We start from the raw sequence: 55,810 nt of genomic DNA on the forward strand, positions 1-55,810 counted from the left end.
CCGGTCCTGGGCCCGTTCGCGGATGGAGCAGGTGTTGAGCAGGATGACGTCCGCGTCTTCGGCGCGCGCCGTGACTTCCAGGGCCTGGTTTTCACCCAGCAGATCCACCATGCGCGAGCTGTCGTACTCGTTCATCTGGCAACCGTGGGTTTCGATGTAAAGCTTTTTGGCCATGGACCTAGGTCTCAGGTGATTCAAAGAACCGCGCATTATAGGGTCCATGCCCCCAGGTTCCTAGCATTGCGCGTCGGGTAGCTATGCTATAGTTCGCGCCCCATTTTTCTCCCCCGACCTGTTGTCCGTCCGCCATGACCAAACGTGAAGCTCCAATCTACAAGGTGATTTTCCTCAACCAGGGCCAGGTGTTCGAGATGTACGCCAAGCAGATCTATCAGAGCGATCTGTGGGGATTCCTGGAAGTCGAGGAATTCGTCTTTGGCGAGCGCACGCAAGTGGTGGTCGATCCTAGCGAAGAGAAGCTCAAGGCCCAGTTCGAAGGCGTGGTACGCAGCTTTGTGCCCATGCATTCGATCGTGCGCATCGACGAGGTGGAGCGCCTGGGAACGCCGAAGATCAGCGAAGCCCGTGGCGTGGGCAATGTCATGCCGTTCCCGATGCCGATGCCCGAGAAGTAACGTCGTTCGATGATTGCTGGCCGTTCCCGGTGAGCGGCGGCCGTCTTGCTGGCCAATGGCTGGCCGAGGCGGTCAAGGCAGGGGCGAGAAGGGCGAGCGGCCGTCGGCGCTCTGCAGTTCCAGCAGGTATTTACGGAAGATCTGTCCCAGCACCTGGGTGGCGACTTCCAGCTCGTCGCGCTGCATGTGCTCGGCGACTTCATCGGCGGTATCCAGGGCGTCTTCGGCGCCATTGACCGCAGCCATCTTCAGCACGATATAGGCCTGGACGTTGTTGGCCGGTACGCCTTCGCCGTGGAAGAACATGGTGCCGAGCTTGAACTGCGCCTGGGCGTGGCCTTGCAGGGAGGCTTTCTCGAAGTAGCTCAGGGCCAGGTTGAGGTCGCGTGGTACGCCCTTGCCCTCGTAGTAGAACTCGCCCAACTCGTATTGCGCCTGGGCATCCCCTTCGTCGGCGGCCTTCTGGCACGCGGTAAGAGCCTCGGCCTGTTCCTGTGCCTGGGGATCGAGGGTGCAGCGACCCAGCGCTGGGATCAACAACGAGTTGCCGCCTGCTTGTGCGTGCGCGAGCAGGGGTTGAAGGAGCAACAGGCAGCCCAGTGTCAGGGCGCGGCCGGTGCGGTTCATGGGAATCGACTTACCTCTGAGGGGCGCGCGGCCCAGCGTGGGGCCCAATAAGCGCGCATTATGAAATAAGCAGGGCCCACCTTACAAAGTCTTTACTCGTTTTTCTGCCGCATGGGCGCGATATCCGCCGCTTTCGCCAGTATTTTCCCGGTCGGCGGGAGCAAAGTCCGCATAAAGGGCGTGACGGACGCTGCGGGTCGCAGCGTCCGCCGGCCGAGGCATCACTTCAGGGCAGCGAAAGCACGTTCCGCGGCATCCAGGGTCAGCTTCAGCTCGGTGTCGCCGTGGGCGATCGAGGTGAAGCCGGCTTCGAAGGCGCTTGGCGCGAGGTAGACGCCGCCTTCGAGCATCAGGTGGAAGAAGCGCTTGAACAGGTTGGCATCGCTGGCCATCACGTCGTCGAAAGTGACGATGTCGTCGGCGCCGCTGAAGTACAGGCCGAACATGCCGCCCGCCTGGGTAGTGACGAACGGGATGCCGGCGGCATCGGCGCGTTGCTGCAGGCCTTCGAGCAGGCGGCTGGTGTAGTCGCTCAGCTCGGCATGGAAGCCCGGGCGGCTGATCAAGCGCAGGGTGGTCAGGCCGGCCGCCATGGCCAGAGGGTTACCGGACAGGGTGCCTGCCTGGTACACCGGGCCCAGCGGGGCGATGCAGCCCATGATCTCGCGCTTGCCACCGAAGCAGCCCACCGGCATGCCGCCACCGACGATCTTGCCGAAGGTCGACAGGTCCGGGGTCACGCCATAGTGGGCCTGGGCGCCGCCGAGGGCGACCCGGAAGCCGGTCATCACTTCGTCGAAGATCAGCACCACGCCGTGTTTGTCGCACTGCTCGCGCAGGCCTTCGAGGAAGCCCGGCGCCGGCGGTACGCAGTTCATGTTGCCGGCCACCGGTTCGACGATGATGCAGGCCACGGTCTGGCCGACTTCGGCCAGGGTCTTCTCGACGGCGGCGATGTCGTTGAACGGCAGGGTCAGGGTGTGCTTGGCGAAGTCGGCCGGGACCCCGGCCGAGCTTGGTACGCCCTGGGTCAGCAAGCCGGAGCCGGCCTTGACCAGCAGGCTGTCGGAGTGGCCGTGGTAGCAGCCTTCGAACTTGATGATGGCGTCACGGCCGGTGTAGCCACGGGCCAGGCGGATGGCACTCATGGTGGCTTCGGTGCCGGAGCTGACCATGCGCACCATCTCCATGGACGGCACGATGGAGCACACCAGGTCGGCCATCTCGGTCTCCATGGCGGTCGGCGCGCCGTAGGACAGGCCGTGTTCCAGCTGCTTGCGTACGGCGTCCAGCACTTGCGGGTGGCTGTGGCCGAGGATCATCGGGCCCCAGGAGCCGACATAGTCGACATAGCGCTTGTCATCTTCGTCGGTGACGTAGGCGCCTTCGGCATGCTTGAAGAACAACGGAGTGCCGCCCACGCTGCGGAAAGCGCGGACCGGCGAGTTCACGCCACCGGGGATGTGTTTCTGGGCGTTGGCGAACAATGTTTCGGAACGAGACATGGCAGGGCTCTCAAAAAATATCAAAGATCGAACAGGGCGTTGAAGGCGCGGGCGCGACGGGTCACCTGTTCGGCGCTATCGGCACCGAACAGCCCGTGGACCACGGCCAGCAGGTCGGCGCCATGGCCGACCAGCGGTGCTGCGTTATCCAGGGTGATACCGCCGATCACGCAGATCGGCAGTTGCAGGCTGGCCCGGGCCTGGTCCAGCAACTCGAGGTTGGCGGTGGGCGCGCCGGGCTTGGTGCTGGAGTTGAAGAAGCGGCCGAAGGCAACGTAGCTGGCACCCTCGCGCGCGGCTTGCTCGGCCAGTGCCAGCTGGCTGTGGCAGGTGGAGCCGATGATCGCCTGGCGCCCCAGCAGGGCCCGGGCCGGGGTCAGCGGGCCGTCGGTCTGGCCCAGGTGTACGCCAGCGCCGATGCGCGCCGCCAGCTCGGCGTCGTCGTTGATGATCAGCTGGGTCTTGTAGCGCTCGCACAGGCCGAGCAGGGCTTCGGCCTCCCGCAGGCGACGGGCCTGGTCGTCGCTCTTGTCGCGGTACTGCAACAGGGTGACGCCGCCATCGAGCGCTGCCTCCACGTATTCCAGGAACTTGCCAGCCAACAGCTGGCTATCGGTGATGGCATACAGACCACGTAGTTTCATAGGGCGAGCCTCATGGCATTACGAGCAGAAATCCAGCGGCAAGCGGCGTGGGACGAACTGCCCGCGCCCCAGTTGTTCGGCGTCGCGCAGGGTCCGCCAGGTGTAGTCCAGGGCCGTTTTCACGGCGCTGGCCAAGTGCTCGCCCTGGGCCAGGCGGCCGGCGAGGGCGCTGGCCAGGGTGCAACCGGAACCGTGGTAGCTGCCGGGCAGGCGCTGGCAGGTATAGGTTTCACGCAGGCCGTCGCGGCTGTACAGGCGGTTGTGCACTTCGTGCTCGTCGCCATGGCCGCCGGTGATCAGCAGGTGCTTGATGTAGGGCAAAAGTTTTTCGGCGCATTGGTCGGCGGTGCCTTCGGGCAGTTCCGCCAGGATCCGGGCTTCGGGGAGGTTGGGGGTGGCGATGGTCGCCAGGGGCAGCAAGCGTTCGCGCATGGCGTAGCCCACTTCATCCTTGCCCAGCCGTCCGCCACCGCCGGCGCGCAGCACCGGGTCGCAGACCAGGGGCAGGTGCGGATGCGCCTGGAGCAGCTCGACCACGGTGTCGACCATTTCCAGGGAGCCGAGCATGCCCAGCTTGACCGCGGCCACGGTGGAATCGTTGAGCACGGCATTGGCCTGGGCCAGTACCCACTCGCGATCCAGGACGCGGAAATCGCTGACGTTGACCGTATCTTGCACGGTCAGGGCGGTTACAGCCGGAGCTGCGTGACAACCCTGGGCCTGCAGGGCTTCGATATCTGCCTGCAAGCCGGCGCCGCCACTGGGGTCGTGGCCGGAGAGACAGAGGACAACGGGGCGGGAGCTGTAGGTATTCATGGGCGGCGAGCTTACCACCAAACGCTTTTTTGCGCGGCGCCTGGCGCGGAATGATCCACGGAGCTGTTTTCCTGCCGACAATCCTGACCGAAGCAACAGCTCTAGCTCGCTGGATTGCGCTGAAAGGCCCGTTCTAGAGCCTTTAGACTAAAATTCTCGATAGTGTTCAATGGCCATCAGAGGCTATGCTAGAGTGGTTTCAATCCAATAACAGGTCATGCTGGTTGACGTCTTCTCAAAGGGAAATGGGGGGCTTCCTGACGCAACCGGACAAGCCACGCCGGGGCTTTAATGCGCTATTTGCTGATGTTGCTGTTGAGCCTGCCGATGCTGGCTGGTGCCGTCGAGTTCGACGAGTTCACCCAACGCCTGCCCTTGGGGCGGGTGATGCAAGTCCTCGAGGACACAAGTGGTCAGGCGACGATCGCCGATGTCAGTTCCGCAGCCCTGGCCGGAGCCTTCAAGGCCCACGACCAGGACACGCTCAATGCCGGCTACTCGCGCTCGGCATTCTGGCTGCGGATCGACCTAGACTACCGCCCCGCCAACCCCGCCGCGCAACGCAGCTGGCTGCTGGAGTTGGCCTATCCGCCCCTGGATCGCCTGGACCTGTACGTCCCCGATGAAAGCGGCGGTTATCGGTTAGCCGGGCGTACCGGTGACGCCTTGCCCTTCAGCAGCCGGCAGATCCACCAGAACAACTACCTGTTCAGCCTGAATTTCTCGCCCCACGAGCACAAGACCGTCTACCTGCGCCTTTCCAGCGAAGGGTCGATCCAGGCACCGGTGAGCCTCTGGTCCGGCACCGCCTACCTGGAGGCCCAGCCCGCCCGCTTGTATGTACTGGGGCTGATCTACGGGGTGTTGCTGGGCATGCTGGTGTACAACCTGTTCATCTACCTCAGCGTCCGCGACACCAGCTACCTCTACTACATCGTCTATATCGCTTCGTTCGGCCTGTACCAGCTTTCGGTCAATGGCGCCGCGGTAGAGTACTTCTGGCCCGACAACCCCTGGTGGGCCAACGCCGCGACCCCCTTCTTCATCGGCTCGGCCGGCCTGTTCGGTAGCCAGTTCGCTCGCAGCTTCCTGCAGACCGCCCGCCACAGTCCCTGGGTCGACCGTGTCCTGTTGGCGCTGATGGCCTTCGGGGCCGTGGTCATGGCCCTCTCGCTGATGACCAGCTACGCCCTGGCGCTACGCCTGGCCACGACCCTGGCCCTGGTCTTCACCGTGGTCATCTATGTCGCGGGGATCGTCGCCTGGTGCCGTGGCCTGCGGGTGGCGCGCTATTTCATCATTGCCTGGTCGGCCTTCCTGTTCGGCGGAGTGATCAACACCCTGATGGTGCTCGGCTACCTGCCCAACGTGTTCCTGACCATGTACGCCAGCCAGATCGGCTCGGCGATCGAGGTGGCACTGCTGTCCCTGGCCCTGGCCGACCGGATCAACTCGATGCGCGAACAGCAGGCCCGGACCCTGCAGGACGCCGGGCAGAAGCTGGAGGTGCTGAACCAGCAACTGGCCCATAGCAATCGGCTCAAGGATGAATTCCTGGCCACCCTGACCCACGAACTGCGCACCCCGATGAATGGCGTCATCGGCTCCCTGGAATTGATGCAGACCCTGGAGCTGGATCCGGAGCTGGAGCAGTACCAGCAGACCGCCGCCGGCTCCGCCCGGGACATGATGCGCATGGTCAACGGCATCCTCACTCTCACCGAATTGCAGGCCGGCAAGCTCACGGCGCAAAGCCAGCCGTTCAGCCTGCGTTCGTTGCTGAGCGCCTTGCAGGCCCAGTTCGGCGCTAGCGCAGCGAACAAGTCGTTGTCGTTCCGGGTCGACCTGGGCGTCGGTATCCCCGATCGCTTGCTGGGGGATCGCTGCAAGCTCAGCCATTGCCTGGAATGCCTGCTGGAGAACGCGGTCAAGTTCACCTCTGGCGGCGGCGTGATATTGCGCGTGGTCAGCAGGGCCGCCCCGGCTGGGCGGGTGAACCTGATCTTCGAGGTGATCGACAGCGGCATCGGCTTCGTCAACCTGGACGAAGCCACCCTGTACCAGCGTTTCTTCCAGCTCGATGGTTCCATGACCCGCGAATACGGTGGCCTGGGTATCGGCCTGGCGATCTGCCGGCAGCTGGTGGAACTGCTCGGCGGGCAGCTTACCCATGAATCCACACCAGGCCAGGGCAGCTGCTTCCGCCTGCATGTGGCGCTCGACTCCCAGGAACCGGTGGCCCGTTCGTCGGTCGTTGGTTCGCGGCGCCTGCCCGAGGATTGCAGCGTGCTGCTAGTGGACGACAACGACGTCAACCAGCTGGTGCTGCGGGGCATGCTGCTCAAGCTGGGGTACCGGGTACGCACTGTCGCCAGTCCCACCGATGCCTTGCAGGCGTTGGGGCGCGAGGCCATCAGCGCGGTGCTGCTGGACGGTGATATCAATACCGCCCAGGTCGGAGCGTTCCGCCTCCAGGCCCAGGCTTTGCCGGGGTATGCCCGTTTGCCGATCCTGCTGGCCTGCGTTCCCGGTACAGAGGGCTGCATCGGCGGCTCCGGGGCCGATTACCTGGGAAAACCGGTGAAATTCGAAGAACTGCAAGCCGTGCTGGCCAGGTGGGTGCTGCGGGAAGAACAAGGCGAAAGCGCCGATATTTAGGCGGATATGCCACTTTGAACGGAGGGAGGCGGGTGCTTAACTGGGGTCTTGGCACACCCTGAAGGAGCCCCGTGATGAACCTCCACCAGTTCGCTGAAACCCACGAAGTCACCAACCAGCCACCATCCCTGGAGGGCACCAACCTCTATCGGATCGACCTGCCATTGCAGCAATGGATGCGTCGGTTCGATGCCGGCTGGGCCGAGTCCCGGGTCGATGCCTATGGTGCCCTGGCCGGCGGGCCGTTGATGGAAGCGGGATTCCTGGCCAATCAGAACAAGCCGGTGTTCAACAGCCATGACCGCTTCGGCCACCGGATCGACCTGGTGGAGTTCCACCCGGCCTACCACCAGTTGATGCAGGCGGCGATCGAAGGCGGCCTCACGTCCTTGCCCTGGACCCATCCCCAGCCTGGCGCCCATGTGGCGCGGGCCGCCATGACCTACCTGCACAGCCAGGCCGAGGCCGGCAGCGGTTGCCCGCTGACCATGACCTTCGCCTGCGTGCCGGCCCTGAAGTTGCAGCCGGATATCGCCGAGCAGTGGCTGCCCAAGATCCTCGCCACCGAGTACGACCCGCGCAATGTCGGCATGCAGCACAAGGCCGGGTTGACCATCGGCATGGCCATGACCGAGAAACAGGGCGGCACCGATGTGCGCGCCAACACCACCCGGGCCTATCCGGTGGGGGCCACGGGGCCGGGGCAGGCCTATGAGCTGGTGGGGCACAAGTGGTTCTGTTCGGCGCCGATGTGCGATGCCTTCCTCACCCTGGCCCAGACCGACAAGGGCCTGACCTGCTTCCTGCTGCCCCGGCATCGTCCCGACGACAGCCGTAACCAGTTCTACATCCAGCGCTTGAAGAACAAGCTGGGCAACCAGTCCAACGCCTCCAGCGAAGTGGAGTTCCGTGGCGCCCTGGCCTGGATGGTTGGCGAGGAAGGACGGGGCGTGCCGACCATCATCGAGATGGTGGCCATGACGCGCTTCGACTGCATGGTGGGTTCCAGCTCGCTGATGCGCCAGGCGCTGACCCAGGCCAGCCACCATTGTGCCCATCGCAGCGTCGGTGGCCGGGTGCTCGGCGAGCAGCCGCTGATGCAGAACGTGCTGGCCGACCTGGCCCTGGAGAGCGAGGCGGCCCTGGCCCTGAGCATGCGCATGGGCCGGGCCCTGGATCACCAGGACGATGCCCAGGAAGCGAAGTTCTCGCGCCTGGTGACGGCGGTGGGCAAGTATTGGATCTGCAAGCGGGCCCCGGCCATGATCAACGAAGCCGCCGAATGCATGGGTGGCGCCGGTTATGTCGAGGACAGCATCCTGCCGCGGCTGTACCGCGAGGCGCCGGTGAACTCCACCTGGGAAGGCTCCGGCAACGTCCAGTGCCTGGATGTGCTACGGGCCCTGTCGAAAGAGCCGGGCGTGCTCGATGCGCTGTTCGCCGAGCTGGGCGATGGCCATGGCGACCGGCGCCTGGCCGGCCATATCGCTGGATTGAAGGAGAGCTTCAAGGACACCGATGATATCCAGTACCGTGCTCGCCAGCTGACCGAGGACATTGCCCTGGGGTTGCAGGCCAAGCTGCTGCTGGAGGCCGGCAACCAGGTGGTCGCCGACGCCTTCATCGCCAGTCGCTTGGGGGGCCAGTCCGGTCGGGCCTACGGCACCCTGCCGCGGGGGCTGGATGTGGCCGCCATCGTCGCTCGCTCGACGCCACAAGGCTTCTGAGGGGCTCCAGGGCCGGCTTGCCGGTCCTGGCTGCGATGCCACTGTTTCCGTGGGGCGAGGTTGCAGGCAAGATGGACGCCTGCAAGATCAGAACACAGGGTGCTCATCGTGACCGAAGCTTTTATTGTCGTTCAATCCGCCGAACAAGCCGTGGATCGGCTGGCTGCTCTGCACGAGCGGGCCACCACCGCGCTGAGCCAGGCGCTCAAGCGTTACCTCAAGGACCGCATCGAACCGGATGCCGAGCAGCGAGCGTTGTTCCGTTATCCCGAGCTGCGCCTGACCTATCACTGCCAGGGCGAAGTGCCACAGACCACCCGGGCCTACGCCAAGGTCCAGCTGCCAGGCACCTACAGCGTTACCGTCACCCATCCCGCGGCCTTCCGCAATTACCTGCTCGAGCAACTGGAGCCACTGATGCACGATTTCACCGTGACGGTGGAAGTGGGTGTCAGCGAGCAGAACATTCCTTATCCCTATGTCGTCGAGCAGGGTGATGAACTGGCCGGTTCCGGCGTGACCGCCGCGGCCCTGGCTCGGGTTTTCCCGAGCACCGACCTGTCGGCCGCCACCGATGGCATCGCCGACGGCCTGTACAACTGGGAAAACGCCAATCCGCTGCCGCTGGCGCTGTTCGACGCCGCGCGGGTGGATTTCTCCCTGCGCCGCCTGGTGCACTACACCGGCAGCGACTGGCGCCATGTGCAGCCGTGGATCCTGCTGACCAACTACCATCGCTACGTCGACCAGTTCATCGTCCATGGCCTTGAGCAACTGCGCAACGATCCGCGCTTCGTGCGCATGGTGCTGCCGGGCAACGTGATCATCGAGAAGGGCATGGACCACGGCGAGGCCTCGGCCATTGCCGCCGGCGTGGTCTGGCATCGCTACCAGATGCCGGCCTATCACCTGCAGGCCAGCGATGGCCACGGCGTGACCCTGGTGAACATCGGCGTCGGCCCGTCCAATGCCAAGAACATCACCGACCACCTGGCCGTGCTGCGTCCGCACTGCTGGCTGATGATCGGCCACTGTGGCGGCCTGCGGCAGTCCCAGACCATCGGTGACTATGTACTGGCCCACGCTTACATGCGCCGCGACGGTATCCTCGACCGCGTGGTGCCGCCGAACATCCCGATCCCGGCCCTGGCCGAGGTCCAGCTGGCGCTGCAAGAAGCGGCGGCCAACGTCACCGGGGAGAAGGGCGAGCAACTGAAGAAGCGCCTGCGCACCGGCACCGTGCTGACCTACGACGACCGCAACTGGGAGTTGCGCTGGGCCGAGGAGCGGCCGCTGATCAACCTGTCCCGGGCCGTGGCGGTGGACATGGAAAGCGGCACCATCGCTGCCCAGGGTTATCGCCTGCGGGTGCCCTACGGCACCTTGCTGTGCGTTTCGGACAAGCCCCTGCATAGCGAGATCAAGCTGCCGGGTTCGGCCAACGCCTTCTACGAGCGGGCGGTCAGCCAGCACCTGAAGATCGGTATCGAGGCCGTGGACCTGCTGCGCAGCGAACTCAACTCCCTGCACTCGCGCAAACTGCGCAGCTTCGACGAGCCGCCGTTCCGCTGACACCTCGCCCCATGGTCATTTGGCGATCAGGCCACTAGCATTGTCGGTCCTGATCGCCAGATGTTCCCTAGCTCATGTCCCGTCCGTCCCGTCCCGCTTCCCGTCGCCCTGGCGCGAAGCCGTTTTCCGCATCCCCCGCCAAGCGCGTGGCCAAGGCGCCGCCTGCCGAGCCACGGTTGATCCTGTTCAACAAGCCGTTCGATGTGCTGACCCAGTTCAGCGACGGCGAAGGCCGGGCGACGCTCAAGGATTTCATCGCCATCCCCGGGGTCTATCCCGCCGGGCGCCTGGACCGCGACAGCGAGGGGCTGTTGCTGCTGACCAACGACGGCCAGTTGCAGGCGCGCATCGCCGATCCCAAGCACAAGCTGGCCAAGACCTATTGGGTGCAGGTGGAAGGCGAGCCCAGCGCCGAGCAGTTGCAGCGCTTGCGCGACGGCGTGGAGCTTAACGACGGCATGACCTTGCCGGCCCAGGCTCGCCAACTCGAAGAGCCGCAATTGTGGCCGCGCAATCCACCGGTGCGCTTTCGCAAGAGCGTGCCGACCAGTTGGCTGGAGCTGGTGATCCGTGAAGGGCGCAATCGCCAGGTGCGACGCATGACGGCCGCCGTGGGTTTGCCGACCTTGCGCCTGGTACGGGTGCGGATCGGTGACTGGACCCTGGATGGGCTGGACCAAGGCCAGTGGAAGGAAGTGCCGGCGCGGCTATAGGGCGCCGGTCTCGATCAGGCCGATCACCACGCTCTTGATGATGAAGGCGGCCACGCCCAGGCCCAGGACGAAGAACAGGATGAACGAGCCGAAGCGCCCGGCCTTGGATTTCTTGGCCAGGTCCCAGACGATGAAACCCATGAAAATGATCAGGATGCTGACCAGGCCGGTCATCATCCACTCTTCGAATACTGCCGGATCCATCGAACATCTCCAGTGCGCGCAGGACAAAAAAAGCCGGGCGAGTATACGCCAAGCGTTCCGGCCCGGGCATTGATCTGCGTGCGTTACGTCGCCACAGCCCGGGACCGCATGGCGGCTTGCCGGATCAGTTGCGCAGGTGGGTCAGCGGCAGTTCGGTGCTGTTGAGTACCTGGTTGAGCACGAAGCTGGAGCGGACGCTGGTCACGCCTTCGATCCGGGTCAGGTGGCCCAGCAGCAGCTTCTGGTAATGGTCCATGTCCGGTACTACCACCTTGAGTTGGTAGTCGGCATCCATCCCGGTCACCAGGCTGCACTCGAGCACCTGGGGCAGATTGCGGATCGCCGCTTCGAAGTTCTCGAAGCGCTCCGGAGTGTGGCGATCCATGCCGATCAACACATAGGCGGTCAGGCTCAGGCCGAGCATCTTGCGATCCAGCAGCGCGACCTGGCGGGAGATGTAGCCGTCGTCTTCCAGCTGCTTGACCCGGCGCGAGCAAGGCGAGGGCGACAGGCCGATGCGTTCGGCCAATTCCTGGTTGGAGATGCGGGCGTCGCGTTGCAATTCCGCCAAAATGCTCAGGTCATAGCGGTCCAGTTTGCTCATCGTTCAGGCCTTTGTCTTAACTATTGCGTCGAATTATCTATCTCGGGTTAAAAATTGCGCAAGAGCTGTTTAGCAAAGCAATCTTCGCAATCCTCTGTCGCGAGGCGAGGCCTATTCTTATCACCAGAATCACTGCCCGGACATAGAGTCCACTGCGGCCCGCCGAATCAGGCCTGCCGCGGCCGCCAACCCCACAGGGTTGGGCAGGCCCCCGGGCTGCACCCTGTCCAGAAGACGGAGTGAGGTGAGCCGGTGCCACAAGCGCCGAGCACGGACAAAATCTCAAGGGGTGGCCGACGGGCCGCCCTTTTTTATTGCCTGCGAAATAAGTTTCGTGACTGATAATCTCTAGCAGAACCGCCCTGGGCTTTTGCCAGTCTTATGTTCAGGTCCCCCCCAATTCGCAGTGAGGAATAGCATGAAGTCGCGCATCTGGCGTATGGCAGGTGTTGGTGTGTTGTGCGTGAGCGTCAGCGCGCAAGTGTTCGCCGATGAGCGAGACGAGAGGCGCCCTCCCCAGCAGGGGGAGCAGGCCGGGGGACAGCGCGAACATGCTCCTGAAGGCCGCAGGGAAAGCAACCAGGGCCATCCGGCGTACCAGCAGCCGGCCCCGCAGCAACCGCGGATGCAGAACGAAATCATCCGTGGCGACAACAGCCGCCAGTTCGAGCGCAGCCCTCAACATCAGGATGGGCAGTGGCAGGAACGGCCTCGCCACGAAGCCGAGCAGCAGGGGCGGCCAGCGCCACAACCGGCCGCGAACCTGCCGATCCAGCCGCGTCCGGATACCGTGCGCCAGACCCAGGAACCGCAACGCGGTTATTACCAGGACATCCCCCGGCGCAACGATTACAACCCGCATTGGCAGGCCGGCAATCCTGGCTGGCGCCCAGACAATCGCCACCCCAATGACAATCGCTGGCCGGGTCGTCCTGACGGTCGTGGCAACGGTTGGGGTCCGGGTCCGCAATACCGCCCGGGTTATGTGATCGATCGTTTCCCCGAGCGCAACTTTCGCGTGCCCTATCGTGGCCACGACTACTTCTTCTCGGGTGGCTACTGGTATCGCCCCCAGGGCAGCCGCTATGTGGTGGTGACCCCGCCCTATGGCATCCGCGTGGGCTACCTGCCCGATTACGCGCGGGAAGTGTGGATCGGCAGCGCGCTGTTCTTCCTTGCCGCCGGTGCCTACTACACCTATGAAGCCAACACCCAGCAATACGTGGTGGTGGAGCCGCCGGCAGGCGTTGTGCCGCCTGCGCCGCAACCGGTTGGCAACGGCTATGACGTGCTGGCCTATCCGGTCAACGGCCAGCCGCCGCAGCAGGTCGATCAGGACCGCTACGACTGTTATCGCTGGGCAGTGCAGCAGAGTGGTTTCGATCCGGCCAGGGTGACTTACCAGCCGGCGTCCGAAGTGGTCCAGGCCTATCGCCAGGCCCAGGGCAATTGCCTGAGCTCACGGGGCTACCAGGTGACCTACTGAGCCCTGGCGGCCCTGACTACCTCCTGCGGGTCGGCGTGCACCAGCACTTCGGCCCGCGGATAGGCCGCGTGGATCGCATCGGCGGCCTGGTCGCTGATGCTGTGGGCCACCCTCAGGGTCAGGTCGCCGGGTAGCTCCAGGTGCAGCTGGACGAACCAGCGGCTGCCGGAAATCCGTGTCCGCAGGTCATGGGCGCCCAATACTCCGGGGACCGCGCAGGCCAGTTCCAGCATGTGCTGGCTGACCTCGGTCGGCAGTTCCTCGTCCATCAGTACCGAGAAGCTTTCCCGGGCGATCTGGATCGCGCTCCAGAGGATGTACACGGCGATCCCCAGGCCGAACCAGGCATCCACCTGCTGCCAGCCGAAGGCCGCCAGGGCCAGGGCCAGGAGGATGCTGCCGTTGAGCATCAGGTCGGAGCGATAGTGCAGCGAGTCGGCGCGCACCGCATTGGAGCCGGTGGCCCGGATCACCCGATGCTGCAACACCAGCAAGGCGCTGGTCAGCACCAGCGACAGGACGATCACCCCGATGCTCAGCCAGGGCGCCCCGACCGGTTCCGGGTGGTGCAGGCGCTCGACCGCCTGGAAGGCGATCAGTACCGCGCTGCCCGCGATGAACAGGGCCTGGGCCATGCCCGCCAGGGATTCGGCCTTGCCGTGGCCATAGCGATGGTCATCGTCGGCCGGGCGCAGGGCGTAGTGCACGGCCAGCAGGTTGAGCAGCGAGGTGAAGCCGTCGAGCACCGAGTCGGTCAGGCCCGCGAGCATGCTCACCGAGCCGCTGAGCCACCAGGCCACGGCCTTGGTCAGGATCAGGATGCCGGCCACGGTGACCGAGGCGCGGGTGGCGAGGCGCAGGAGGCGAGCGTGTTCCGGGCTACCGATCATGGGGTTTCCTTGTGTGGCGGGTTCAAGCGGCTGGCTGCAGTCCGTACAGGGCCAGTTGTTGCACGCTGCCCTTGTGCTGGATCAGGCGTGGGTCGTCCAGCGGGAAGTGGCCCCCCAGCTCCTGCTCGAGGATGGCCTGCAACTTGCGCTTGTTGACTGTACCGTCGGCGCCGATGGCCTGCTGGAGTTTCTCCGGTGCGACCTGTGCGGTCTTGCCCGGCTCCAGGTAGATGGCGCCAGTGGCGAAGTCGACGCCGAAGGCGATCAGCCCCGGGATCACGTAGAACAGCAGGCCCACGGCATCCAGCGCCACGATCACCGGGTCGATCTTGCCGTCGATCTGGCCGCGCCGATCAGGAAAGAAGATCGAGCCGCAGGCGGTGAGCTGGGTCAGCAGGGTGGTCACCAGGATGCCGCCGATGACACGGTGGGGAATACGCATGGATATCTCCTAACAGGCATGAAGGCCCGGACAAATGGTGCGGGGGGCAAGTCTTGTCGATCAGCACTCAGACCATGATCAGCCCCGGGCAGTTCGCCGTTATACTCGCGCCTCTGTTTTGGAGCCAGCATGAAATCCTTGCCGATCGATGAAGTTTTGCCTGCACTGCGTGACGCCTTGGCGACACGCCACGAAGCGGTGCTCGAAGCCCCGCCCGGCGCCGGCAAGACCACCCGCGTGCCCCTGGCGTTGCTGGACCAGGATTGGCTGGCCGGGCAAACCATCCTGATGCTCGAGCCCCGGCGCCTGGCCGCCCGTGCCGCCGCCGAGCGCCTGGCCAGCGAGCTGGGGGAAAAGGTTGGGGAAACCGTGGGCTATCGCATCCGCCTGGACAGCAAGGTCGGCCCGCGTACCCGTATCGAAGTGGTCACCGAAGGCATTCTCACCCGGCGCCTGCAGGACGACCCGGCCCTGGAGGGGGTCGGCCTGCTGATCTTCGACGAGTTCCACGAACGCAGCCTGGATGCCGACCTGGCCCTGGCCCTGAGCCTCAATGGCCGCGAACTGTTCCGTGACGAGCAACCGCTGAAGATCCTGCTGATGTCGGCGACCCTGGAGGGCGAGCGCCTGTCGGCGCTGCTGGACGATGCGCCGATCCTGCGCAGCGAGGGGCGCATGTTCCCGGTGGCCCAGCGCTGGGGCCGGCCGTTCCAGCCTGGTGAGTTCATCGAGCCGCGGGTGGTGCAGGTGGTCCTGGAGGCGGTCCATGACGAGAGCGGCAGCCTGCTGGTGTTCCTCCCGGGCCAGGCGGAGATTCGCCGGGTGCACCAGCAATTGAGCGAGGCCCTGGGCGAGCGTGACGAGATCCTGCTGTGCCCGTTGCACGGCGAACTGGAGCTTGCCGCCCAGCGCGCCGCCATCGATCCGGCGCCGCCGGGCAAGCGCAAGGTGGTGCTGGCCACCAACATCGCCGAAACCAGCCTGACCATCGACGGCGTGCGGGTAGTGGTGGATGCCGGGCTGGCGCGGGTGCCGCGCTTCGATCCCGGCAGCGGCATGACCCGCCTCGATACCCAGCGCATCTCCCGGGCCAGCGCCACCCAGCGTGCCGGTCGCGCCGGGCGCCTGGAACCGGGGGTGTGCTACCGGCTGTGGTCGGCGGACCAGCAAGAACAACTGGCCGCCCATGCCAGCCCGGAGATCCTCCAGGCCGATCTGGCCGGCCTGGCGTTGCAACTGGCGCGCTGGGGCGTGACGCCGGGCCAGTTGGCCTGGCTGGATGTGCCGCCCGCTGCGGCCTATGCCCAGGCCCAGGACCTGTTGATGCGCCTGGGCGCGCTCGACGGGGAAGGCAAGCTGACCCGCCACGGCCAGGCCATGGCCGAGTTGCCGGCCCACCCGCGGATCGCCCATCTGTTGCTGCGCGGCCAATCCCTGGGGCTGGCGCCGATGGCTTGCGATGTCGCGGCCTTGCTCGGGGAACGTGACATCCTGCGGGGCGCCGACGCCGACCTGCACAGCCGCCTGGTGCTGCTCTCGGGTGAGGCGCGAGCTGCCCGTGGCGCCCAGGGTGGCGTGCAGCGGGCCCGACAACTGGCGCGCCAATACCGCGGCTACCTGCGCGGCCAAGCCGATGCGGCGGTGGCCGATCCCGAGCATCCACGCTGGCTCGGTGCCTTGCTGGCCCTGGCCTATCCCGACCGGGTGGCCCAGCAACGGCGCCCGGGTGGCGCCGAGTACCGCCTGGCCAATGGCCGGGCGGCCCAGTTCAGCGAGCCCGACAACCTGATGAAGCAGCCCTGGCTGGTGATCGCCGACCTGGGTAGTCGCCAGGGCCAGCGTGAGGAGCGGATCTACCTGGCTGCGGATTTCGATCCAGCGCTGTTCGAAACGGTGCTGGCCGAGCAGGTGCGTAACGTCGACCAGTTGGACTGGGACGAGCGTGAAGGCCTGTTGCGGGCAGAAAGACAACGCAAGGTGGGCGAACTGGTGCTCAGCCGCGAGCCGCTGCCGGGCCTGGATGAAAGCGCCCGCTGCCTGGCCCTGGTCCAGCTGGTGCGGCGCAAGGGCCTGGAACTGTTGCCCTGGACCGTCGAGCTGCGCCAGTGGCAGGCCCGGGTGGCCCTGTTGCGCCAGCTGGAACTGGCCGCCAAGGCTGAAAGCCAGTGGCCGGATGTCAGCGATGCGGCCTTGCTTGAGGGGCTGGAACACTGGTTGGCGCCGTACCTGGGCAAGGTCTCGCGCCTGGCCCACTTCGCCAACCTGGACCTGGCCGGCATCCTGCTCGGCTTGCTGCCCTGGCCCTTGCCCCAGCGCCTGGACGAGCTGGCCCCGCAGCACCTGAAGGTGCCATCCGGCTCGTCGATCCGCCTGGACTACAGCGAGCAGCCGCCGATCCTCGCGGTGCGCCTGCAAGAGCTGTTCGGCCTGGCCGAAACCCCACGCATCGCCGGTGGCCACCAAGCGGTCAAGTTGCACCTGCTGTCCCCCGCCCGCCGCCCGGTGCAGGTGACCCAGGACCTGGCGAGCTTCTGGCGCAGCACCTACGCGGAGGTCAAGAAGGACCTCAAGGGCCGTTATCCCAAGCACTACTGGCCGGATGATCCGCTGATCGCCGAGGCCACCGCCCGGGCCAAGCCCAGGGGTACTTAGCAGGCCGTTGAAAAACTACCTGCGTTGCCATCGCCTACGTTTTGCAACGGCCTGTTAGGTGCATCAACGATCCTGCTCGGGACCGTTGTTGTCCCGAGCAGGATCGTTTTGCCTGCGCCTTCTCTCGCCACAGCCAGTTTCGTTCCCCTTGAGGGGGGGCGGCCCGGTCTGCCTGGACTTCAGTACTTGAACGGCTCGTTTTCGAGCGATGCCCACGGCGGGGGCGCCTGGTCTCGATCCACGCTTGAAAGCATCTGGAAAACGCTTCCGAATCGCCGCAACCAAGGTTGGGGTGGCCGAGTTGCAATAAAAATTGATGGATATTTCATGTTTATTTTTTGTTATTTAAAGATCATTTAATAATAAGCGTCATGATTGTTATGGCTTTTTATTTTATAAATTGTCGATTAAATTGATTTAAATCAATTAGTTATATTTTTATGCGGAATTTGGTTGCTTGGGTTTCGTGTCGAATGATTGTTTTTTAGCGTGAATATTCAATTGACATTTCACGTAAAAAATCACGATTCTTGGCCATCGGCACGATAACAAGAGAGACAGCCCATGCCGCCTAGCCCCCTTCAAGCCCCTGCGCGTGGCCGACATCCCGCTATCGCCTTGCCTCGCCATACCCTTGGCGGTTTTCGCGGCTACCGATCCAGGTGGCGCCAGCGGCATTTCCCTCCTGCCATCTAGTACCCAACCGCACCTGAGACGGAGAAAGTCCATGGATTCGCTTTGCCTGCATTCGGCGCCTGCTTCGGCGCTGGCCTCCGGACCGGCCTTCGAGGCCTTGCTCGACGGTATTCGTGATCGTGCCCGCCTGGGAGAGTTCGATCGCCAGCGGCATATTTCCCGTGACGTGATCGACGGGTTCAAGGCCCACGGGGTCTATCGTGCCCTGGTGCCGCGTCGTTTCGGCGGGTTGGAATGCTCGCCCGGTGAGTTCTGCCAGATGATCGAGCGTATCTCCCACGCCGATGGCTCGGCGGGCTGGGTGGCCAGCTTCGGCATGAGCCCGGTGTACCTGGCAGCGCTGCCCCTGGCGACCATCGCCCGGATCTATGGCGACAACCCCGACACAGTATTCGCCGGCGGCATCTTTCCACCGCAACCGGCCGAAGTAGTGGCGGGCGGCTTCAGGGTCAATGGGCGCTGGAAATACTCCAGCGGTTCGCTGGGCGCCGATATCGTCGGGGTTGGTATCGCTCCGCGCCACGGCGACAAGCTCGACCTGCCGCGCCTGGCCGTGCTGCCCAAAGCCCAGGCGCGTATCGAGGAAACCTGGGACACCGTGGGTTTGCTGGGTACGGGCAGCCACGACCTGGTGGTGGAGGATGTGCGGGTAGACGAGGACTGGACGTTCGTCCGTGGCGGCCTGCCCAACCTGGACGAGCCGTTCTTTCGTTATCCATCGCTGTCCTTCGCCACCCAGGTGTTGTCGGTGGTCGGCCTGGGAGTCGCCCGGGCCGCCCTGGACGAGCTGTCGGCGATGGCCGGCGGACGACTATCGGTGACCGGGGCCCCCGCGCTGGCCGACCGCCCGCTGGCCCAGGTGGATGTGGCCAAGGCTGAGGCGGCGCTGCGTTCGGCCCGGGCCTTCTTCTACGAATCCATCGAGCGCGCCTGGAGCCATGTTCAGGCTGGCGATCCCGTACCGCAGGAGATCACCAACCTGCTGCGCCTGTCTTCTACCCATGCCACGCGCATCGCCGCCGACGTGGCACGCAACGCACAAATGCTCTCGGGCATGACCGGCATCTATCACGACAGCCCACTGGCCCGCTGCGTCAACGACGCCCAGGTGGTCACCCAGCATGCCTTCATGGGCGATATCACCTATCAGAACGCCGGAGCGATGTTCTTCGGCAAGCAGCCCCTGCCGGGCTACCTGTAACCATCGAGGAGAAATTCCATGAACGACCGGAAGACCTTGCGCGTGCTGTTCTGCATGGGCATCAACCAGAACTTCTTCGATGCCCCGCGCGAAGAGCAGCTCCAGGTGTGGGCGGCCTTCAGTGCGATGTGGAATGGCATCCACGATCTGCCTGGAGTGAAGGTGCTGGGCAACATGGATGACGACCAGGGCATGGTCGGCCCGTCCGATGGCTATCCCTGGACCACCTACCTGTTGGCCGATGTGCCGGATATCGAGACCGTCCATGGCGCCTGCAACCTGTTCCGCACCACTGAGGTGGGCCAGGGGCCCTACAAGCTGTGGCGCTACGCCAAGGTCGAGGCGCGTATCGGCCGCGAGTTGGTGATCCAGCGTGCCTGAAGTCCCGCGAGCCCCTCTACAACGAGAATGCCCAGCCTTCGACGCTGGCAAGGAGTACGCCGTGAACAACCTGATTCCCGCCGTCAACCTGGCGCTCGATCCTGCCGGGTTGGTGCAGGACGACCGCGTCCATACCTCCATGTACACCGATCCGGCGCTGTTCGATGCCGAACTGGAAAAGATCTTCTACAGCACCTGGGTCTGGGTCGCCCATGAAAGCGAAATCCCGGACGCCGGCAGCTACAAGAGCACCTACATCGGCAAGCAACCGGTGATCGTGGTGCGCGATCGCAAGCAGGCCATCCACGTCCTGCTCAATCGCTGCCGGCATCGCGGGGCCACGGTCTGCGAGCACAAGAAGGGCAAGGCCAACAGCTTCGTCTGTCCCTATCACGGCTGGGGTTATGCCCTCGATGGCTCGCTGCGGGGCATTCCTCAGCCAGAGAGCTATGGCGAATGCCTGGACAAGTCCGAGTTGCCGCTGGTCAGCCTACGGGTGGAGAGTTATGCCGGCATGGTCTTCGCCACTTTCAAGGATGGCATCGAGCCGCTGGAGGACTTCCTCGGTGCGGCGAAGAAATGGATGGACCTGTTCATGAAGCAAGGTGCCGGCTATGGCATCAAGGTACCCGGTGAGCATCGTTTCCGTTTTCCCGGCAACTGGAAAATCCAGCTGGAAAACACTACCGACGCCTATCACTTCCCCCTGGTGCACAAGAGCTTTTTGTCCTCGGTCGACGAGCAGACCCTGAAACTGTTCGACTTCGTCGAAGGCCCGGGCTACGTCGAGGATCTGGGCAATGGCCATAGCGTGATGGTGATGATCCCCGAGTTGGTCGACCTTGAAGCCGACCTCGACAAGCCGATCCCCGAGCGCTTCGCGGGCCTGGCTGCCGAGCTGCGTGACGAGGGCATCGACGAACCCCGGGTGCGCCGCATCGTTCGAGCCGTGGGCGGCTCGGGTTTCAACCTCAACCTGTTTCCCAACATTGCCTGCTCGATGGCTTTTTTCCGGGTGCTGCAGCCGATCTCGGTGACCGAGACCGAGATCCACCATGCGGTGATCACCATGGACGGTGGGCCGGCCGCGGCCAACCGTTATCGCCTGCGCCTGCACGAACACTTCCAAGGGCCCATGGGCTTCGGCACTCCCGACGACTCCGAGGCCTGGGAGCGCGTGCAGAAGGGCGCCAGCGCCGGCGAAGACCTGTGGATCATGCTTAACCGTGGCCTGCCGGGCGAGAGACCCAGCGCCGATGGCCTGGTTTCGGACGTGAGCGCCGAGACCGGTATGCGCGCTGCCTACCGGCAATGGAAAAAACTGATGTCGGCCTGAACCTGGAGAACCCCATGAATCTGCAACTGCTGCAAGAAGTGAGCGCTTTCATCTGGCAGGAAGGCGACATGCTCGACCATGGCGAATACGAAGCCTGGCTGGCGCAATGGACGGAAAAAGGCACCTACATCATTCCGATCAGGCCCGGGGAAGGCGACTACGAGAACAGCCTCAACTATGCCTATGACGACCACCACATGCGCGGCCTGCGAGTGCAGCGCCTGGTCAGCGGCGAGTCGATCTCCACCAGCCCGCGGCCACGCACGGTGCGCACGCTTTCGCGCTTTCGGGTGCTCGACGATGACGGCGACCAGGTCACGGTGCGCTGTGCGCAGAACCTGCGGGAGTTCCGCAAGGACACGCTCAAGCACTACAGCGCCGACCTGACCTACACCCTGGTCAGGGCCGACGGCGGATGGCGCATCCAGCGCAAGGTGATCAGCCTGATCAACAGCGACGATACCCTCGCCGGTATCGGCTACATCCTTTGAGGAGTCGGCCATGAACCAAGTCGCATTGGTAACCGGTGCAGGCCAGGGGCTGGGCCAGCGTACCTGCGCCCGCCTGTTGGCGGCGGGCTTCGATGTGGTGGTCAGCGACCGCGACCTGAAGCTCGCCAAGGCTAGCGTCGCACAGTTGCAAGGGGCGGGCGGGCGGCTGCTGGCACTTGAGCTGGATGTCGGCAGCAAGGCCGACTTCCAGCGGGGCCTGGCGCGGGTGCTGGAGCATTTTGGTGCCTTGCAGGTGGTGGTCAACAACGCCGCCGTGACCAGGACCACGCCACTGATGCAGATCAGTCCCGAGGAGTTCGATGCCGTGGTTGGGCTCAACCTGCGTAGCGTATTCCTCGGTTGCCAGGTGTTCGGCGCGTACCTGGCCGAGGCCGGCTATGGCCGGATCATCAACATGGCCTCCCTGGCCGGGCAGAACGGCGGTACCGCCACGGGCGCGCATTACGCGGCGAGCAAGGGCGCGATCATCACCCTGACCAAGGTCTTCGCCAAGGAATTCGCCGCCCGTGGGGTCACCGTCAACGCCATTGCCCCGGGGCCGATCGATTCGCCGGCGGTGCGTGCGGCGATCCCGGCCGAGCGCATGGCCGGCCTGCTGGCTGGCGTGCCGGTGCAACGCCTGGGGGATGCGGACTTCGTCGGCGAGCTGATCGTGCAGTTGGCGCGGCCCGAGGCCTACTTCACCACCGGTGCCACCTGGGACGTGAACGGCGGCCTGTTCATGCGTTGATTTTCCGGGGCGCCTGTTCGCCCCTGTCGTGATGAGGAGCGCGGTCATGAATGAACAATTACTGAAGGTCGTCGTGCGCAAGCGCGAGATCCAGGGGCACGATGTGGTCGTCCTCGACCTGGGGCGTGGCGATGGCGCGGCATTGCCGGCATTCGAGGCGGGCGCCCATGTCGATATCCATATCGCTCCTGGCCTGGTGCGCCAGTATTCGCTGTGCGGCGATCCGGCCGATGGCGCGGTATATCGCCTTGGAGTCCTGAAGGACCCGGCTTCCCGGGGCGGTTCGCAAGGCGTGCATGAAATCCTGCTCGAAGGACGCGAGGTGCAGATCAGTACGCCGCGCAACTTGTTCCCCCTGGCACCGGGTGCCGGGCGCAGCATCCTGCTGGGAGGCGGGATCGGCATCACGCCGATGATCGCCATGGCCCATACCCTTTATCTGCAAGGCGCCGACTTCGAGCTGCACTACTGCGGTCGTTCGCGCAGCCGCAGTGCCTTCCTCGCGGAACTGGCCAGCGCGCCGTTCGCCGATCGCGTACAGACTCATTTCGATGACGAGAGCCCGGAGCAGCGCCTGGACCTTGCGCGGGTGCTGGGGCCTGGCGCGGTCGGCACCCACCTGTATACCTGTGGCCCGGCAGGCTTCATGGATTGGGTGATCGCCGGTGCCCAGGGGCAAGGTTATGCCGAGGACCATATCCACAAGGAGTATTTCCAGGTGGAAGTGGATACCAGTGGCGAGGGCTTCGAGGTGGTCGCCGCCCGCAGCAACAAGAGCGTTCGGGTGGCCGCCGGCCAGAGCATCCTCGATGCCTTGGCCCAAGTGGGGATCAAGATCGAGATTTCCTGTGAGCAGGGGGTATGCGGAACCTGCTTGTGCGAGGTACTCGAAGGCGAGCCGGACCACCGCGACGTGTACCTGACCGATGAAGAAAAAGCCGCCAACGACCAGATCCTGGTGTGCTGTTCGCGGGCTCGATCGAAAAAACTGGTGCTGGATATCTGAGGGCAACGAGCATGGTAGACGTAAACCAATTTCGCAACGCGATGGCCCTGCTCGGTGGCGCCGTGACGGTCATCACCACCGATGGTCCTGCCGGCCGCTTCGGCTTCACCGCCTCGGCGGTATGCAGCGTGACCGATGTGCCGCCCACCTTGCTGGTGTGCATGAACCGCTCTTCGTATTCCAACGCCCAGTTCAAGGCCAACGGCGCGTTATGCGTGAATGTCCTGGCCGGTACCCACCAGGCCCTGTCCGGAGCCTTCGCCAACAAGGCGCTGAGCATGGAGGAGCGCTTCGCCGCTACCCACTGGACGGTACTGGAAAGCGGCGCGCCGGTGATGCAGGAGGCCCTGGTGAACTTCGATTGCCGTATCGCCCAGGTCCACGAGGTGGGGTCCCACAGCATTTTCTACTGCCAGATCCAGGGCATCCGTCACGGTGCCGGAGATGATGGACTGGTGTACTTCAACCGGGCTTATCACCGGGTGTGCGAGGCGTCCAGGACATGCTGAGTCCGGGGTGGTTTCGCTCCAGCAGGGCTAAAGGCTTTCCAGGTTGTGGAACACCACTTCCAGCATATGGTTCAGCCGTTGCACCTGGGCCTGGGTCAGGCCCTTGAAGCTGCGCTGGAACAGTTCGTGGGTGATGTCCTGCATGCGCTCGATGGCGCGCTGGCCGGTCTCGGTGATGCGTACCTGGGTGACGCGGCCATCCTCAGGGCTGGGGGCTGTGTCCACCAGCCCGTCGTCCTTCATGCGGTAGACGATCTTGGTGATGGTCGACAGCTTGGCGATGGCATGGGTGGAAATCTCGGAAATGCTCGATTCGCCGTTTTCCTTGAGGATCCACAACACGCGCCAGCGCGGCACGTCGAGGTCGACCTTCTTGAGCAGGCGCTCCATGTTCTGGGTATAGCGGCCATGGGTCCGGGCCAGCCAGTAGAAAGGGAAGTCTTCCTTGCGAAAGTCGCTGCTGGCAGGGTCGTGGTGGGGTTGGCCGGGGATCTTGGAATTGCTCATCGATTCACTGCTTGTCCGTGGTAGGTCGCGCCGTCGTAGCCAGTTCCACATCCGGTGCCAGCCGGCGCGAACGGCCTGGCACCGAGTAGATGGAGCGTGGCGATTTTACTGGAATATTCAGTTGATTGTTCAACTAGTCGGCAGGCAGTCCCGGGGCTCAAGGGCTGACTGTCGATCCTGGAAAAGGATTGCATGAAATGACCATCATAGTTGAGTCACTGGACCTGGGCGGCAGCGGCCCTCGGGTCATGATCAAGGACACCATCGATGTCGCCGGCACCGCCACTCGCGCATCCAGCCGGGCCCTGGAGCAGGCGCCGCTGGCCGACCAGCATGCCGAGGTGGTCGGCCACCTGTTGGCCGCTGGCGCTCGCTTGACCGCCAAGGTGAGCCTGCATGAATTGGCGTTTGGCACCACTGGCATCAACCGCTACCTAGGGACGGCGGCCAATCCGCGGTTCCCGGGGCACATCCCCGGCGGCTCTTCCAGCGGTTCGGCCGCCGCAGTGGCCGCCGGCCTGGCGGATTTCAGCCTGGGCACTGACACCGGTGGCTCGATCCGGGTCCCGGCCTGTTGTTGCGGGGTATTCGGTCTCAAGCCGACCTTCGGCCGGGTCAGCCGCCACGGCGTGATGCCGGCGCGCAGCAGCCTGGATTGCGTCGGCCCTTTGGCCGCGAGCCTACCCATGCTGATTCGCGCCATGGGCATGATCGATCCGATGTTCGCCGCCGCCCAGGTCCCCTTCCAGGCCAGGATCGGGGTATTGCCGGTGCTCGCCGCGCCAGCGATCCTCGAGGTGGTCCAGCACACGCTGGCGGCCAGCGGCCTGACCCTGCTGGATGTCGAACTGGAGCATTTCGCTGCGGCCTATGACGCTGGCCTGGTGGTCATCAATCGCGAGACTTTCGAAGGTTGTGGCCACCTGCTGACCAGTGGCCTGGTGGGCGCGGACGTTGCCGACCGACTGGCTGCCGCCGGCCAGACCAGCGATCAAGCGCTCGTCGAGGCTGAAGAGGTGCGCCGGCGCTTTACCACCGAGGTCGACCAGGCGCTGGCTAGCTGCGATGTGCTGGCCTTGCCGACCATGCCCGACTTTCCCTTGCGCGTTGAGCAGGCCGCCGATACCCGGGCGGTGCTGGGCATGACCTCGCTGGTGCGACCGTTCAACCTGTCCGGGCATCCGGCGTTGAGTATTCCGTTGGGCAGCGAGCAAGGGTTGCCGGTGGGCCTGCAACTGGTGGCGGCCAAGGGCGCGGACGCCAAGCTGCTAGCGGTGGCGCAGCGTCTGCTGCTCGGCGTTCATGACGCCAGCGGGCTCTGACCCTTTGCCGCGATGTGTCCCCCCATTGCCGAACCCGAGGTCCGGATGAGCGATATCTCCCACTTGCAGGTCCGCCTGCGCTTCTTCGAAAGCCAGCAGGCGATCCGCACCTGCATCAATCGCTACATGACGTTGTGCGATGCCCTCGACGCCCGCACGCCCCTGGATGAACTGGCCGGCCTGTTCACCCGCGAGGCGGTCTGGGAGGGCAAGGGTGCCCGCTACGCCGCGACCTTCGGTGGCTACCAGGGGCGCGAGGCGATCCGCGCGATGTTCGCCACCTATATGAAGACTCCGGCGCACTTCGCCTTGAACACGCATTTCCTGGCCAGCGAGGTCATCGAAGTGGACGGCGACCAGGGCCAGGGCAGTTGGATGATGCTGCAAGCCAGTAGCTTCGCCGAGGGTGGTTCCCACCTGAACGCGGCCAGGTTGACGGTGCGCTTCGCTCTGGAAGAGGGGCATTGGCGGATCGCCCGTTTCCAGACCGAGAACCTGTTCAGCCGGCCCACGACGGCATGGAACAGCGATGCGCAACTGCCGGTCCCGGGACAAGGCGGCTAGTCGTTTCCAGGGGCTCGATTCCTCGCTGTTGCCAGCCGGTCAGCCCTGCGGGCTGTCAATGCCGAGCATGGTGGCATGCCGGAAGTCCCGGGCGCTGCAACCGAACCGTGCCTTGAACACCCGGCTGAAATAGGCCATGTCGGTGAAGCCCGAACGATAGGCCAGGGTGCTGATCAGGGCGGTTCTTTGGGAAAGACTGCCCAGTTGGTCGGCGCATGCCTGCAGGCGGATATCGAGCAGGAACCGGCCGAACGAAGTCTGCTCGTCCTGGAACAGGCTGTTGATGTAGCGTGGCGTCACGCCGAATGCCCCCGCCACGCCTGTCAGGGAGAGTTCGCTGTCCGCCAGGTTGGCCCTGACATGACGCTTGATGCGATACAGCAGGGACGTGCGGCGCACGGAAGGCTGGACGATGCCCTTGCCGCGTTCGGCCAAGGCCGTGGCCAGCAGGTCCAGGCCCTGCTGCGTGAGCTGGCGCCGGGATTCGCTGCTGACGCTGTCATCGAGTCGGGCCAGGCCGGTCAGGTAGTCGAAGGCCAGTCGTGCCACTGGGTCCTTTCGTGACAGCGCCAGGGCAGTCAGTTGTTCGATGTTACCGATGCGCTCGCGCAGGGCCTGGCAGGGAACCTGCAGCACGGTCTGGCGGAAGCTGCCGGAAAAATGCAGCTCGTACGGCTGGCGCGTGTCATAGACGGCAAAGTCCCCTTGCGCCAGGGCCGCCTCGCGGCCGTCCTGGATCACCTGCGAGCAGCCTTCGTGTGCCAGGTTGATGAGTACGTACTCGTCCGGGCTGCGGGCTATGCAATGCCGGTCGCGGCGCACCAGCTGGCGGCTGGCGCGAATCTCCACTACCCGCAGCACGTCCAGGTCGTGGGCGCACAAGCGCCCGTCGAAGTCCAGCTGTGCGTCGATCCGGCACTCCAGCGGGACGAAGGTCGCACACACCACGTCCTGCCAGAAGGCCTGGCGTTCATGGGGGCGGATATCGTCGGTATCGAATCGAACGAGCATGGCTTGGCGTCACGACAAGGGAACGGTGGGCAATGAAGAATGCAATTCGAAGGCCAGCGGCGACTGTTCCTCCAGGGTCAAGCATCGCTTCCTTCAGGTCCTAAAGGATCGTTTGGCGCTGCCCTTAACCTCTGGTCATCACTCGATGGAGGTCAAGACATGCAAGCCAAGATCAAGGTCGCCTGCGTCCAGGCGGCCCCGGTTTTTCTCGATCTGCAAGGTACGGTGGACAAGACCCTGGCGCTGATCGAGGAGGCGGCCAGCCAAGGTGCTCGTCTCATCGCCTTTCCGGAAACCTGGATTCCCGGCTACCCCTGGTTCTTGTGGCTGGATGCACCGGCGAACTACATGCCGTTGGTGCAGCGCTATCACGAGAACTCCCTGGTACTGGACAGCGAGCAGGCCCGGCGGATCAGCGAGGCGGCACGCCAGCATGGCATCCATGTGGTGCTGGGCTACAGCGAGCGCGAGCATGGCTCGCTGTACATCGGCCAGTGGCTGATCGACGACCAGGGGCGCACCCTCGGGACTCGGCGCAAGCTCAAGGCCACCCATGTGGAGCGGGTGCTGTTCGGGGAAAGCGATGGTTCTTCGCTGGCCACCTTCGACAGTCACCTGGGCAAGCTGGGTGCCTTGTGCTGCTGGGAACACCTGCAACCGCTCAGCCGTTATGCGATGTACGCCCAGCATGAGCAGATCCATGTCGCCGCCTGGCCGAGCTTTAGCCTCTATCGCCGCGGTACGGCGGCGCTGGGGCCGGAGGTCAACCTGGCGGCTTCCCGGCTGTACGCCGCCGAAGGCCAGTGCTTCGTGCTGGCATCCTGCGCCGTGGTGACCCCGGACATGCTCGATCTGCTCTGCGCCACCGACGAGCAACGCGCGCTGCTGGAAGCCGGCGGTGGCCATGCACGAATCTTCGGGCCAGATGGCGCGGACCTGGTCACTCCGCTGGACGAGCATGAAGAAGGCATCCTCTACGCGACGCTGGATCCGGCTGCGCTGATCGGCGCCAAGCTCGCTGCCGATCCGGTCGGCCATTACGCGCGTCCGGACGTCACCCGGCTGCTGTTCAACCGCAGCGCCTACACCCCCGTCGTGGAATGTGACGCCACCACCATCAGCGAAATTCTGGACATGGCACCGCAGGAGGTCCTGTGAGCATCGAATCGGCTATTCCCAAGCACCTGGTGTGCCCGCGCCTTGAAGCGGCCAGTACGCCACGCAATTACCAGGTGCCATTTCCGGCCTGGACGGCGCGCTTCACGCCGCTGGTGGAGCGGGTCGTGATGGCCTGTTTCGGCGTACAGGCCCCTGGGCCGCTGGAGCTGGAAAGCCTGGCGCCGTATATCGAGCGGTTTGCCCTGGTGGACGGACCCTTGTATTGGGACCCGGCGCAATGCCAGGACGCGACGGGCGCGCATAACCTGGTAGCCATCGCCTATTGGGCCGATGTGGCAGCCTTCGAGCGTTGGCGGAGCAACAGCGGGTTCGACCAGTGGTGGCAGTCGCCGGAGCGGGAGACCGAGGCCATTGGCCGGTTCGTCGAGATCGTGACGCCGGGCCAGGAATGGTTCGAGACATTGTTCTCGTCCCTGAACGGTGTCGAGGGTATCGCCCATCTCGCCAGCGGAATGAGTGGTGTGGTCCGTGAACATGGCTATTGGGGGAGCGCCCGGGATCGGCTGCCTCGGGCCCAGGTGGACAAGCTGGTAGGTGCACGCGGTGATGCTCCGCAAAAGACCGGGACAGGTGCCCGGGTACAGGTGCCAGGACGGCAGAACCTATGCCTGATCCGCTCCGGCCAGGACTGGTCGGCGACCTCGCAACAGGAGCGGGAGCTCTACCTGAGCGATATCCAGCCGGTGCTGCGGGCGGGGATGGATTTTTTGCGGGACGAGGGGCGCAGTATCGGTTGCTCCAGTTGCCGCCTGATGCAGGTGTTGGACGCCTGTACCGGCGCGCCACTGGAAAAGAGCTTCGGGCTCGCGCATTTCGACGACCTTGCCCAGCTCGAAACCTGGGCCAGGAGCCATCCGACCCACCTGGCTATCTTCGGGCGCTTCACGCGCTATACCCAGGCGCTCGATTTCCAGATCGCCTTGCGGTTGTACCACGAGGTGGCGGTCATTCCCGCCAATGCCCAGTGGTTCGAATACATCAATTGCCATGGCCGCACAGGTTTGCTGCGCGGCTGATTTCCAGGCGGGAGCGATCAATGAACAAGTCCAGGATGGCGTTGTACTGCCTGCCGTTCGCCTTTGCCGAAACGGTCCGTGCCCAGGAAACCGCACCGGGCGACTACGAGCCGGTGCCGGCTGGCAAGACTGCATTGCTGATGTACTACCAGCATGCCCGTAGCTCATCGTTCTACCGTTCTGGCCATAGAGTCTCGAACGATTTTCGCATGCGCTCCGACATGGGCCTGCTGCGCCTGGTGCAATCGGTGCCGTTGAGCGACCGGCTGTATTGGGAGCCCCAGGCGATCCTGCCTTTCGGCCAGTTGCGCACGGCAGGCGATGCCAGCGCGCTGGGGGACGAGTCGGGATCGGGCGACCTGAACCTGGGATCGGTGTTCAAGCTCCGGCTCCCTACGCGCCAGGGTGACATGCTGGGCCTTGGGGTGTTTGTCCAGGCGCCCACCGGCAGCTATGACCGGGACGATGCTCTGAACCTTGGGGAAAACCGCTGGCGCCTGATGCTGCAGGGCGCCTACGTGCACCACTTCGACGAGCGCTGGGCGCTGGATACCGTGGCCGATATCAGCTGGTATACGCGCAACCACGACTACGGTCCGACCGGGGCGAACCAGAAGCAGAAGGCCCGCTATGAGTACCAGGCGTTCCTGCGCTATCAGTTGGCACCGGCCACCACCCTGGGCTTTGGCGGTGGCTACGTCACGGGCGCGCGTACCTGGGTGGCCGGTGACGACCAGGACGATGAACTCAAGACTTCCTATGCCCGCCTGACCCTCACTCATTTCCTGGTACCGGACCTGCAGGCCCAAGTGCAGTTGGGCCGTGACATGGAGGTGGAGCAGGGCTTCAAGGAGCGCGCACGGCTCAATTTGCGGTTGGTGAAGTTGTTCTGATACCGGTTGTCGCTCCGCCTGAAACGAAGAGAATCATCAAGATTCTTTTGTTTTTCGGCGCAGAGGCGCAGGAAAAAACGATACCGATCAGTTCGCCGGGGGCCATGCCGGGCCGAGCAGGTTTCGCTCTCGCGGGGTACGGCTCTCTACTGGGCCGGCAGCAGGAAGCGCGCGAGCACCGGCAGGTGGTCGGAGATGCGCAGGGTATCGTCCTGGCGGACCCGCGACTCCACGCGCTTCAGGCGCGGGCTGTAGAACAGGTAGTCGACGGTCCGGTCCGGCCCATCGAGATCGGGGTCGTTGGGATAGTGGGTCAGCCAGTGCGCGCGGTCGGCACCGCTGGCTTGGGTATTGCTGGGGATCATCGGGTACTTGTCCCACAAAAGGTGCAGGGGGCTGTCGGCACTGTAGGGCGCGCGTTGGTTCTCATCCAGGCGCCGGTACTGGCCCAGGGGCAGCAGGTTGAAGTCGCCGCCGATCAGCCAGGGAGTGCCACGGCCTTCCAGTTTGTCCAGGGTCCTGGCGATGGCCGCGACTTGCCGGGCCTGGGTCTCGCCGGCCTGCTGCGCACGCTCCAGGTGGGTATTGAGTACCGCCAGTTGTCCGCCGTCGTTCAGGGGCAGGTAGCTGAGCAACAGGGCGTCTCGCGGCAGGAATTGCCGGCTGATGACGTTGTGGTCCGCCACCGGCAGTTGCAGGCGCTCGGCGTGTTCGATGCGATAGCGGCTGAGGGTCGCCAGTTGCCGGCCGACGCTGCCGAGGATATGCACGGAGGGAACGAAGTCGGCCTTCCAGTCGTAGGCCCGGGTGCTGCAGGGATAGAGGTCGGCCAGGCGTTCCTGGAGAAGCTTGAGCTGGTCCTGGTAGGCGCTGGCCTTGGCGTTGTCGTCCACTTCCTGGAGCAGCACCAGGTCCGGCTGTTCGTCGCGGATGACCCGGGCCACTTCGTCGAGGCTGAAGGCCATGTCCTCTAGTGTGGGGCGTTCGTCCTGGCCATGGGCCTGGTCGTTCCAGAACACATAGCGCTTGCCGGCCAGGTACTGCAGGTTCCAGGTCATCACCTTCAACGCTTGGCCCGGTACCAGCGGCGCGGCTTCGGCGCTACAGGAAACCGCCAGGGTTTCCTTGGCCTGGGGACGCCAGGTCAGGCTGTAGATCAGACCGGCCAATACCAGGCCGATCAGCAGCAGGCTCAACAGGGTCACGCGAAGTAGACGGATCATCGGCTCGGCTTATGGCGTTGCGGGATGGGGTCCGAGCATACCCGAGTGCGCAGCCGTCCCCCAAGGGGTAGAGCGGCCGCGCCGGGATTTCAGTGCTTGTACGGCTGCTGGCTGATCAGCATGAACAGGCGGAACAGCACCACGCTGGTGAACAGCTGGAGGAAGCTGTAGGCGCTGTCGATGGTCAGTGCCACCAGCGGCGTCGGGTCTGGATAGGCGGCTTCGCTCATGCCCTTGAGCAGCCAGAGCGGGGTCATCACGCACAGGATGCACGCCAGGATCCGCAGGAAATGCCCGCGGCTCAGGCGAAAGCTCTCGGTGATGGCATTCAGCGGCGATGCCCCCTTGAGTACCAGCAGGTACTCGGCGAAGGCCAGGACCACCATCAGCCACAGGCCCGGCAGGAAATACAGCGACAGCCCCAGCAAGATCAGCAGGGTACTGACCGCCGTCAGCAGGGCGAAGCGCGGCCACAGGCTCAGGCTCATGGCCAAGAGATCGCGGGTTCGGGGCGATTCGCCACGGGTACGGGCATCGAGGAGCAGGATCAGTGCGCCGGTGTACAGCGGATACACCAGCAGGCCGACGATCACGCTGTACCCGGAAAAGGCATTCGGACCCAGGGCCTTGCCGGCAGCCTGTTGCAGCAGCGCCTCGAGAATCACCAGTGGCAGGCACAGCTGGGCGATGCGCCCGAGGTTGCGTCGAAAGAAATACAGGGAGTCGCGCAGAACGTCTAACGGATTCATCGAAGGGGTCGCAGTGGCGAAGCGGTTGGACACTTTAACCGATGCAGGCCCCGGGGAAGCAAACGTAAACCTTGGGTAAAGACCATTGAAAGTCGCCGCACCAACCCCATAACTGTTGCGTATCGCGGTCCCTTCGGACCGTAGAGCGGATTTTTACCGGCAATCTAAAGAGGTCGCCATGAATAGCGAAGAGCAAACCCTGATCGATGGACTGTTTTCACGGTTGCAGCAAGCCGAAACGGATTCAGCCCCGCGTGATGCCCAGGCCGAGGCGCGGATCAAGGAGCATCTGACCCGCCAGCCTGCGGCCGGGTATTTCATGACCCAGGCGATCCTGGTGCAGGAGGCTGCCCTCAAGAGCCTTGACGAACAGAACAAGCAACTGACCCAGCAAGTCCAGCAACTGCAGGCCCAACTGCAACAGGCCAAGTCCCAGGCGGCTCCGGCCCCGGCCCCGAGTGGCGGGTTCTTGTCGAGCATCTTCGGTGGCTCCCGCGAAGCGCAACCGGCCCCGACCGCGAGCCCGGCGCCATCTTCCGGCGGTGGCTGGCGTGAGCCGCCACGCCCGGGCTTTGGCGCGCCACAGCAGAATTTCGGTGCGCCCCAGCAGGGGTTCGGCGCTGCGCCGCAACAGAACTACGCGCCGCAGCAGGCGCCGGCGGCTGGCAGCAGTTTCCTGGGTGGCGCGCTGAAGACCGCCGCCGGTGTCGCAGGCGGCGTGATGCTGGCTCAGGGCATCAGCAGCCTGTTCCACAGCAACCAGCAGCCCCAGGAAGTGGTCGAAGTCATCAAGGAAGAACCGGCGCCGGCCAGCGACAACAGCGGCTGGGGCAATGACGAACAGCGTTATGCCAACAACGACTCCTGGGGCGGCAACGACCAGGGTGGCTTCAACGACGCGGGCTACGACAACGACGACAGTTCGTTCTTCTCCGACGACGATTCCTTCGTCTGACCTACCATCGGTCCGGGGCCACAACATGCCCCGGGCCGATAATTCGCGGAACAATCCCTGGCGCTGGCATACTGGACGACTTTTCCGACCCCAAGGGTCGATCCGGTTGCCGTGCTGCTGCGCCATGAGGATTAGCGGTGAAAAAAATCGCCCTGTTCGCCGATGTGCAAAATCTCTACTACACCGTGCGCCAGGCTTATGGCTGTCACTTCAACTACGCGGCGCTGTGGGCCGATATCAGCAAGCACGGGCAGATCGTCCAGGCCTATGCCTATGCCATCGATCGCGGTGACAGCAAGCAGCAGCAGTTCCAGCAGATCCTGCGCAACCTGGGCTTCACGGTAAAACTCAAACCCTACATCCAGCGCAGCGATGGCTCGGCCAAGGGCGACTGGGACGTGGGTATCACCATCGACATCATGGACGCCGCCAGCCAGGTGGATGAAGTGGTGCTGGCCTCCGGCGACGGCGATTTCGACCTGTTGCTGGAGCGCATCATCCACAAGCATGGCGTCAGCGCGGTGGCCTACGGAGTGCCGGGGCTGACCGCCAATTCGCTGATTCGCGCCGCCAGCCGCTATGTGCCGATCGAAGGCGCCTTGTTGTTGAAAAGCTGAAAACAGATTCATACGGAGCAAAACAGGTTTGGAACGCATTGCCGTCATCGACTTCGAAACCACCGGGCTTTCCCCGAGCAGCAGTTGCCGGGCCACCGAGATCGCCGTGGTGATCCTCGAACAGGGGCGCATCGTCGAGCGTTACCAGAGCCTGATGAACGCCGGCGTGCGGGTACCGGCGTTCATCGAGCAATTGACCGGCATCAGCAACGCCATGTTGCGCGGGGCTCCCTCGGCGGAGCAGGTGATGAACGAAGTCAACGAGGTCGTCGGTACCACGCCGCTGGTGGCGCATAACGCCGCCTTCGACCAGAAGTTCTGGGATTTCGAATTGGGGCGGATCCGGCGCACCCGGTTGCAGAACTTCGCCTGTTCCCTGCTGCTGGCCCGGCGCCTGATGCCGGCGGCGCCGAACCACAAGCTGGGCACCCTGACCGCCTACGCCGGCTTGCCGCATACCGGCCAGGCCCACCGGGCCATGGCCGACGCCGAGATGGCGGCCAACTTGCTGGTGCACCTGGCGGGCGAACTGCGCGATACCCACGGCCTGCACCAGTTGTCCCACGATTTCTTGTGCAAGTTGCAGAAGGTTCCGGCGGCCAAGGTGCCCGAGCACTTGCGGCGCCATCGCTGACGCTCCGCAAGCCCCATCGGAATCTGCGGCCGCAGGGGCCGAGGGCCTGGAGAGTCTGCAAGCAAGGCCCCGTGGAGCCGGCGGTGGATCAACCGGACGGTTTGCCGTTGCTGTCCAGGTGCCCCAGGGGCAGGCGCCGTTCAATGGCGCTGGAGAGCACGATGGAGGTCTTGCTGAAGCCGAACTGGGCGACGCGGTTGATCAGCTCTTCCAGCTCCGGCATCGAACCCACGGCGGCCTGCATGATCACGCAGGGATCGCCCGTGACCCGGTGGCATTCGGTGAGTTGCGGAATCTTGATCAGTTCGTCATAGCTTTTCTGGTTGCCGTGCTGGGCCAGGCGCAGTTCGATGACGCACTGGATCGGCAACCCCAGCTTGTTCATGTCGACCTTGGCCTGGTAGCCGGTGATCACGCCGCAGGCTTCGAGCTTGGCGACCCGCTCGGCCACGGCAGGTGCCGAGAGATTGACCTTGCGCGCCAGCTCGGCATAAGTCGCCCGGCCGTTTTCCAGCAGTTGGGCCAAGAGCATGCGGTCATACTTGTCCATGGAAGGTTCCAAAACACCCTGGCTTTCGAAAGCAAGGTATATAGCCTCGAACTCCATGTTTTGGAAAGTGTACTGCTCTTAAAAACAAGTTTTGTAACTTAAGCTTGCCCCGTTCGGCTTTCTACAATGGGCCTTCCCTGCCTGTCTCCTGAGTCGTACCCCATGCCTGGCCAAAGCCGCTTTCCCTTGCCGTTGATCGCCGCATTCTTTGCCCTCTACGTGATCTGGGGGTCGACCTACCTGGTGATCCGCATCGGTGTCCAATACTGGCCACCCTTGATGCTTGCCGGTATCCGCTTCGTACTCGCCGGCAGCCTGATGTACGCGTTCCTGCGCTGGCGTGGAGTCCCGGCGCCCACCTGGGCGCAATGGAAGGCCGCCGGGATCATCGGCATCCTGCTGCTGAGTTTCGGCAACGGTGCGGTGACGGTCGCCGAGCACCTGGGCGTGGCTTCCGGAGTGGCGGCCCTGGCGGTGGCCACGGTGCCGTTGTTCACCTTGCTCTGCGGTTATTTCTGGGGCACGCGCAATACCCGCCTGGAGTGGGCCGGCATCATCCTCGGGATGATCGGCATCGGCATGCTGAACCTGGGTTCCAACCTGCAATCGAGCCCCTTGGGCGCGGCCCTGTTGCTGTTCGCCGCAGCGGCCTGGGCCTTCGGCTCGGTCTGGAGCAAGCATTTGCCTCTGCCCCAGGGGGCCATGGCCAGCGCCGCGCAAATGCTCGTCGGTGGTGTAGTGCTGCTGCTGGGCAGCCTGCTGCGCGGCGAGCGCCTGGAAGCCATGCCCGCCCTGGAGGGCTGGCTGGCGCTGGCCTACCTGGCAGGCTTCGGTTCGATCATCGCCTTCAATGCCTACATGTACCTGCTCAAGCACGTACGCCCGGCGGCGGCCACCAGCTATGCCTACGTCAACCCCGCGGTGGCGGTGTTGCTGGGCATCGTCTTCGTCGGCGAGAGCATCGGCTTCGAAGAAGCGCTGGCGATGCTGGTGATCATCAGCGCCGTGGTGTTGATCGGCCTGCCGCAATGGCGCAAGCCCAAGGCCGTGGCCCGGGAAGAGGCCGCCTGATTATGGCGGAGTCGGCTGGCTGGCCAGGTGGCGTTCGAGAAAACCGCCGATGACCTGGACCGCTTGCTGGTGAATCGCTTCGCGGTCGCGCTTGTCGCCGTCCCGGCAGATGATTTCATCCTCGGGGTCATCTGCCCTGAGCAGGGCCGTGGCTCCCGGCTTGCAGAGCTGCATGAAGCTGAAATGGCTGGCATCGGCGACCACCAGCAGGCTTGAGGTGGCCGGCGGCAGGTGGGCTTGCAGATAACCCGACTCCTGTTCCACCGGCATGCCGGCAATGTTCACCCCGGCGCCCAGGATCAAGGTCGGCGTTCGCACCGCTGCCAGGCTCTGTGGGGTAAATCCGCGGACCAGCCCCGGGTCCAGTGACACCACGGCCTTGATTCGCGGGTCTCGCAGGTCGGCACTCAGCTGGCCCTGGTTGCCTGCAGCGATACCCAGTTCCGCAGCCAACCCGCACAGGCGCGGGTTGGGATGCAGCCGGCATTCCTCGAGGAGGCGTTGCGGACTGTAGCGTCCGCCGGCCAGCGCGGTGACTGTCCAGCCGCCCAGGGAATGGCCGATGGCGGCGATACGCTGCGGATCGACGGCGCCGGCCAGGCTGCTGTCGGCAGTGAGCGTGTCGATCACCCGACTCATATCGTGGGGGCGCTCCCAGAGCTTCGCCGCTTCTGCCGGGCGTCGGTCGAAGGTCGTGGTGCCAGGGTGGTCTGGAGCTGCGACCACATAGCCCTGGTTGACCAGGTTCGGTACCAGCCAGCTGAGGTTGCGCCAGCTGCCGCGATAGCCGTGGGACAGGACCACCAAGGGGTGGGCCGCCGGGCCAGGCGAGGCATCCTTGATGGCGGGCAGGCCCTGGAAGACCGGGGTCTGTGCGGATGTCAGCAGCGGCGCGGGTGTCTCGGTGGGATACCAGAGGGCGACATGCAGTGGGCGTTGGCCGCTGGCATCCGCCACGGTGATTTCACGGAAACCGATGAGTTCGGCAGCTCCGGCAAGGGGGAGGAGCAGGGCCAGAGACAGGCCCGCGAGCATCCGTGCGGACAGGGCGATATTGCGCATTGGGACTCCATGGACAAAGGACGCCGGGCATTGCCCGGCGTTGTGGTTTCAGCGCGAAGGAATCACTCGAGGCCGATAAGCAGCGCTATCGCGAAGACCACCGCCGCCAGGGCCAGGCAAAACAGCAGGCTGACTCCCGCCACTGGCCATAACGAGACGAAGTTGCCGCCGTTGGCCTTGTGGTCCACCACCTGGGGGCCGAACAGTTGGCGCGCATAGGCGTTCATCCCGTAGATCTGCGGCAGGATGAAGACCACGGCGGGAACGTTATCCGGAAGGAAAAAGCCTGCCAGGGTCATGGCCAGGAAGACACCGATGCCCATGGTCCAGGCTTTTCTCACCTCAGCCTCGCGCCCCAGTGCCTTGAGGTTCCGGCTGATGAAATAGGCTCCCGCGATGGCGGTGCCGAGGAAGGTGCTCAGGCCGATGGCTGCGACACTGTAGAGGCGCAGGTTCTGATCGACGGTCGGGGCGATCCGCAGTTCGGCGGCGGGGGCCTGGAACGGGTTTTCTTGGTCCATGCGAGGTGAGACTCCTTGAGGGGGGGAGGGCCGAGAAGATGTCCGGTGCGCAGGGCGCGGGGCATTCTTTAGGGCCGGCTGGGGGGCGAGCATACACGCTCCCGGGCCGGCGGGGATGGTCCGTAAGTGGGGCCGTGAATTAGGGTAAACTGCCGCCCATTGCATTCCTGTGCTGACTCTTTCCTACGGTATCCCCATGACATTCGCCACTCTCGGCCTGATCGAACCCTTGCTGCGCGCCCTTGAACCCCTTGGCTACCAGGCCCCGACCCCGGTGCAGGCCCAGGCGGTTCCGGCGGTGCTGGCCGGTCGCGACCTGATGGCCGCAGCCCAGACCGGCACCGGCAAGACCGCCGGTTTCGCCCTGCCGCTGTTGCAGTTGCTGACCCTGGAAGGTCCGAAGGTCGACAGCAATTCGGTGCGGGCGCTGATCCTGGTGCCAACCCGCGAGCTGGCCGAGCAGGTCCACGACAGCGTGCGCCAGTACGCCGAACACCTGCCACTGCGCACCTACGCGGTGTATGGCGGAGTCAGCATCAACCCGCAGATGATGAAGCTGCGCAAGGGTGTCGACCTGCTGGTGGCGACACCTGGCCGCCTGCTGGACCTGTTCCGGCAGAACGCGGTGAAGTTCGGCCAGTTGCAGACCCTGGTGCTGGATGAGGCCGATCGCATGCTCGACCTGGGGTTCTCCGAAGAGCTCAAGAGCATCTACGCAGCCCTGCCGAAAAAGCGCCAGACCTTGCTGTTCTCCGCGACGTTCTCCGATGCCATCCGCCTGTTGGCCGGGCAGATGCTCAATGACCCGCTGAGCATCGAGGTCAGCCCGCGCAACGTCGCCGCCAGCACGGTCAAGCAATGGGTGGTACCGGTGGACAAGAAGCGCAAGCCGGAACTGTTCAGCCACCTGCTGCGCAAGAACCGCTGGAAGCAGGTGCTGGTGTTCGCCAAGACCCGTAACGGCGTGGACGCCCTGGTGGAAAAACTCCAGGGCCAGGGCGTGAATGCCGACGGCATCCACGGCGATAAGCCCCAAGCCACGCGCCAGCGTGCCCTGGACCGGTTCAAGCTGGGCGAGATCCAGATCCTGGTGGCGACCGATGTGGCGGCCCGCGGCCTGGACATCGAGGATCTGCCGCTGGTGGTCAACTTCGACCTGCCGATCGTCGCCGAGGACTACGTCCACCGCATCGGCCGCACCGGACGTGCCGGTTCCACCGGTGAAGCGATTTCCCTGGTCTGCGCCGATGAAGTGAACCTGCTGTCGGCGATCGAAATGCTTACCCGCCAGACCCTCAAGCGCCATGAGGAGCAGGATTTCGAGCCCGAGCACCGGGTGCCCGAGACCGACGCCAGTGGCCAGGTGGTGAAGAAGCCTAAAAAGCCGAAGAAGCCCAAGGCTGCCGGTGGTGCCGGCAAACGCAACCTGGGGCGTTGGGTCGATAGTGGCGAAGTAGCCGCCGAGCCTGCGGTGAAGCCGGTGCGCAAGGTGCCGGCCTTCAACACCGGCCCGCGCAAGCGCAAGCCGTAAGCACCGCGGCCAGTTGCCGGCGGCAGGTCCGGGCCTGGCCGCCCAGCTACCTGGCCTGGGGCCTGCGGGGCTCGGCTAGCCATTGGAGGATGCCGTGCCCGGCCCGGCGTCCGCTGGCGAAGCAGGCGGTCAACAGGTAACCGCCGGTGGGGGCCTCCCAGTCGAGCATTTCTCCGGCGCAGAACAGCCCAGGCTCCTGCCGGATCATCAAGCGTTCATCCAGTGCTTCGAAACGTACGCCGCCGGCACTGCTGATGGCTTCGTCCAGGGGGCGGGGCTTCACCAGCGTCAGTGGCAGCGCCTTGATCGCCGCCGCGAGGCTGGCCGGATCATTGAAGGTCGTGGCCGGTGTCAGCTCCCGCAGCAAGGCGGCCTTGACGCCATCGATCCCCAACTGGCTATGCAGGTGCTTGGCCATCGAACGCGAACCACGAGGCTTGGCCAGGGCCGCCTGGACCTTGTCCCGGGGCTTGCCCGGCAGCAGGTCGATATGAATGGTGCCTTGGCCGTGCAGGTTGATCGCTTCACGGATCGAGGCCGAAAGGGCATAGATCAGGCTGCCCTCGATACCCTTGGCGGTGATCACGCATTCCCCCAGCCGTGGCGTGTCGTCGTTCAAGCCGATAGCGACATTCTTCAATGGCGCCCCGGCGAACTTGCTCTGCAGCAACTCGCTCCAGGCACTGACCTCGAAACCGCAGTTGCTCGCCTGCAGCGGCGCTACCTCGACCCCGCGTTGCGCAAGCAACGCCATCCAGGCGCCATCGGAGCCCAGGCGTGCCCAACTGCCGCCGCCCAGCGCCAGTAGCACTGCGTCGGGGCGTACCGCGCTTTCACCCTCGGGATGCTGGATACGCAGGCTGCCGTCGGCATTCCAGCCGAGCCAGCGATGCCGGGTGTGGATAACCACCCCGGCCTCGCGCAGGCGCTTGAGCCAGGCGCGCAGCAAGGGCGCGGCCTTCATGTCGCTAGGAAACACCCGGCCGGAGCTGCCGACGAAGGTCTCGATCCCCAGTCCGTGAGTCCACTGGCACAGGGCCTGGGCATCGAAGTCGCGCAGCCAGGGGGCGATTTGCGGCGCTCGTTCGGCATAGCGCGAGAGAAAGGCCGGATAGGCTTCGGAATGGGTGATGTTCATGCCGCCCACGCCCGCCAGGAGGAACTTGCGTCCGACCGAGGGCATGCCGTCATACAGGTCGACCCGGACTCCCGCCTGGCTCAGGACCTCGGCAGCCATCAGGCCGGCCGGGCCGCCACCGATGATGGCAACGTGGTGGGACAGGGAGGAAGGGGATCGAGTCATGGCGGGGCGGTGCTGGTGGAGTGAGTCGCGCATTCTACCCGAGCCATGGCCAGGCTGCTGTGCCGGTGAAACTGCTCAAAATCTAGTCGATAGGCTGCAGGCCTTGTGGGTCAAGGGCTACAGCGGCTTGCTCGCAGGTTATCCACAAGCGATTCCACAGGGATTGGGGGTAAGCGAGCATGACTGGGTGACCGCTTGATGACTCTGGTCAAAAAATAGTCGATCGTCTGAAGGCCACGTTCTACAAGGGGTTGGATGAGTTTCACGCAGGTTGTCCACAGGCGCCTCCACAGAGAGTGGGGGTAAGCATGGATGGCCGCGATGAATGGATCGACCCCTGGTCAAAAACTGAGCGTCAGCCTGTATGTCTTGCCGATCCTGGGCTGTAGCTGGTTTCCCGCAGGTTATCCACAGCCGGCTCCACAGGGATTGGGGGTAAGCGATTCACAAGAATGTGACGGTTCATGGTTTTCGATCAAAAAACGAGCGATTGAACCTAACCCTTGTGGAACAAGGGCTGTGGAGGCTTTCACTCAGGTTATCCACAAGCGGTTCCACAGCTGGTGTGGGTAAGGGCGTCGGGTCAGCGACAGCCTAGCGACTCCCAGACTCTCTGGGCGCTGTGGTGCAGGATGCCGTGGCGTCGGGCCAGGGCCTGGCGGTCCTTGCTGTAGCCGCCGCCGATCACTCCCACCACCGGGATATCCCGGCCCAGGCACTGGCGCATGACCCGTTCGTCGCGCTCGGCCACCCCGGCGTCGGTGAGCTTGAGGTAGCCCAGGGCGTCGTCCTGGTGGACGTCGACACCGGCGTCGTACAGCACCAGGTCCGGCTGGTACAGCGGCAGCAGGTAGTTGAGGGCATCGTCCACCACCTCCAGGTACTCGGCATCGCCCATGCCCATGGCCAGGGGGATGTCCCAGTCGCTCTGGGCCTTGCGCACCGGGAAGTTCTTTTCGCAGTGCAGCGAGACGGTCACCGCATCGGCGGTGTGCTGCAAGATCCGCGCGGTACCGTCGCCCTGGTGCACGTCGCAATCGAAGATCAGTACCCGTCCAACGCGCCCGCTTTCCAGCAGGTAATGGCTGATCACCGCCAGGTCGTTGAAGATGCAGAAGCCGGCTGGATAGTCGTAGTGGGCGTGGTGGGTACCGCCGGCCAGGTGGCAGGCCAGGCCGTGTTCCAGCGCCTGCTCGGCGGCCAGCAGCGAACCGCCGACCGCGCGCACGGTGCGCCGGGCCAGGGCTTCGCTCCAGGGCAGGCCCAGGCGCCGCTGGTCTTCCCGGGACAACTCGCCATTCATGTAGCGCTCGATATACCCAGGGTCGTGGGCCAGCGCCAGGACTTCGGCCGGGCACAGCTGCGGGCGCAGCAGGTCGGTATCCCGGGTGAGGCCGCTATCCACCAGGTGGTCGCGCAACAGGCGAAACTTGTCCATGGGGAAGCGGTGCTCCGGGGGGAATTCCGGGCTGTAGTCGTCGTGGTAGATCAGCGGCAATGTCATGGCATTTTCTTAGAAGGACCCGTGAAGGATCCTACCAGCGATGTAGACTTGCACCCATGAAAACGGAGGGCACCGATGGAGCCGATACTGCAACTGGAAAGCGCGCGCCTGGTGCTGCGCCAATGGCGTGACGACGACTTGCAGGCTTTTGCGGCGATGTGTGCCGATCCGCAGGTCATGCGCTACTTTCCGGCACCCTTGAGCCGTCTGGAGAGCGCCGCCTTGATCGGCCGCATACGCGGGCATTTCGCCGAGCATGGTTTTGGTACCTGGGCCCTGGAGCGCAAGGACAACGGCGCCTTCATCGGTTTTACCGGCCTGGGCGTGGTGGGTTTCGAAGCGCCTTTCACCCCGGCGGTGGAGATCGGCTGGCGCCTGGCCCGCGAGCATTGGGGCCTGGGTTATGCCAGCGAGGCGGCCTGGACGGCGTTGCGTTGCGCGTTCGAGCGCCTGGCCCTGGACGAAGTGGTAGCCTTCACCACCCGGACCAACCTGGCGTCGCAGAAAGTGATGCAGGCCATTGGCATGCAGCATGCCGTCCAGGGGGATTTCGAACATCCCAAGCTCGCCGGCGATCACCCGTTGCGCGAGCATGTGCTGTACCGCATCACCCGTGAACAATGGTTGGAAACCTTGCATGGATAGCAATCGCGCATGTTTAGAATGTGCCGATGAGGTTGCTTGCCCCGAATCGATTTGACCGCCGCAGCCGAGATTGCGCGGTTTTGCTCTGTGTGAGGAGAGTCTGAATGAGTCATGTGCTGGATGATCTGGTCGATCTTTTGACCTTGGAACCCATCGAGGAAAACCTGTTTCGTGGGCGCAGCCAGGACCTGGGTTTCCGCCAGCTGTTCGGGGGCCAGGTACTCGGCCAATCGCTGTCCGCCGCCAGCCAGACGGTGGAGGAGGCGCGCCATGTGCATTCCATGCACGGTTACTTCCTGCGCCCCGGGGACGCTGCCTTGCCGGTGGTCTACCAGGTGGACCGGGTCCGCGATGGCGGCAGCTTCAGCACCCGGCGCGTGACGGCGATCCAGAAGGGCAATCCGATCTTCACCTGCAGCGCTTCGTTCCAGTACGACGAGCAGGGTTTCGAGCACCAGAGCGGCATGCCCCAGGTGGTCGGCCCGGAGAACCTGCCCTCGGAGCTGGAGATCGCCACCCAGCGCGCGCACCTGATTCCCGAGCACATGCGGGAAAAACTGCTGTGCCCCAAGCCCATCGAAGTGCGCCCGGTGACCGAGAGGGACCCGTACAACCCGCAGCCGATGGATCCGGTGAAGTACGTCTGGTTCCGCGCCGACGGCACCCTGGCCGACAACCCGGCGCTGCACAAGTACCTGCTGGCCTATGCCTCGGACTTCGGCCTGCTGGTCACCTCGCTGCTGCCCCATGGCAAGTCGGTCTGGCAGAAGGATATGCAAGTGGCCAGCCTCGACCACGCCCTATGGTTCCACGCCGACCTGCGTGCCGATGACTGGCTGCTGTATGCCATGGACAGCCCATGGGCCGGCAATTCCCGGGGCTTCTCCCGCGGCAGCGTGTTCAACCGTGCCGGCCAGTTGGTCGCTTCGGTGACCCAGGAAGGGTTGATCCGCCATCGCAAGGATTGGGCATGAGCCTTTCGGATATCGAGCATTGGGTGTTCGACATGGACGGCACCCTGACCATCGCCGTGCATGACTTCGAAGCGATCCGCCAGGCGTTGTCGATCCCGGCGGATGAAGACATCCTCACGCACCTGGCGGCCTTGCCGGCGGATGAGTCCGCGGCCAAGCATGCCTGGCTGCTGGAGCACGAGCGTGAACTGGCCCTGGGGTCGCGCCCGGCGCCGGGCGCGGTGGAGCTGGTGCGGGACCTGGCCGGGCGCGGATATCGCCTGGGCATCCTCACTCGCAATGCCCGCGAGTTGGCCCACGTGACCTTGCAAGCCATCGGCCTGGCCGACTGCTTCGCCGAGGCCCATGTGCTGGGCCGCGACGAGGCCCCGCCCAAGCCCCATCCTGGTGGCCTGCTGAAGCTGGCCCAGGCCTGGGATGTGTCTGTGCAGCGCATGGTGATGGTCGGCGATTACCGCTTCGACCTGGACTGCGGCCGCGCCGCCGGTACCCGCACGGTGCTGGTCAACCTGCCGGACAACCCCTGGCCGGAACTGACCGACTGGCATGCACAGGATTGCGCGCAGTTGCACCGCCTGTTGCGGGCTTGAGGCCGGGCGCGGTTCTACTTGAACAGCACCGCCTGGCCCTGGGCCGAGGTGAACATCTTGTCCCCGTCATGACCGACCCCCGGCACCTCTACCAGGCGTTGGGCCAGGCCCTGGGGATGACGCCTTAGCAGGTAGTCGAAATAGTTGTGCCCGCGCGCCAGGCGATAGGCGCCCTGGGCCTCGGCGGCGCAGCTCTTGTCCAGGGCCGGGTGCCGAGGGTCGATGTCCTGTTGTCCCAGCAGGTAGGTAATATCCCGCCCCGCATAACGCTGCTCCAGCTGTTCCGGCATTAGCCGGGCGACATAGGCCGGGCGTCGCTCCAGGCCGTACTTCCACTGGTTGAATCCGCGGCAGGCGGCTGGCTCGACGGCTACCGGGCGCCAGGCGTCGAAGTAGGCGTAGGACGAAGGATTGGCGACCACGAAGCGCAGGCCGATTCCGGCCCGCTGCAGTTCGGCATGGTTGCCGCTGGCCAGGGCGTAGCGTTGCACCACCTGGGCACCGCCCGAGTGGCCGGCGACCACCACTTCCTGCAGGTTGGGAAAGCGCTGGCGATCGCCCAGGCGCAGCAGGATGGCGTCCAGTGCCGCGTAGGAGCTCAGCGCCTGGGGGGCGGTGGCTGGCTCGCCGCCCATCCAGGCGTTGCCCTGCCAGCGCAACAGGCTGCTGGGCAGGTGATGGCGGGCAATGTCGTGCTGATTGAGAAACTGCGGGGCGATCACCAGGGTCGTGGCGTCTTGCCCGGCCAGCCTGGCGGCGCTTTCGCCGCTGTGCAGGTAGGTCTGGGCGTTGCGCAGGCGGCCATGGACGATCACCAGGGCCCGCTGTATGTCCGGCAATGGCTGGCGCCAGTCCTGGCTCAGGCCCAGGGCCAGTTCACCGGCTGGCAGTTCCAGTCGCCCGGGGCTGATGATCTTGACCCCATGCCCCGCAGCCTGGGCGCCCAGGCTGCCCAGGCACAGCAGCGCCGCGAGCAGGCGGCGCATCTACAGGCTCTTGGCGGCGAAGGTGTCGCACTGGCCGACCTGGCCCTGGCTGAAACCGGTCTTGAACCAGCGTACCCGCTGGGCCGAGGTGCCGTGGGTGAAGGAATCCGGTACCACCCGGCCCTGGCCCTGCTGCTGCAGGCGGTCGTCGCCGATGGCGTTGGCGGCGTTCAGGGCTTCTTCCACGTCCCCGGGTTCCAGCCAGTTCAAGCGTTTTTGCGCGTGGTAGGCCCAGACGCCGGCCAGGCAGTCGGCCTGCAACTCCTGGCGTACCAGCAGGCCACCGTCGCCTTCCATCTGCCGACCCTGCTGGCGGGCCGCCTGCATCTTGGCCGAGACACCGAGCAAGGTCTGCACGTGGTGGCCCACCTCATGGGCGATCACGTAGGCCTGGGCGAAGTCGCCAGCGGCGGAAAAGCGCTGGGCCATTTCCCGGAAGAAATCCATGTCCAGGTACACCTGGCGATCGGCTGGGCAATAGAAGGGACCGCTGGCCGAAGTGGCGGCGCCGCAGGCGGACGTGACCCGGCCACGGAACAGGATCAGCTTGGGCGCCTGGTACTGGCGGCCGGCCTGCTGGAAGACCTGGCCCCAGGTGTCCTCGGTATCACCGAGGATCGCGCGGACGAATTCCGCCTGTTCATCGTTGGCCGGTGGCGCCTTGCGTTCCTGGGTGGTGGCCGGGGCCGAGACCTGGCCGCCGCCCTGGCCGAGCAGTTGCCCGAGGATCTGCAGCGGGTCCTGGCCGGTGGCCCAGCCGATGCCGACGATCAGCACGATCGCCGTCAGGCTCACCCCCTTGCCGCCGCCGAAGCGCAAGCCGCCGCCACCACCGCCGCCGCCGCTGTCATCTCGCACATCCACGACGTTGTCGCTGCGCCGGCCTTTTTTCCAAAGCATGGGGGAGTCCTCGTTTCTTCTGCTGGTCAGTGTTGCTGCTGGCTGGAACCGGCGCCAGTCCGGTCGTCAGGGATTTTTGCCCACGCTACCATGACCCGGCACCGGGTCGGCCGGTTGCAAGCGCATTTTGGGGCTCCCTATTGAACATCGATACCCGCATCAAATTCCGTCACCTGGTGGGTTTTCTTGAAATGGCCCGCCAGGGCAGCCTGGCCCGGGCCGCCGATGTGCTGGCGGTGAGCCAGCCGGCGATGTCCAAGACCCTCAAGGAACTGGAGACCTTGCTGGACACCCGGTTGTTCGAGCGCAGCAAGGCCGGGCTCAGCCTGACCGAGGCCGGACGGGCCTTCCTGCGCTATGCCGGCCCTTCGGTGCAGGCCCTGCGGGAAGGGGTCAGCAGCTTGCGCGGTGGCGAGCATGCCGCGCAGGCGGTGCGTATCGGCGTGCTTTCTACGGTGGAGAGCCTGTTGCTGCCGGAGGTGCTGCGGCGTTTGCACCAGCGGCATGGGGCGCTGACGCTCAGCGTGGTCACCGGCCCCAGCGCCTACCTGCTCTCGCAACTGCGGGTCGGCGACCTGGACCTGGTGGTGGGGCGCATGACCGAGAGCCCGGAGATCCAGGGCCTGAGCTTCGAGCATCTGTACAACGAGTCGATGACCCTGGTGGCGCGCCCCGGGCATCCGTTGGCCAGCGGACTGCTCGACCGTGAGGCCGTCGGCCGTTATCCGCTGGTGCTGCCGCTGGCTGGCACCAGTATCCGCAAGCATGCCGACAGCCTGTTCGTGCAGTGCGGCATCGCCCAGTCGCCACAACGCCTGGAAACCCTGTCGCTGGCCCTGGGCCGGCGCTACACCTTGTCCAGCGATGCGTTGTGGATCGCGCCGCTGGATGCGGTGCGCCTGGACCTGGCCAGCGGCGAACTGCTGGAGCTGGACCTGGGGTTGCGTGAGCCCGGTGGCTCGGTGGGGATCTCCAGCAATGCCAGCCTGCCGTTGCCGCTGGCGGCGCAATGGGCGGTGCAGGTGTTGCGGGAGGTCGGGCTGGCCTATCGCGAGGGGCGATATCCTTAACCTTGCGGTTATGGATGAGCGCCGGTTTTTCAATATTCCGCCGGCCTGGTTTGTTTGAAACTCTGCAAGCTGCGCTCCAGAACTCAAACAACAGGAGATCGACATGTCCGATTCAGACGGCAGTCGCTTCGTGATGCGCGACCGTGACTGGCACCCCAAGGCCCTGACGCCCGACTACAAGAGTTCCATCACCCGCTCCCCGCGCCAGGCGCTGGTGAGCATTGCCCAATCGCCCAGTGAAACCGGCGGTCCGGACTTTTCCCAACTGCGCCTCGGACGCCTGGACAACGACCTGCTGCGCAATTTCGACAACGGCGGCTTGCCGGTGGGAGAGCGGATCATCGTCGCCGGGCGGGTATGCGACCAATACGGCAAGCCGGTGCCCCATACCCTGGTGGAAATGTGGCAGGCCAATGCCGGCGGCCGCTATCGGCACAAGAACGACCGCTACCTGGCGCCCCTGGACCCGAACTTCGGCGGCGTTGGGCGTACGCTCACCGACCGAGATGGCTACTACAGCTTCCGCACCATCAAGCCTGGGCCCTATCCATGGCGCAACGCTCCCAACGACTGGCGCCCGGCGCACATTCATTTCTCCATCAGCGGTCCGGCGATCGCCACACGGCTGGTCACCCAGCTGTACTTCGAAGGCGATCCGTTGATCCCGCTGTGCCCGATCGTCAAGTCGATCGCCAGCCCGGAGGCGGTGCAGAGCCTGATCGCCCGGCTGGACATGAGCAACGCCAACCCCATGGATTGCCTGGCCTATCGTTTCGACATCGTGCTGCGTGGCCAGCGCCGGACCCATTTCGAGAACTGCTGAGGAACCCGCCATGCCCGTTCGACTGTTGCCGGAAACCCCCTCGCAAACCGCCGGGCCCTACGTGCATATCGGCCTGGCCCTGGCCGCCGCGGGAAATCCCTCCCGGCCCGAGGAAATCTGCAATCGGCTGGCCAGGGAGGATGCTCCGGGCGAGCACATCCAGCTGTTGGGCCACGTCTACGATGGCAATGGCCACCTGGTACGCGACTCGTTCCTGGAGTTCTGGCAGGCCAATCATGAAGGCATCCATGACCCGATCTTCGATACGGAAAAACCCTTCAACTGCTTCGGCCGGGCCGCCACCACTTTCGATGCTGGAGAGTGGGTTTTGCATACAGTCAAGCCTGGAATTGTAAACAATGCCGCCGGCCTGCCCATGGCGCCGCACATCAACGTGATGCTGTTCGCCCGGGGGATCAACATCCACCTGCATACCCGCTTGTACTTCGCCGATGAGCCGCAAGCCAACCAGCAGTGCCCGGTGCTGAACCTGATCGAGCAGCCGCAGCGCCGGGAAACCTTGCTGGCGTGGCCTTGCGAGGTCGATGGCCTGCGTGCCTATCGTTTCGACATCCGGCTTCAGGGCGAGGGCGAGACGGTGTTCTTCGATTTCTAGGTCGTTGCCCTGGTGCGCTCCGGCTGGCGGTCCAGCGTGGGTTCCAAGTTGTAGAAGATCTGTAACCGAGGGGGCTGGCGGCCCCCCTCGGCGCTTTCTTTCGCGACCTGACGCAGCCCATAATCGCCGGCTTGTGAGTGATGGCTGTGAGCCCAGAATGACAATGACCAGTGAACGCTCCGTTGTGCCTGACAAAGCTGCTCTCGCGCCGCGCAAGAGCCGCAAGAACAACCCGGAAAAGACCCGCGAGAACATCCTCCAGGAGGCGGTTATCGAGTTCGTGCAACAGGGGCTTTCCGGGGCTCGGGTGGACGCCATCGCCGAGCGTATCCATACCTCCAAGCGCATGATCTATTACTACTTCGGCAGCAAGGAGCAGCTGTATGTCGAAGTGCTGGAGAAGCTCTATGGCGATATCCGCAGCACCGAGAGTCGCCTGCAGCTGACGGAGCTGACACCACCGGAGGCCATTCGCCGCCTGGTGGAGTTCACTTTCGACCACCATGATCACAACGCTGATTTCGTGCGGATCGTCAGCATCGAGAACATCCACAACGCCGAGTACGTGAAGCAGTCGCAGGTGATCAAGGCGATGAACAACAGCGTCCTGCATGCCCTGGACGAAATCCTCGCGCGCGGAGTCAAAGAGGGCCTGTTTCGCAGTGGGTTGAATGCCCTGGATGTGCATTTGCTGATCAGTTCGTTCTGCTTCTTCCGGGTTTCCAATCGCCATACCTTCGGCGAGATCTTCCAGCTCGACCTGCCGGATGAGACGGTCAAGCGCCGGCATCGGGAAATGATCTGCGAATCGGTGCTGCGCTACCTGCAAGCCTGAGTGGCCGCCGGCATTGGCATGGGCCATGGCCGCCCATTAAAATCGCATGCGCGAGCCAGCCGGCTCCATGACATTTCCCTCGACAAGGAAGGCTCCATGGGCAACCCCGTCCCCACCCTGAAAATCATCCTGATCCTGATGATCGTCGTCGACGGTTTCTGGTTCGGCGAGCGCTTGCTGTCCATGGCTGGCATCAGCCTGCTCGACTGGCTGCCGACCCAGCTGATCAACCTGCTCGGCATTCTCAGCAGCATGTTGCTGATCCTCTTCAACGTGCTGTTGCTCGGCCTGCTCTCGCGTTTGCAGCTCAAGTCCGAATGAGCCATCGGCCCCAGGCGTGACCTGTGGCTGATGGTTATGGCAATTGAAAATCATTCTCGACTAGCCGTAAGATGCCCGGCAATTTCCTATATGCGCCAGGGAGTCGGTTTGTCGGACGTGGATCTCAAGGGACTGTTTCTCAAGCATGCCGCTGCCTTGCGTGGGTACCTGGCACGCCGAGTACGGGACCCGCAATTGGCTGCTGACCTGGTGCAGGAGAGCTTCCTGCGGCTGGCCGAGCAGACCCGTGGCGCGCCGATCGACAATTCCCAGGGCTATCTCTATCGCACGGCGAACAATCTCTTGATCGATCATGTCCGGCAGGAAGCCCGGCGCAAGACCGAAGCCGTGCCCCATGAAGTACTGGCCGAGATCGAGGATGACGGAGCCGGGCTGGAGGCACAGGCGATGGCTCTGCAACAGCGCATGGCATTGAAACAGGCAGTGGCCGAGCTACCTGGGCGAACTCGGGAGATCTTCCGCTTGAACCGTATCGAAGGCATGACCCACGCCGAGGTCGCGCGACACCTGGACATCTCCGACAGCTCGGTGCAGAAGCACCTGTCCAAGGCCCTGGCTTATGTCATGCAGCGCCTGCAGGCTACCGACGGTCGGCCGGGCGACCCGTGAGTTACGGTAAACGCCGAACTCAGACGTCACTGCTTATACATAACGAGAAATCGAGATTCACACGTGAATAGCCAGGGTTCGCAAGAGCAGAGTATTACCGAGGCCGCCGCCGACTGGGCGGTGCGTCTGCACGCCGGGCCATTGGGGTCCGTCGAGCAGGCCGAACTTGCCCAATGGCAGGCCGCCGATCCACGCCACCGCCAGGCCCTGGCTTTTGCCCAGCAGACCTGGGAGGCCCTGGGCGAACTGCGCCTGGATCCGCAACCTGGCACTGGCGACACCCCACGTCGGCCCTTGCGCAGTACCACGGCCGTGGCCCGCCGACCTCTTCGCCGGCGCTGGCTGCCTCGGGCTGCCAATGCCGCGGTGCTGGTCCTGGCGGTGGCCCTGGGCGGTTGGCAAGCGCCCAAGGCATGGTTGTACCTGGAGGCTGACTACCAGACCGCCAAGGGCGAGCTACGTACCGTGCACCTGGCCGATGGCAGTACGGTCGAGCTGGACGCATCCAGCGCCATCGGCCTGGATTTCACCAACAGCCAGCGCCGGGTCCGCTTGCTCGCCGGCTCGGCGGTGTTCGACGTGGCGCCCATGACCGGCGACGAACAGCGGCCGTTCGTGGTCAGCAGCGCCGGTGGCCAGACCCGGGCCTTGGGGACTCGCTTCGTGGTCGGCCGGGAAGGTGCGCAGCAGGCTTGGGTCGGAGTGTTGCAGCACAGTGTCGCGGTGAGCCTGGATACCCCGGCGCGACAGGGCGCTTGCGCGCAGGTCCTGCAGGAAGGCCAGAGCGCACGCTATAGCCCCGGTTCGGGAGTGGTATCCCTGGATGGGCTGGACCTGCAGCGTGCTACCAGTTGGCGCCGGGGCGTGCTGGTGTTCGACCGCGAGCCACTGGCCGCGGTGATCGAGCGCTTGAACCGCTATCGCCCTGGGCGAGTGGTGTTGACCAACGAGGCCCTGGGCCAGCGCCAGGTCAGCGGGGTATTCCAGCTGGACATGCTCGACGCGGCCCTGGCCAGCCTGACGCAGGAGCTGCAGGTCCGGCGTTTCGACCTGGCCGGAGTCAGCCTGATTTACTAGGGTCTGCGGGCCTTTTTCCAGCTTCTTGAAAAATAATCGGAAAAAACCTTACTGAGTTTTCCTGCCTGGCACGTCTAGCTAACTGAGATGCATTCGCATAAACAGGAATGGCCGACGCAGGAATGACGAACATGAGGTTGGGCAGTCGCACTGGAGTTCACATTGCAGGTCGTTTGGCCCTGGCCATCCACCTGGGTGTAGCAGGGCTGTTGGCGGGAAGTGGCTCGCTGTATGCGGCGCAACCCCTGGACGGCGCCGGGCAGCAAGCCGAACGGCGCAATGGCCTGGACTTCGACATCCCCGCCCAGGCCCTGGGTAGCGCCGTGCTGGCCTTTGCCGAGCAGGCCGGGGTGCAAGTGCTGTTCGACAGCCAGCGCCTGCATGGCCTGCAGAGTTCGTCGCTCAAGGGGCGCTACAGCGCCGAAGAGGGCCTGGCCCGCTTGCTCGGCACTGCCCCGGTGAAGTACCACTTCACCAGCGAACGGCAGGTGACCCTGAGCCGGGTGGATACCGAGCAGGGCGGCGCGCTGGCCCTGGCTCCCACCACGATCTCCGGCAATCTCGAAGCCCGCGAGCGGGACTGGACCTATACCGCGCCGCGCTCGGTGAGCCAGGTCACTCGCGAACAACTCGACCGCAACCCGCCACGCCATGCAGCCGACATGCTGGAGGAAACCTCCGGCGTGTACTCGGCGGTCAGCCAGCAGGACCCGGGCCTGTCGGTGAACATCCGGGGAATCCAGGACTACGGCCGGGTCAACATGGCGGTGGACGGCATGCGCCAGAACTACCAGCAAAGCGGTCACCAGCAGCGCAACGGCACCTTGTACATCGATCCGGAACTGCTGTCCGAGGTGGTGGTGGAGAAGGGCGCCACCTCTACCATGGGCGGTGCCGGGGTGATTGGCGGCATTGCCAACTTCCGCACCCTGGAGGCCCGCGACCTGATCAAGCCCGGGCAGGAAATCGGCGGGCGGATCCGCGCCACCACCGGCCTGGGCGGCAGGCGCAACGGTACCCACTTCATCGGCAGTTCCGCCTTCGCCATCGGCACCCAGGCCTGGGACATGCTGCTGGCCGCCAGCGAACGGCACCTGGGCGACTTCAATCCGGGTACCCGGGGCGGGATCGGGGAATTGCGCACCGGGAGCTGGATGGATCCGACGATCAATGATCGAGTGAAGCATTCCAAGGTGGCTTATTCAGGTTCGGTGATGCGCTCGCGCCTGGCCAAGCTGGGACTCAACCTGCCGCAGGACCAGCGCCTGCAACTGAGCTACCTGACTACCCAGGTGTCCTACGAGGACGCCAACATGATGAATACCCAGAACAAGGACCGGCTATGGGAGAAACTCGGCGGCAGCGATGTGCGTTCGCAGAACTTCGCCCTCGACTACAGCTACGCCCCGGACAATCCGCTGATCGATTTCAAGGCCAAGCTCTACTACGTCGACAACCGCAACGACCAGAGCACCCTCAAGCGGGGGATCAGCCCCGGCTACTCGATCACCTACCAGACCGATACCTATGGCGTTCAGGCGCAGAACACCTCGACCTTCGCCCTGAGCGAGCTGTCCACGATCAAGGCCAACTACGGCCTGGAGTTCTTCTACGACAAGGTTCGCCCGGACTCCAGCCAGCCGGTGCCCACGGGCTCGGCCGTCAGTGCTTCGCCCGCGGCGAGCATGACCCCCGAGGGCGACCGGGCCCTGGGTAGCCTGTTCACCCGCCTGGACTACGACTATGACGGCTGGCTGAACCTCAATGCCGGCGTGCGCTACGACCGTTATCGGCTGCGCGGCGAAACCGGGATCAACACCCGCACCTTCGTGATCGGCAAGACGCCCCAGCAGGTCACCGTACCCGTGGATTACGACATCGACAGGATGGAAGGGCGCTTCTCGCCGACCTTCGGCCTGTCGGTCAAGCCAGGGGTGGAGTGGCTGCAGTTGTTCGCCAGCTACGGCAAGGGCTGGCGCCCGCCGGCGGTGACCGAAACCATGATCATCGGTCGTCCCCATGGTGGCGGTTCGGAGAGCATGTATCCCAACCCTTTCCTCAAGCCCGAGCGCTCCAGCAGTTGGGAGGTGGGCTTCAATATCTTCAAGGAAAACCTCTGGGTCGATGAGGATCGCCTGGGGATCAAGGTCGCCTATTTCGATACCCGGGTCGAAGACTTCATCTACATGGCCATGGGTGTACAGCCCCCGGGTTATGGCATGGCCGGTATCGGCAACAGCGCCTATGTCAACGACCTGAGCGGCACGCGCTTCAGGGGCGTCGAATACCAGTTGGACTATGACACCGGCCGCGCCTATGGCCAGCTCAACTACACCCACATGATCGGCGACAACGATTACTGCATGAAGACCGCATGGATGGGCGGCGTGACCCAGCCGGTGAAGAACGGTACCGGGCGCAAGGCGATCGTCACCGGCATGCGTCCCGACGATGCTGCCAACAACGCCACTCAATGCAAGGCCGCGATCCTCGGCTCCGCCGAACACATGCCCATGGACCGCGGCACCCTGACCCTGGGCGCGCGCTTTTTCGAGCGCAAGCTGGATGTCGGCGCCCGTGCTCGCTACAGCGCCGGGTACTCGGTCGCCGGTGGCGCGACTGTCAGCCAGTCCGGTGTCTATCCAGCCGACTGGAAGCCCTACACCGTTTACGACCTCTACGGCAGCTACCGGGTCACCGATGAACTGACCCTGCGCCTGGCCATGGAGAACGTCACCGACCGCGCCTACCTGGTGCCCATGGGCGATGTGCTGGCCTTCACTCTTGGCCGTGGCCGAACCATGCAGGGCACCGTGGAATACCAGTTCTGACCGCTTTTGCCCAGTGACGGGCAAAACCGCAGCAGGCATCGGCGTGCTGCGGACATGACCCACCCATGTATTGGAGTTTTGCATGAGCATTTCGATCTCTTACAGCGCGACCTACGGCGCTAATACTGTCGCCCAGTACCTGAACGACTGGTCGGCCTACTTCGGCGACGTCAACCATCGTCCAGGCCAGGTGGTCGACGGCACCAACACTGGTGGCTTCAATCCAGGTCCGTTCGACGGTACCCAGTACGCCATCAAGAGCACCGCCAGCGACGCGGCCTTCGTCGCCGATGGCAACCTGCACTACACCTTGTTCAACCAGCCGAGCCATACCCTGTGGGGCTCGCTGGATACCGTCTCCCTGGGTGACACCCTCACCGGTGGCTCGGGCAGTAATTACAGTCTGGTCAGCCAGGAAGTCAGCTTCAGCAACCTGGGCCTGAACAGCCTGAAGGACGAAGGCCGTGCGGGCGAAGTGCACAAGGTGGTCTACGGCCTGATGGGCGGCGACAGCTCGGCGCTGGCAGGGGAAATCGACGCACTGCTCAAGGCGATCGATCCGAGCCTGTCGGTGAACTCCACCTTCGACGACCTGGCCGCCGCCGGCGTCGCCCATGTCAATCCGGCACCGGCCGCCGCCGATGTGGGCCTGGTGGGTGTGCAAGACGTGGCCCAGGACTGGGCGCTGGTCGCCTGAGAGCAGGCTTGAGGCAAAAAAAAGCGAATGCAGGATCGCTCCTCCATTCGCTGGCTTGACTCACCGCCGCCGTCCGAGTTGTCGAAGGCCAGGGCGGCGGCGGTGGCAAATTCTGGGGAGCGCCGCGGTGCCTGTCAACGTGCCGGGCGTGCCTCCTACCGCTCCATCCTGCCTGGGTGGAGGGCTACCTATCCGTTAATTTTCCACAGGACATCTGGATGAGCAGGCCGAACTCACTTGCCGCTTCCGAGACGCTGGCGGCCCTGGCGGCCTACAAGAACGGTTTCTTCAACATCGGCCTGTTCTCGGCGGTGATCAACTTGCTGATGCTGGCCCCGGCTCTGTACATGCTGCAGGTCTATGACCGGGTCCTGGCCTCGGGCAACCAGATGACCCTGCTGATGCTGACGCTGATGATCCTCGGCCTGTTCGGCTTGATGGGGGCCCTGGAGTGGGTGCGCAGCCAGCTGGTGATCCACCTCGGCACGCAGATGGACATGCGCCTGAACCAGCGGGTCTATGACGCCGCGTTCGAGGCCCAGCTCAAGGGCAGCACGCAGGCGGCCGGCCAGGCGTTGAGCGACCTGACGGCGCTGCGCCAGTTCGCCACCGGCAATGCCTTGTTCGCCTTCTTCGATGCGCCGTGGTTCCCGGCGTACCTGCTGGTGATCTTCCTCTTTCATCCCTGGCTCGGGTTGCTGGCCCTGGGCGGTGCGGTGCTGCTGGTGGTGCTGGCCTGGATCAACCAGCACATCTGCCAGGCCCCCCTGGCCCAGGCCAGCCAGTTGTCCATCGCCACCAGCCAACAAGCCAGCGCCAACTTGCGCAACGCCGATGCGATCGAGGCCATGGGCATGCTGGGAGCCTTGCGTGCGCGCTGGTTCGTCGGCCACCAGGGTTTCCTCGCCCAGCAGAACCTGGCCAGTGAAAAGACCGCGGCCATCAGCGCCTGGTCCAAGGGCGTGCGCATGGCCCTGCAATCCCTGGTGCTGGGCCTGGGGGCGTGGCTGGCGGTAGAGGGCCAGATCACCCCGGGCATGATGATCGCCGGTTCGAT

The 55,810-nt window shown here is 64.6% G+C and carries 57 protein-coding genes (2 of these 57 only partly in view); 37 read left to right on the top strand and 20 right to left on the bottom strand.

The features are described 5' to 3' along the window. Positions 1-174 carry the 5' end (the start) of a tRNA (N6-isopentenyl adenosine(37)-C2)-methylthiotransferase MiaB gene (miaB, locus tag CAG11_RS15525; protein ID WP_022641186.1) on the bottom strand. 1,155 nt of this gene lie to the left of the window's left edge, so only the first 174 of its 1,329 coding nucleotides appear in the window; the start codon lies at positions 172-174; the stop codon falls past the left edge of the window. Positions 175-308: 134 nt separating this feature from the next. On the opposite strand from miaB, the gene CAG11_RS15530 reads away from it, so the two are divergent. After that, positions 309-635: a DUF1820 family protein gene (locus CAG11_RS15530; protein WP_022641185.1), complete on the top strand. Its 327-nt coding sequence runs from the start codon at positions 309-311 to the stop codon at positions 633-635. A gap of 72 nt (positions 636-707) precedes the next feature. Here the strand turns inward: CAG11_RS15530 and CAG11_RS15535 are convergent, their stop codons facing one another. From CAG11_RS15535 to CAG11_RS15550, 4 genes are all read right to left on the bottom strand, one after another. Continuing rightward, positions 708-1,262, bottom strand: coding sequence for a tetratricopeptide repeat protein (locus CAG11_RS15535; RefSeq protein ID WP_022641184.1), 555 nt, complete (start codon positions 1,260-1,262; stop codon positions 708-710). 221 nt (positions 1,263-1,483) lie between these two features. Continuing rightward, the gene (gene hemL, locus CAG11_RS15540; protein ID WP_022641183.1) at positions 1,484-2,767 is read right to left on the bottom strand and encodes a glutamate-1-semialdehyde 2,1-aminomutase; all 1,284 of its coding nucleotides are present in this window, start codon (positions 2,765-2,767) and stop codon (positions 1,484-1,486) included. A gap of 20 nt (positions 2,768-2,787) precedes the next feature. Continuing rightward, entirely contained in the window at positions 2,788-3,411 is a 624-nt protein-coding gene (thiE, locus tag CAG11_RS15545; protein WP_085596969.1) for a thiamine phosphate synthase, read from the bottom strand. Positions 3,412-3,429: 18 nt separating this feature from the next. Beyond that, complete coding sequence (locus tag CAG11_RS15550; RefSeq protein ID WP_085596970.1) at positions 3,430-4,227, bottom strand: hydroxymethylpyrimidine/phosphomethylpyrimidine kinase; 798 nt, start codon at positions 4,225-4,227, stop codon at positions 3,430-3,432. Positions 4,228-4,518: 291 nt separating this feature from the next. Between CAG11_RS15550 and CAG11_RS15555 the strand changes: the two genes are divergently transcribed. The 4 genes from CAG11_RS15555 (at position 4,519) to CAG11_RS15570 (ending at position 10,897) form a co-directional block, all read left to right on the top strand. After that, the gene (locus CAG11_RS15555; RefSeq protein WP_085596971.1) at positions 4,519-6,885 is read left to right on the top strand and encodes a 7TM diverse intracellular signaling domain-containing protein; all 2,367 of its coding nucleotides are present in this window, start codon (positions 4,519-4,521) and stop codon (positions 6,883-6,885) included. Between the two features lie 74 nt (positions 6,886-6,959). Continuing rightward, positions 6,960-8,612 carry an acyl-CoA dehydrogenase family protein gene (locus tag CAG11_RS15560; protein WP_085596972.1) on the top strand — a complete coding sequence of 551 codons (1,653 nt, stop codon included), beginning with the start codon at positions 6,960-6,962 and terminating at the stop codon, positions 8,610-8,612. Positions 8,613-8,720: 108 nt separating this feature from the next. Then, a complete protein-coding gene (gene amn / locus CAG11_RS15565) occupies positions 8,721-10,184 on the top strand; it encodes an AMP nucleosidase (protein ID WP_085597073.1) in 1,464 nt (487 codons plus the stop codon). Between the two features lie 146 nt (positions 10,185-10,330). After that, positions 10,331-10,897 (top strand): pseudouridine synthase, encoded by a 567-nt coding sequence (locus tag CAG11_RS15570; RefSeq protein ID WP_164823759.1) that lies wholly within the window; start codon positions 10,331-10,333, stop codon positions 10,895-10,897. On the opposite strand, the gene CAG11_RS15575 is transcribed toward CAG11_RS15570, so the two are convergent. Together CAG11_RS15575 and CAG11_RS15580 are read right to left on the bottom strand one after the other, a co-directional pair. Then, the gene (locus CAG11_RS15575; protein WP_022641176.1) at positions 10,892-11,101 is read right to left on the bottom strand and encodes a DUF2788 domain-containing protein; all 210 of its coding nucleotides are present in this window, start codon (positions 11,099-11,101) and stop codon (positions 10,892-10,894) included. The genes CAG11_RS15570 and CAG11_RS15575 overlap by 6 nt on opposite strands. Before the next feature lie 124 nt (positions 11,102-11,225). Continuing rightward, complete coding sequence (locus CAG11_RS15580) at positions 11,226-11,705, bottom strand: Lrp/AsnC family transcriptional regulator (RefSeq protein WP_022641175.1); 480 nt, start codon at positions 11,703-11,705, stop codon at positions 11,226-11,228. A gap of 418 nt (positions 11,706-12,123) precedes the next feature. Here CAG11_RS15580 and CAG11_RS15585 point away from each other — a divergent pair, with 418 nt between their 5' ends. Then, positions 12,124-13,191: a DUF6515 family protein gene (locus CAG11_RS15585; protein ID WP_085596974.1), complete on the top strand. Its 1,068-nt coding sequence runs from the start codon at positions 12,124-12,126 to the stop codon at positions 13,189-13,191. On the opposite strand, the gene CAG11_RS15590 is transcribed toward CAG11_RS15585, so the two are convergent. Further along, positions 13,185-14,081, bottom strand: a complete 897-nt coding sequence (locus CAG11_RS15590) for a cation diffusion facilitator family transporter (RefSeq protein ID WP_085596975.1) — start codon at positions 14,079-14,081, stop codon at positions 13,185-13,187. The two genes, CAG11_RS15585 and CAG11_RS15590, sit on opposite strands and share 7 nt — an antisense overlap. A gap of 22 nt (positions 14,082-14,103) precedes the next feature. After that, positions 14,104-14,523: a polyribonucleotide nucleotidyltransferase gene (locus CAG11_RS15595; protein ID WP_085596976.1), complete on the bottom strand. Its 420-nt coding sequence runs from the start codon at positions 14,521-14,523 to the stop codon at positions 14,104-14,106. A 129-nt stretch (positions 14,524-14,652) separates the two neighbouring features. Between CAG11_RS15595 and hrpB the strand changes: the two genes are divergently transcribed. From hrpB to CAG11_RS15635, 8 genes are all read left to right on the top strand, one after another. After that, a complete protein-coding gene (hrpB, locus tag CAG11_RS15600; protein WP_085596977.1) occupies positions 14,653-17,175 on the top strand; it encodes an ATP-dependent helicase HrpB in 2,523 nt (840 codons plus the stop codon). 727 nt (positions 17,176-17,902) lie between these two features. Further along, positions 17,903-19,072, top strand: coding sequence for an indole-3-acetate monooxygenase (gene iacA / locus CAG11_RS15605; protein WP_085596978.1), 1,170 nt, complete (start codon positions 17,903-17,905; stop codon positions 19,070-19,072). Between the two features lie 18 nt (positions 19,073-19,090). Further along, entirely contained in the window at positions 19,091-19,453 is a 363-nt protein-coding gene (locus CAG11_RS15610; RefSeq protein WP_085596979.1) for an IacB protein, read from the top strand. A gap of 61 nt (positions 19,454-19,514) precedes the next feature. Beyond that, positions 19,515-20,789 (top strand): Rieske 2Fe-2S domain-containing protein, encoded by a 1,275-nt coding sequence (locus CAG11_RS15615; RefSeq protein ID WP_085596980.1) that lies wholly within the window; start codon positions 19,515-19,517, stop codon positions 20,787-20,789. A 14-nt stretch (positions 20,790-20,803) separates the two neighbouring features. Continuing rightward, entirely contained in the window at positions 20,804-21,280 is a 477-nt protein-coding gene (locus CAG11_RS15620) for an aromatic-ring-hydroxylating dioxygenase subunit beta (protein ID WP_085596981.1), read from the top strand. A gap of 10 nt (positions 21,281-21,290) precedes the next feature. Then, positions 21,291-22,031 (top strand): SDR family NAD(P)-dependent oxidoreductase, encoded by a 741-nt coding sequence (locus tag CAG11_RS15625; RefSeq protein ID WP_085596982.1) that lies wholly within the window; start codon positions 21,291-21,293, stop codon positions 22,029-22,031. A gap of 46 nt (positions 22,032-22,077) precedes the next feature. Next, complete coding sequence (locus tag CAG11_RS15630) at positions 22,078-23,037, top strand: PDR/VanB family oxidoreductase (protein WP_085596983.1); 960 nt, start codon at positions 22,078-22,080, stop codon at positions 23,035-23,037. Between the two features lie 11 nt (positions 23,038-23,048). Continuing rightward, positions 23,049-23,546 (top strand): flavin reductase, encoded by a 498-nt coding sequence (locus CAG11_RS15635; protein WP_085596984.1) that lies wholly within the window; start codon positions 23,049-23,051, stop codon positions 23,544-23,546. A gap of 27 nt (positions 23,547-23,573) precedes the next feature. On the opposite strand, the gene CAG11_RS15640 is transcribed toward CAG11_RS15635, so the two are convergent. Further along, positions 23,574-24,053: a MarR family winged helix-turn-helix transcriptional regulator gene (locus tag CAG11_RS15640; protein WP_085596985.1), complete on the bottom strand. Its 480-nt coding sequence runs from the start codon at positions 24,051-24,053 to the stop codon at positions 23,574-23,576. A gap of 197 nt (positions 24,054-24,250) precedes the next feature. Here CAG11_RS15640 and CAG11_RS15645 point away from each other — a divergent pair, with 197 nt between their 5' ends. Then, positions 24,251-25,375, top strand: coding sequence for an amidase (locus CAG11_RS15645; protein ID WP_085596986.1), 1,125 nt, complete (start codon positions 24,251-24,253; stop codon positions 25,373-25,375). A gap of 45 nt (positions 25,376-25,420) precedes the next feature. After that, a complete protein-coding gene (locus CAG11_RS15650; protein ID WP_085596987.1) occupies positions 25,421-25,939 on the top strand; it encodes a nuclear transport factor 2 family protein in 519 nt (172 codons plus the stop codon). A gap of 39 nt (positions 25,940-25,978) precedes the next feature. Here CAG11_RS15650 and CAG11_RS15655 read toward each other — a convergent pair whose 3' ends face one another. After that, entirely contained in the window at positions 25,979-26,950 is a 972-nt protein-coding gene (locus CAG11_RS15655; RefSeq protein WP_085596988.1) for a helix-turn-helix domain-containing protein, read from the bottom strand. Positions 26,951-27,109: 159 nt separating this feature from the next. Here CAG11_RS15655 and CAG11_RS15660 point away from each other — a divergent pair, with 159 nt between their 5' ends. Genes CAG11_RS15660 through CAG11_RS15670 form a run of 3 tightly spaced genes read left to right on the top strand, consistent with a single transcriptional unit; the run spans position 27,110 to position 30,038 of the window. Further along, complete coding sequence (locus CAG11_RS15660; protein ID WP_085596989.1) at positions 27,110-28,108, top strand: carbon-nitrogen hydrolase family protein; 999 nt, start codon at positions 27,110-27,112, stop codon at positions 28,106-28,108. Beyond that, complete coding sequence (locus CAG11_RS15665; RefSeq protein WP_256578611.1) at positions 28,105-29,145, top strand: phenylacetaldoxime dehydratase family protein; 1,041 nt, start codon at positions 28,105-28,107, stop codon at positions 29,143-29,145. The genes CAG11_RS15660 and CAG11_RS15665 overlap by 4 nt, the downstream gene beginning before the upstream one ends. 20 nt (positions 29,146-29,165) lie before the next feature. Beyond that, positions 29,166-30,038, top strand: coding sequence for a transporter (locus CAG11_RS15670; RefSeq protein WP_085596990.1), 873 nt, complete (start codon positions 29,166-29,168; stop codon positions 30,036-30,038). A 146-nt stretch (positions 30,039-30,184) separates the two neighbouring features. Here the strand turns inward: CAG11_RS15670 and CAG11_RS15675 are convergent, their stop codons facing one another. Both CAG11_RS15675 and CAG11_RS15680 read right to left on the bottom strand, forming a co-directional pair. After that, entirely contained in the window at positions 30,185-31,261 is a 1,077-nt protein-coding gene (locus tag CAG11_RS15675; protein WP_085596991.1) for an endonuclease/exonuclease/phosphatase family protein, read from the bottom strand. 89 nt (positions 31,262-31,350) lie between these two features. Next, the gene (locus tag CAG11_RS15680; protein WP_085596992.1) at positions 31,351-32,010 is read right to left on the bottom strand and encodes a YciC family protein; all 660 of its coding nucleotides are present in this window, start codon (positions 32,008-32,010) and stop codon (positions 31,351-31,353) included. A gap of 178 nt (positions 32,011-32,188) precedes the next feature. On the opposite strand from CAG11_RS15680, the gene CAG11_RS15685 reads away from it, so the two are divergent. The 3 genes from CAG11_RS15685 (at position 32,189) to CAG11_RS15695 (ending at position 34,216) form a co-directional block, all read left to right on the top strand. Next, positions 32,189-32,965 carry a DUF2076 domain-containing protein gene (locus CAG11_RS15685; RefSeq protein WP_085596993.1) on the top strand — a complete coding sequence of 259 codons (777 nt, stop codon included), beginning with the start codon at positions 32,189-32,191 and terminating at the stop codon, positions 32,963-32,965. 137 nt (positions 32,966-33,102) lie between these two features. After that, positions 33,103-33,582, top strand: coding sequence for an NYN domain-containing protein (locus tag CAG11_RS15690; RefSeq protein WP_022641159.1), 480 nt, complete (start codon positions 33,103-33,105; stop codon positions 33,580-33,582). A 28-nt stretch (positions 33,583-33,610) separates the two neighbouring features. Further along, entirely contained in the window at positions 33,611-34,216 is a 606-nt protein-coding gene (locus CAG11_RS15695; RefSeq protein WP_022641158.1) for a PolC-type DNA polymerase III, read from the top strand. Positions 34,217-34,304: 88 nt separating this feature from the next. On the opposite strand, the gene CAG11_RS15700 is transcribed toward CAG11_RS15695, so the two are convergent. Beyond that, the gene (locus CAG11_RS15700; RefSeq protein WP_085596994.1) at positions 34,305-34,766 is read right to left on the bottom strand and encodes an Lrp/AsnC family transcriptional regulator; all 462 of its coding nucleotides are present in this window, start codon (positions 34,764-34,766) and stop codon (positions 34,305-34,307) included. Between the two features lie 162 nt (positions 34,767-34,928). Here CAG11_RS15700 and yedA point away from each other — a divergent pair, with 162 nt between their 5' ends. Beyond that, entirely contained in the window at positions 34,929-35,837 is a 909-nt protein-coding gene (gene yedA / locus CAG11_RS15705; RefSeq protein WP_085596995.1) for a drug/metabolite exporter YedA, read from the top strand. Here the strand turns inward: yedA and CAG11_RS15710 are convergent, their stop codons facing one another. Together CAG11_RS15710 and CAG11_RS15715 are read right to left on the bottom strand one after the other, a co-directional pair. Further along, entirely contained in the window at positions 35,838-36,899 is a 1,062-nt protein-coding gene (locus CAG11_RS15710; RefSeq protein ID WP_085596996.1) for an alpha/beta fold hydrolase, read from the bottom strand. Positions 36,900-36,961: 62 nt separating this feature from the next. Beyond that, entirely contained in the window at positions 36,962-37,420 is a 459-nt protein-coding gene (locus tag CAG11_RS15715; RefSeq protein ID WP_085596997.1) for a hypothetical protein, read from the bottom strand. Positions 37,421-37,616: 196 nt separating this feature from the next. Here CAG11_RS15715 and CAG11_RS15720 point away from each other — a divergent pair, with 196 nt between their 5' ends. Next, complete coding sequence (locus CAG11_RS15720) at positions 37,617-38,951, top strand: DEAD/DEAH box helicase (RefSeq protein WP_085596998.1); 1,335 nt, start codon at positions 37,617-37,619, stop codon at positions 38,949-38,951. A gap of 46 nt (positions 38,952-38,997) precedes the next feature. Here the strand turns inward: CAG11_RS15720 and CAG11_RS15725 are convergent, their stop codons facing one another. Together CAG11_RS15725 and CAG11_RS15730 are read right to left on the bottom strand one after the other, a co-directional pair. Further along, the gene (locus CAG11_RS15725) at positions 38,998-40,254 is read right to left on the bottom strand and encodes a TIGR03862 family flavoprotein (protein ID WP_085596999.1); all 1,257 of its coding nucleotides are present in this window, start codon (positions 40,252-40,254) and stop codon (positions 38,998-39,000) included. 583 nt (positions 40,255-40,837) lie between these two features. Next, a complete protein-coding gene (locus CAG11_RS15730; protein ID WP_085597000.1) occupies positions 40,838-41,758 on the bottom strand; it encodes a histone deacetylase in 921 nt (306 codons plus the stop codon). A 75-nt stretch (positions 41,759-41,833) separates the two neighbouring features. Here CAG11_RS15730 and CAG11_RS15735 point away from each other — a divergent pair, with 75 nt between their 5' ends. The 3 genes from CAG11_RS15735 to CAG11_RS15745 all read left to right on the top strand — a co-directional run bounded on the left by CAG11_RS15735 (position 41,834) and on the right by CAG11_RS15745 (position 43,967). After that, entirely contained in the window at positions 41,834-42,403 is a 570-nt protein-coding gene (locus CAG11_RS15735) for a GNAT family N-acetyltransferase (protein ID WP_085597001.1), read from the top strand. 104 nt (positions 42,404-42,507) lie between these two features. After that, entirely contained in the window at positions 42,508-43,377 is an 870-nt protein-coding gene (gene tesB, locus CAG11_RS15740; protein WP_022641150.1) for an acyl-CoA thioesterase II, read from the top strand. Beyond that, complete coding sequence (locus CAG11_RS15745; RefSeq protein ID WP_085597002.1) at positions 43,374-43,967, top strand: HAD family hydrolase; 594 nt, start codon at positions 43,374-43,376, stop codon at positions 43,965-43,967. The genes tesB and CAG11_RS15745 overlap by 4 nt, the downstream gene beginning before the upstream one ends. A gap of 14 nt (positions 43,968-43,981) precedes the next feature. Here the strand turns inward: CAG11_RS15745 and CAG11_RS15750 are convergent, their stop codons facing one another. Both CAG11_RS15750 and CAG11_RS15755 read right to left on the bottom strand, forming a co-directional pair. Next, positions 43,982-44,953 (bottom strand): hypothetical protein, encoded by a 972-nt coding sequence (locus CAG11_RS15750; protein ID WP_085597003.1) that lies wholly within the window; start codon positions 44,951-44,953, stop codon positions 43,982-43,984. Beyond that, entirely contained in the window at positions 44,954-45,853 is a 900-nt protein-coding gene (locus CAG11_RS15755; protein WP_085597004.1) for a neutral zinc metallopeptidase, read from the bottom strand. A 140-nt stretch (positions 45,854-45,993) separates the two neighbouring features. Here CAG11_RS15755 and pcaQ point away from each other — a divergent pair, with 140 nt between their 5' ends. From pcaQ to CAG11_RS15805, 10 genes are all read left to right on the top strand, one after another. Next, positions 45,994-46,923: a pca operon transcription factor PcaQ gene (gene pcaQ / locus CAG11_RS15760; RefSeq protein ID WP_022641147.1), complete on the top strand. Its 930-nt coding sequence runs from the start codon at positions 45,994-45,996 to the stop codon at positions 46,921-46,923. 103 nt (positions 46,924-47,026) lie between these two features. Further along, complete coding sequence (gene pcaH, locus CAG11_RS15765; RefSeq protein ID WP_085597005.1) at positions 47,027-47,746, top strand: protocatechuate 3,4-dioxygenase subunit beta; 720 nt, start codon at positions 47,027-47,029, stop codon at positions 47,744-47,746. A gap of 10 nt (positions 47,747-47,756) precedes the next feature. Further along, positions 47,757-48,362 carry a protocatechuate 3,4-dioxygenase subunit alpha gene (pcaG, locus tag CAG11_RS15770; RefSeq protein WP_085597006.1) on the top strand — a complete coding sequence of 202 codons (606 nt, stop codon included), beginning with the start codon at positions 47,757-47,759 and terminating at the stop codon, positions 48,360-48,362. A gap of 157 nt (positions 48,363-48,519) precedes the next feature. Next, positions 48,520-49,197 carry a TetR/AcrR family transcriptional regulator gene (locus tag CAG11_RS15775; RefSeq protein WP_085597007.1) on the top strand — a complete coding sequence of 226 codons (678 nt, stop codon included), beginning with the start codon at positions 48,520-48,522 and terminating at the stop codon, positions 49,195-49,197. A 96-nt stretch (positions 49,198-49,293) separates the two neighbouring features. Continuing rightward, positions 49,294-49,518, top strand: a complete 225-nt coding sequence (locus CAG11_RS15780; protein ID WP_022641143.1) for a hypothetical protein — start codon at positions 49,294-49,296, stop codon at positions 49,516-49,518. Between the two features lie 108 nt (positions 49,519-49,626). Next, on the top strand, positions 49,627-50,148 hold the full coding sequence (locus CAG11_RS15785) for an RNA polymerase sigma factor (protein WP_085597008.1): 522 nt from the start codon (positions 49,627-49,629) through the stop codon (positions 50,146-50,148). Between the two features lie 63 nt (positions 50,149-50,211). After that, the gene (locus CAG11_RS15790) at positions 50,212-51,225 is read left to right on the top strand and encodes a FecR family protein (RefSeq protein WP_085597009.1); all 1,014 of its coding nucleotides are present in this window, start codon (positions 50,212-50,214) and stop codon (positions 51,223-51,225) included. A gap of 131 nt (positions 51,226-51,356) precedes the next feature. Further along, positions 51,357-54,056, top strand: coding sequence for a TonB-dependent receptor (locus CAG11_RS15795; protein ID WP_085597010.1), 2,700 nt, complete (start codon positions 51,357-51,359; stop codon positions 54,054-54,056). A gap of 82 nt (positions 54,057-54,138) precedes the next feature. Further along, positions 54,139-54,753 carry a heme acquisition protein HasA gene (locus CAG11_RS15800; protein ID WP_085597011.1) on the top strand — a complete coding sequence of 205 codons (615 nt, stop codon included), beginning with the start codon at positions 54,139-54,141 and terminating at the stop codon, positions 54,751-54,753. Positions 54,754-54,971: 218 nt separating this feature from the next. Further along, positions 54,972-55,810 carry the 5' end (the start) of a type I secretion system permease/ATPase gene (locus CAG11_RS15805; RefSeq protein ID WP_085597012.1) on the top strand. The gene runs 946 nt beyond the window's last position, so only the first 839 of its 1,785 coding nucleotides appear in the window; its start codon is at positions 54,972-54,974; the stop codon falls past the right edge of the window.

The organism is Pseudomonas sp. B6(2017) (assembly GCF_002112765.1).
Taxonomy (GTDB): Bacteria; Pseudomonadota; Gammaproteobacteria; order Pseudomonadales; family Pseudomonadaceae; genus Aquipseudomonas; species Aquipseudomonas piscis.

Bases quoted from the DNA above. Each gene is read 5' to 3' on its own strand.
- CAG11_RS15640 (WP_085596985.1), bottom strand. From the start codon at position 24,053: ATGAGCAATTCCAAGATCCCCGGCCAACCCCACCACGACCCTGCCAGC.
- thiE (WP_085596969.1), bottom strand. From the start codon at position 3,411: ATGAAACTACGTGGTCTGTATGCCATCACCGATAGCCAGCTGTTGGCT.
- CAG11_RS15730 (WP_085597000.1), bottom strand. From the start codon at position 41,758: ATGACATTGCCGCTGATCTACCACGACGACTACAGCCCGGAATTCCCC.
- CAG11_RS15655 (WP_085596988.1), bottom strand. From the start codon at position 26,950: ATGCTCGTTCGATTCGATACCGACGATATCCGCCCCCATGAACGCCAG.
- tesB (WP_022641150.1), top strand. From the start codon at position 42,508: ATGAGTCATGTGCTGGATGATCTGGTCGATCTTTTGACCTTGGAACCC.
- yedA (WP_085596995.1), top strand. From the start codon at position 34,929: ATGCCTGGCCAAAGCCGCTTTCCCTTGCCGTTGATCGCCGCATTCTTT.
- CAG11_RS15590 (WP_085596975.1), bottom strand. From the start codon at position 14,081: ATGATCGGTAGCCCGGAACACGCTCGCCTCCTGCGCCTCGCCACCCGC.
- CAG11_RS15755 (WP_085597004.1), bottom strand. From the start codon at position 45,853: ATGCTTTGGAAAAAAGGCCGGCGCAGCGACAACGTCGTGGATGTGCGA.
- CAG11_RS15800 (WP_085597011.1), top strand. From the start codon at position 54,139: ATGAGCATTTCGATCTCTTACAGCGCGACCTACGGCGCTAATACTGTC.
- CAG11_RS15745 (WP_085597002.1), top strand. From the start codon at position 43,374: ATGAGCCTTTCGGATATCGAGCATTGGGTGTTCGACATGGACGGCACC.
- CAG11_RS15700 (WP_085596994.1), bottom strand. From the start codon at position 34,766: ATGGACAAGTATGACCGCATGCTCTTGGCCCAACTGCTGGAAAACGGC.
- CAG11_RS15610 (WP_085596979.1), top strand. From the start codon at position 19,091: ATGAACGACCGGAAGACCTTGCGCGTGCTGTTCTGCATGGGCATCAAC.
- CAG11_RS15555 (WP_085596971.1), top strand. From the start codon at position 4,519: ATGCGCTATTTGCTGATGTTGCTGTTGAGCCTGCCGATGCTGGCTGGT.
- CAG11_RS15575 (WP_022641176.1), bottom strand. From the start codon at position 11,101: ATGGATCCGGCAGTATTCGAAGAGTGGATGATGACCGGCCTGGTCAGC.
- CAG11_RS15560 (WP_085596972.1), top strand. From the start codon at position 6,960: ATGAACCTCCACCAGTTCGCTGAAACCCACGAAGTCACCAACCAGCCA.
- CAG11_RS15720 (WP_085596998.1), top strand. From the start codon at position 37,617: ATGACATTCGCCACTCTCGGCCTGATCGAACCCTTGCTGCGCGCCCTT.
- CAG11_RS15630 (WP_085596983.1), top strand. From the start codon at position 22,078: ATGAATGAACAATTACTGAAGGTCGTCGTGCGCAAGCGCGAGATCCAG.
- CAG11_RS15670 (WP_085596990.1), top strand. From the start codon at position 29,166: ATGAACAAGTCCAGGATGGCGTTGTACTGCCTGCCGTTCGCCTTTGCC.
- CAG11_RS15650 (WP_085596987.1), top strand. From the start codon at position 25,421: ATGAGCGATATCTCCCACTTGCAGGTCCGCCTGCGCTTCTTCGAAAGC.
- CAG11_RS15620 (WP_085596981.1), top strand. From the start codon at position 20,804: ATGAATCTGCAACTGCTGCAAGAAGTGAGCGCTTTCATCTGGCAGGAA.
- CAG11_RS15535 (WP_022641184.1), bottom strand. From the start codon at position 1,262: ATGAACCGCACCGGCCGCGCCCTGACACTGGGCTGCCTGTTGCTCCTT.
- CAG11_RS15685 (WP_085596993.1), top strand. From the start codon at position 32,189: ATGAATAGCGAAGAGCAAACCCTGATCGATGGACTGTTTTCACGGTTG.
- CAG11_RS15550 (WP_085596970.1), bottom strand. From the start codon at position 4,227: ATGAATACCTACAGCTCCCGCCCCGTTGTCCTCTGTCTCTCCGGCCAC.
- CAG11_RS15775 (WP_085597007.1), top strand. From the start codon at position 48,520: ATGACAATGACCAGTGAACGCTCCGTTGTGCCTGACAAAGCTGCTCTC.
- CAG11_RS15780 (WP_022641143.1), top strand. From the start codon at position 49,294: ATGGGCAACCCCGTCCCCACCCTGAAAATCATCCTGATCCTGATGATC.
- CAG11_RS15660 (WP_085596989.1), top strand. From the start codon at position 27,110: ATGCAAGCCAAGATCAAGGTCGCCTGCGTCCAGGCGGCCCCGGTTTTT.
- CAG11_RS15625 (WP_085596982.1), top strand. From the start codon at position 21,291: ATGAACCAAGTCGCATTGGTAACCGGTGCAGGCCAGGGGCTGGGCCAG.
- CAG11_RS15735 (WP_085597001.1), top strand. From the start codon at position 41,834: ATGGAGCCGATACTGCAACTGGAAAGCGCGCGCCTGGTGCTGCGCCAA.
- CAG11_RS15750 (WP_085597003.1), bottom strand. From the start codon at position 44,953: ATGCGCCGCCTGCTCGCGGCGCTGCTGTGCCTGGGCAGCCTGGGCGCC.
- iacA (WP_085596978.1), top strand. From the start codon at position 17,903: ATGGATTCGCTTTGCCTGCATTCGGCGCCTGCTTCGGCGCTGGCCTCC.
- CAG11_RS15635 (WP_085596984.1), top strand. From the start codon at position 23,049: ATGGTAGACGTAAACCAATTTCGCAACGCGATGGCCCTGCTCGGTGGC.
- CAG11_RS15585 (WP_085596974.1), top strand. From the start codon at position 12,124: ATGAAGTCGCGCATCTGGCGTATGGCAGGTGTTGGTGTGTTGTGCGTG.
- CAG11_RS15645 (WP_085596986.1), top strand. From the start codon at position 24,251: ATGACCATCATAGTTGAGTCACTGGACCTGGGCGGCAGCGGCCCTCGG.
- CAG11_RS15595 (WP_085596976.1), bottom strand. From the start codon at position 14,523: ATGCGTATTCCCCACCGTGTCATCGGCGGCATCCTGGTGACCACCCTG.
- CAG11_RS15530 (WP_022641185.1), top strand. From the start codon at position 309: ATGACCAAACGTGAAGCTCCAATCTACAAGGTGATTTTCCTCAACCAG.
- hrpB (WP_085596977.1), top strand. From the start codon at position 14,653: ATGAAATCCTTGCCGATCGATGAAGTTTTGCCTGCACTGCGTGACGCC.
- CAG11_RS15710 (WP_085596996.1), bottom strand. From the start codon at position 36,899: ATGCGCAATATCGCCCTGTCCGCACGGATGCTCGCGGGCCTGTCTCTG.
- CAG11_RS15680 (WP_085596992.1), bottom strand. From the start codon at position 32,010: ATGAATCCGTTAGACGTTCTGCGCGACTCCCTGTATTTCTTTCGACGC.
- CAG11_RS15795 (WP_085597010.1), top strand. From the start codon at position 51,357: ATGAGGTTGGGCAGTCGCACTGGAGTTCACATTGCAGGTCGTTTGGCC.
- CAG11_RS15580 (WP_022641175.1), bottom strand. From the start codon at position 11,705: ATGAGCAAACTGGACCGCTATGACCTGAGCATTTTGGCGGAATTGCAA.
- hemL (WP_022641183.1), bottom strand. From the start codon at position 2,767: ATGTCTCGTTCCGAAACATTGTTCGCCAACGCCCAGAAACACATCCCC.
- pcaH (WP_085597005.1), top strand. From the start codon at position 47,027: ATGTCCGATTCAGACGGCAGTCGCTTCGTGATGCGCGACCGTGACTGG.
- pcaG (WP_085597006.1), top strand. From the start codon at position 47,757: ATGCCCGTTCGACTGTTGCCGGAAACCCCCTCGCAAACCGCCGGGCCC.
- CAG11_RS15675 (WP_085596991.1), bottom strand. From the start codon at position 31,261: ATGATCCGTCTACTTCGCGTGACCCTGTTGAGCCTGCTGCTGATCGGC.
- CAG11_RS15725 (WP_085596999.1), bottom strand. From the start codon at position 40,254: ATGACTCGATCCCCTTCCTCCCTGTCCCACCACGTTGCCATCATCGGT.
- CAG11_RS15715 (WP_085596997.1), bottom strand. From the start codon at position 37,420: ATGGACCAAGAAAACCCGTTCCAGGCCCCCGCCGCCGAACTGCGGATC.